Consider the following 57,671-nt stretch of genomic DNA (forward strand, 5'->3'; position numbering starts at 1 on the left):
ACCGTAGACTGAGCAATACAGACACCCCAACAAATACCACACTAAAGTTATACCCCATCGACAAGCAAGGTAGGCAGACTAGCAGGCGCACTTCTCCTGCATTCTTGAGAAACCGCTCTATCTACCGAACTGAAAAAAGTTGCAGATATAACAAATCGAAAACGATGGATTACCGATACCCGGAAAACATCACTGAACCGTCAACCGAACGCTCATCTCTTTATAATTTACTTGGCTGACGTCCGCGAYACCTTCCTGATCCTCAGCAATAGCCAAAACAATAGAGGCCCCAACACCATCCCTACCAACAGTGAAAGCACTACAATTACCGACACGGGCAATGCAGGCCCTGTCCACCCAAGAAACACCATCGAAATGGTTTGTTGGTTTTCCAGGACGAACACTAAGACCACTAAGATCAATAGCAACAACAAAACCGCAAGCATTACGCGTTTAATATTAGACATCAGTAACAACCCAAACTCCGTTTACTATCACGACACTTCCTCCTCATCCTCATTCACCCGATCACGCAACTCCTTGCCGGGCTTGAAATGCGGAACGAACTTGCCATCGAGGCTGACAGACTGACCGGTTTTCGGATTGCGTCCCACGCGCGGTGCGCGATAGTGCAGCGAGAAACTGCCGAAGCCACGGATCTCGATGCGATCGCCGGTGGCCAGGCATTGGGACATTTGCTCAAGCATGGTCTTGATGGCCAGCTCCACATCCTTTGATGAGAGCAGTCCTTGATGGGTGACAATTCGTTCGATCAACTCCGACTTCGTCATATTTTTCCCTTCTTTTTCAAGCAGCTAGATCAGCGCTTCAAAGGTTTTAGCACGCCCGGACGATTTTGAACAGCCCATTGCATTTACCGCATTCTCTCCCCGCATGAGCGTCCGCGCCCCGGCACCCAGCTCACCTACAGATAACCAACATGGTCCGTGTCAATAAACCCGCAGGATTGAAGCCAAAGAAGTATTCATCTTCATCCTTGGCGTCGTCGGACCTGGCCACAACCTTGTAACCTGCCCCCTTACATTCCCTGTCAGCTCGCTTTTGACACCTCTCCCACCCCGATCCCAGCCCCGAGCAATCGATCTCGACGCCACTGACCCCGCGTACCGCATGGGTCCTTGCATTAGTCATACAACCCGCCAATGTCAGTACGGCAATCACGACAATGAGCCTTTTCATTCACATCCTTATGCCAGACGCCTCGCCTGACCGTCGTTCGCCTTCAGGCATAAGACTAGTTGCAAATAAACGACTGATCCGATTAAAGAAAAAGACAACCTGAAGCGCCTTGAGTTTCTGCAATCCTCCCCGGGAACCAATATCCTGTTCAACCCGAGTGGTAGCACAGGAGCATCAGTAGCTAATGGCTTGTCGCGCAGGCTCTGGTACTGCCCCGCTTGGCGCCATGAAGCTTGCCGCGACGATGGCATGATTGAGGAATACGACCTGTACGCCGCACGCCGATAGTTCTTCCATCAGCAATGCCTGGTGGGCATATTTTCGTGACAGCCGGTCTGGGGGGACAGGACGTAGAGACGATCTACCAAGCCAAGTGCAGCGCGGTCTCTGAGCCGTTCCAATTGTGGGCGAATCAGCGTCGCGCCACTGACGCCAGCGTCGATAAAGCGCATGTCCTCAACGACTTGGGCGCCATCAGCCACGATCCGCTCCATCAGCGCGGCAATCTGGCTTTCAATCGTGCCGCGTTTAGCCTGTTGGTCAGAGGATACCCGGGCATAGAGCGCCACCATCACAGCCTGGCTCATTGCTCACCTCGCTTGGCAGTACGATGCTTTTTCACAGGGGACCGGGATTGCGACAACTCTGAGGAGGTCCGCGTTTCTGTCGGTTTTAGCTGCTCGTAGACCCTCTCGAGCTCTTCACAAGAGAATCGATTTGGCTCAAAAGCCAGACGAATACGCCAGATCCGCGGTTTTCGGCTCATGACTGAATTCTCCCGTCAGTGGGGGCGATGACCTCAATGACGAGAACAATCTCGACGCCGGGGCATCCCGCATACCTCGCAGCAAAACTCTCCATGACAATGCACAGCCCCCATTTTATCCGAGAGTTTGCTCTATTGTTGCCGGCGCTATCTCGCCGTTGTTGTCGAACATCCTGCACCACGAACTCGATCGTGAATTGGAGCGGCGAGGCCATCGTTTCGTGCGCTACGCCGACGATGCGAACATTTATGTGCGTAGGCGTCGTTCCGGTGAGCGAGTGATGGCCGGCGTCGAGCGGTTCTTGAGGCAGCGTCTGAAACTGACGCTGAACCGGGAAAAGAGCCGGGTAGCCGGGTCATGGATGTGTGACTACTTGGGCTACGGGATGAGCTGGCATCAACAGCCAAGGCTGAGTATCGGCTACGTTGAGATCGGTGATGTTCTGGGGCGTGGCCTGGAGTTCGACAATAGCGTCAAGAATCTCGACGGGCTCTTCACAGGCGTGGTGGAGCGTTGCTGGATCAACAGCGGCATCCACGGCACCTACATGGGCGACAGCCTCACGATCCAGCACAACACGATTACCGGTCGCAACTGCGGTATCGAGGTGATCGGCTTGTCTGGCGCTCAGCAGATGGCCATCCATGACAACAACATCACGACCAACGGCGGGGCGCTGGCGTTGATCAACGTCGAACAGCCTCAAATCACGATCAATCAGTTGGAGCACCCTGGTTACTCGTCCCGCTACACGGGCATCTACGATCCGTTCATCTATCTGTCGGGTTGCTTTAAGCCTTACCTGCATCGAAACACTATCAATCCCGACAACCGTTCTGGCGACTATGCAAACAGCGTTTTGCCGTCAAGCACCATAACTACCGATAACGGCACGACCAAGACGGTGCTGAGCGGAAACGATATGAACAAGGCGCGTTTGTATCATGTGAACAGTGGGGTGACAGGCGCGGTGGTGTACCTCGACAAGTATCAGACCTACTACAACGGAGCGGCTTTGGCCTCTTCTGGTACGGTCGTAGCGGAGGCTCTCGCAGGATGAAAATTCAGTACACACAATGGCCGCGCAGCGGGAAGATCAGCGCGAAGCTCGTCTACGCCGACGGTACCCATAAGGTCGGTCCTCCTTGCGATACGGAAAAGGTAGCTCTGGCTGCAGCCAGGAAGGCTGAAGCGGAGAAGTAGCCCAAGCGATCCTATGCCAGGGACGGCTGGTGTGTTGTCGCAGACCAGTCTCAAAGCTGATAGCATGCCGGCCTACTGACTATATGTTCGCCTAAAGGACGACTGGCAATGACTTTGGCCAAGGTAATACGCTGTGCATCGCCGAAACGGATTACGTTGGCGGGGTTGGCCCTGGTTTTGATTTCTTCCTCTGCGCTGGGCTCGTCTTTGGTAGAGTAAGCAGCTGCAGCTTGGAAAACGGCAGATCAGGAAGCGAGAGATTGTAGTATCCCGGATGTGGACCTGATTGATGCGGCCCCAAAATCCGTAAGAGATCAAGAGGGATGCCTAATCAAAGTAGGCTCACGCTCTTGGAGTAAGCAAAACCAGTCCGACATGTCCTGTGCGATAGCTTCTCTGGATATAGTGGGGGTCGACAGGGTATGCGTCGTGGAGCTCACCCGAGCTAAGCGAGACTCGATTGTGGCAAGCGCCAAGTAGATCCCGAGTGCCCGATACACTTGCCGGCTATCGGCTTAGCATTTCAAGGAAATCAGGAATGTATTCATCATTCGTCAATCGTGGCAGTCTCCTGCTTGCCCCTGCTTTAGCGCTGTGTTCATGGATATCTTTGAATCCGTACTTTTTATGGGGCTCCAGTAGGCATATTGCACTTGCCGGACTAACGGCTGGCGTCATTGCGGCGCTCGCGTTCATCGCTGGTGATAGGCCACGTAAAAGTGAAATGATCGGCTTTGCCATGATGGCAATTTTTATAGTCTACATAAGCTTCCTCCCGAAAACGGACGGAAGCTTTACACGTTGGTATTTCGTTCTGCCGACTATGCTAGCGCTCTTCGTATTCGAAGACAGTCGGAGAGCCGAACTTATAAAAGCATTTTCGATTATCTTCGGGTTGAGCTTGCTGCCAGGTGTTTTGGTATCGATTGGCGCCATTCTCGGGCTTCAAATCAGCTTTAATCACAGCCCGCTTCTAAACCCTGTAATGGCCGCAGCGGGGGGTTATTATCTGAATGTGCCCGGTGTGCTATTGCTTGGGAATAACGTGACGTCTCTACCATGGGGCGGAACGCTCTACCGTTTGTGTGCGGTTTATGATGAGCCGGGGATGGTGGGTACCGTTTCAGCATTTCTGCTCGCAGCCCATAGGTTCCGGATCAGGTCAACAGCCACCATCCTACTTTTCGTAGGCGGGTTGCTCTCGTTTTCTTTGGCGTTTGCAGTGCTGACAGTCGCTGGTTTTGCTGCTCGCCTGGTGCTGACCCGATCTGCCAGAACCTTGGCGCCTCTCGCTCTGAGCGTAGTTGCAGGGCTGCTTGCCGCAGGAGTCATCAAGCCAGATTCTTTCCACACAGAAACGAATGCGAAAGGCCCTGGAGTCGAAGTCACTACATCGGCGCCTAGCTTGACAGGACCATTGTCTTCTCCTCCGGAGCTAGTTGCTAGCCTCCCAGAGACGCAGGCATCGGAAGCTTCGGTAGTGAAAAACACCACTGAATTACCGGCCTCAACCTTGCGTCAGACTCAGTACATAAACAATAGATCGCTTCCTGAAATGCAAAAACTGCTCAATGACTATTGGTCTTCAGGTTTGAAGACTCTTATGTTCGGGGTAAGCTCTGACGCTAGCGTAACGTTTGGTGGAGTCTCTCAAGTGGTAACGAGAATATTCACGGACTTTGGGATCATCGGGATGATCCTTTTTGCAGGCTCTATGATTTTGCTTGCTATCGCGCTTCTGCGTAGAGCTGATTTGCCGAAATGGGCATTACTGTTTTTCGCGCTGTTCCTGTTTAGTATATATCAGCGGCCAATTGTCTGGATGCCTTACGCGTTCACGCTGTTCATTTGTTGTCCGGTATTAGCTGGAGTTAACGTGAGGAAACGAATCAGCGTTACTTAAACGTTATGACTTCATAACAGCTTCAATCTCAACATGACCCGCTACGGCGGGTTTATTGATATGGTCAGCCTGACCGAGAAGCCCTGCAGGTTTACGCTTGCAGGGCTTTTCTCGTTTTTGGCGGAGGATCTCTCATGAACACGGTGACACTTCGTAAGCGATCCGTAAACCCCGCCAGCCATCAAGATGGATAGCGCGTTTAACTACGCGATACCGGCGAGCAGTTCCAGGGCAGTAAAGCTTCGTAATCCTCAACCGAAGAGGCCGTCGGCAGGCGCTCAAGTGCGTGGCGCAGCCACGCATAGGGCTCTTGGCCGTTGGCTTTGGCTGTCTCGACCAGGCTGTAAAGTTGAGCACTGGCCGTCGCGCCTTTAGACGTGTCGGTGAACAACCAGTTCTTCCTTCCGATCACGAAGGGCCTGATGGCGCGTTCGGCAGGGTTGTTGTCAATCGGCAAGTAGCCTTCCTCGACATACCACGCAAGTTTGTTCCAGTTGTTGGCCAGATAACTGATGGCTTTGCCCAGGGCGTTCTGAGCTGTGACCTGAGGCTGTGTCTTTTCCATCCAGTTTTTCAACTGAGCCAGCACCGGCAGGCTGTGCGCGTGACGACCGGTTTTACGCTTGCCGTCGTTGCCAGCCTGTAGATCGCGTTCGATGCCATAAAGCTTGTTGATCAGGTTCAGCGCGATGTCGGCACGTCCCGTCTTGCCTTTGGGCTGTACTTTTTGCGCTTCGACGAATTTGCGTCGTGCATGCGCCCAGCAGCCTAAACGCTCAACCCCCTCCTGCGCGCCCAGCGCGTTGTAACCGGCATAATCATCGGTCATCACGTAGCCGCGATAGCCATCAAGCAGACGCGTCGGCACCTCCTGAGCCCGGCTTGTTGAGGAAGACGAAAAGCACAGGGTCGAATACCGCGACCTTGATATCCAGTTCGACCAGCGCGGCCAGGCCATCAATGGATTTTCGAAAGTCCACGGGTTTGGGGTAAAGATAGACTTTTTCGACTTTTGCATCGGGGCGCATCATGGCGGGCTGGCTCTTGAGGGAATCGGGAGCACAGCATCCGGGATCAGCTAAGCGCTTTGAATGTGGGGTTCATGGAGCGCTTACAACGAATTAACCGCTCAGGCCACCAGGAGCGGTTTTTCACCTTGGATATAGCGTATAAGAAAAATGCCCGTATCTTGCCATACGGGCATTTTCTTTAACCGGCCAGCAGATTGCCAGGTTTTTACACAGCCTGCAATGATCGGCTTTTTTCGTTCAATTACACGCTTAGTTCAATTCGATCTTCTCGCGATTTCTGTCCAGAAGCGCTTTACCAATCCCCTTCACTTCCAGCAGTTCATCTACTGACGCAAATGGCCCATTGCTTTCACGATATGCAACAATCGCTTTGGCCTTGGCCTCGCCTATACCCGACAGTTCACGCTGCAGCGTTGCTGAATCGGCACGATTAAGATCGATTTTACCCACTTGCCCCTTGGCGGCCACATCCAGTACCTGAGGTGTCTTGAGCACCTCGGGACTGGTCACTGGAGCAGCGAAAGTAACGACGGGAACACTGGTGAGAAGGGCAAAGACCAGAGAGTAGAAATAGCCTGTACGCATAATTGAAGCTCCATGACGGCGTTTTAGAAGGCAGCTTTTTCCGAAGCTGCTCCTCAAACTTAGGCTATGTAATGGCGCTGTCAAAAATATGTACATTGCAAAATATGAAACAATCAGGGTTCCAGGCGTCGCTGCTGGTAGATCCAGTCGACGATTTCACCATCCGGGGAGTAGCCACTAACGGTGTCGCGCAACAACTGGCGAACACGCGCATAATCGTCTTGATCAACGGCGCGGAGCAATTCGCTCAGCTTGACCTTCAGCACATCCCAGGACAGGTAATCCTCGTTGGCAGTCATGATCATCGGGTGCTGAGTGGCAGCCACGTTGTCACCGATCAATAATTCCTCATAAAGTTTTTCACCCGGACGCAGGCCCGTGAACTCGATAGAGATGTCGCCATGCGGGTTTTTTTCCGAACGGACGCTCAAACCAGATAAATGGATCATCTTCTCGGCGAGCTCAACAATCCTCACAGGCTCCCCCATGTCCAAAACGAAAACATCCCCGCCCTGCCCCATGGAACCCGCTTGAATAACCAGCTGCGCGGCTTCGGGAATGGTCATGAAGTATCGAGTAATCTTGGGGTGAGTGACCGTCAGTGGCCCCCCCGACTTGATCTGTTTGTGAAATAGCGGAATAACCGAACCGGACGATCCCAGAACGTTCCCAAACCGCACCATTGTGAAGCGCGTCTTGTTAACCCGAGAAACGTTGGTCGTGTCACCGAACAATACCGGTGCCATCTCTCGACTGAGCGCCTGCAGCGTCAACTCGGCAAGACGCTTGGTACTGCCCATTACATTGGTAGGCCTCACGGCCTTGTCAGTCGAAATCAATACAAAGTTGGAGACACCGGCCTGAAGTGCCGCCTGTGCTGTATTCAGTGTGCCGATCACATTGTTGAGCAGACCTTCAGCAATATTATGCTCGACCATAGGCACGTGCTTGTAAGCCGCGGCGTGATACACCGTATCCACACGCCAGGATTTCATCACATCCAGAAGTTTTTCCTGATTGCGCACAGACCCAAGAATTGGCAAAAGACGAATCGGCAATGACTCTCGTGCAATTCGCTGTTCCAGTTCGGACAAGATGCTGTAGAGATTGAACTCGCTATGCTCAAACAGCAAAAGTGTCGTGGGTCCGAGTGCCAGGATCTGACGGCAGAGTTCGGAGCCAATGGAGCCTCCAGCACCTGTAACCAGAACGGACTGCCCCTTGATGCAGTGCTCGAGCAAATCCCCCTGAGCCGGAACAGCATCGCGGCCGAGCAGGTCGGCAATGTCTACTTCCTGGATGTCGTCGACCTTGACCCTGCCACTGGCCAGATCCATGAAGCCCGGGACACTTCGAACGTGCAGAGGAAAACCTTCGAGAAAACCAAGAATCTCGCGGCGGCGACCACGGTTGGATGACGGGATGGCCAGGAGAATTTCCTGAGCGCCCGTGTTGTCGATCATTTGTTGGATATGTTTAGGCTTATATACTTGCAGCCCCGAAATAACCCTATCGGCAATACCGCTATCGTCATCGATAAAGGCAACAGGTCGCATGACCCTCCCCATTCGCAAGGCGGTAACGAGTTGATTGCCGGCGGCCCCCGCACCGTAAATCGCGACTTTTGGCAAGCCATCATCCCTGCTCGTAAACGGAACATGCTGAACCGCACTGAACCAATCACCCATAAAATACTGGCGCATGGCGAAGCGCAATCCCCCGATCATGATAAGACTCAACCACCAGTAGTTGAATATGATCGAGCGGGGAACGACGTTCTGATGGTTGCTGTACCAGTACAGCAAGACGCCCAGGATCAGGGACGATAATGTGACGGCCTTGATAATGGCAATGAGCGCATCATTTCCGAAGTACCGCATCACCGCGCGATACATACCAAAGCGGATGAACAGGGGAATTGCCACGACAGGTGCGCTGACAAAAAGCCAAACATGCTGAGTGAGGGGATTGACCATCTCGTCCAGCCCCAGACGTACAACAAACGCCATCCACAAGGCAAACCAGACCAGAAAAATATCAGTCAGAACCAGCAAAATTCGCTTATGTCGTCTTGGCAGACTTAATAAATGCGCCCGAATTTTATCCATAACCCCTCTAAACACCTCTCGAAGCTCCCAGCATTGATACAGCAACTACAGCTTTTGGTATCTCTTGTGGATAAGGCATTGCGTGATAGCCAGAGCAACCATCACGCATTGTTCGCGATTTCCAACTCGCCAGCGTGGAATTTGAATGCCAGCGCCACCAAAGGCACATAGGCAAGAATCAATCCTGTCGCACCATCCAGGTACTGCATGACGACCAATATAGCGACCGGCAATAACCACAACAAATTGACAGCGGCTATTGCGACTGTGACCACACGATGGCTGCGGAATTTCCGTGAAGCGTACTGGTATCCATGGCTGCGATGAGCCTCATAGACCTTGTCACCACGCAACAGGCGTCGCAGCAAGGTAAAAGTGGCGTCAACAATGAATACTCCTAACAGGATAAGCCATGCCCACAAAAACACCGGTGCAGTCCATGCGGCATGCAGGGCCAACACCGCCAGCACTATGCCTAGAAAACCACTCCCGGCATCGCCCATGAAAATACGCGCTGGCGGGAAATTCCAGACAAGGAAACCGAGTACGGCCATTGTCAGCACAAACGGGGCAATGGAGAGACTCACATGACCGCCAATCCAATACACCAGACAAGCGCCGACACAGGTGCAAATCGCTTCGACACTCGCCAGACCATCAATACCATCCATAAAGTTATAGAGATTGAGCATCCAGACTAGAAAAAAAGCCCCGATGACATAACCAAACCATCCCAGACTTATTTCGTAACCGAACACATTGATCGGGGCCATGCCGCCAATCCAGAACAATGCCCAGATGGCACCAGCGAAATGCGCCAGCAGGCGCCACCGGGCAGCAATGTGTCCGTGGTCGTCAAGAAAACCTATGACTGCTATCCACCCACCGGCTCCAAGTAGAGCCAACGCCATGGGCCAGGCCATGTCATCTACCCAGACAAGCGCCGGTAACGCAATCAGAAAACTCAGGACGATGGCCACACCTCCACCACGCGGTGTCGGGACCGAATGTGAACTTCGTGAATTCGGAATATCTATCAAACTGCGTGCCAAGGCATATTTGCGCAATGCACCCGTGGCCAAAAATGAAACACCAACCACAGCAGCCAACAACCAAATTGTGTTCAAAGATCAACTTCCTGAAACAGCCAAAATCAATTTTGCAATTGAACCAGCACTGCCGTTAGCCAGCTTATCGCTGCCTGTCCTTGTAGTAGTTCGCAGCCGACACCAGAGCTTCATCGACGCTAACGGGAGGAGTCCAGCCCAGCAGCTTTCGAGTTTTGCTTATATCGACTTGCAACGACCCGCAAATCCGTTGCGATAAAGCCTGCTTACCTAAAAGCTGCGCTCCTCGCTCAAGCAGCACACTCGGAACAGGCAACAACCGTGCAGGCTTGCCCAGCGCTTGCCCCATGCGCCTCAAGAGCTGCGTAGTGGACAGATCTTCCCCATCACTAACAAGGAAAATCTGATTCGCTGCAGCAGGGTGACGAATACAGGTCACTATTAAATCAACAAGATTGTCGAGCGCGACCAGACTGCGTCGATTATGGATAGCCCCGAATGGCAGCGGCACCCCCTTGTCCAGCCAGCGCATCATGTTCAGGAAATTGGCCCTGACACCCGGGCCATAAACGAGCACAGGACGAATAATCACGACCTCCATCCCTGAATCGATCGCGATTTCGCGTAACCCTCGCTCGGCCTCCATCTTTGATACGCCATAGGGGTCCGCTGGCGCGGGTGGAGCATCGGCAAGATAGGGCTCATTGAGCGGCGTACCTTCACCATTCACCTTGATCGAGCTAATGAACACAAAACGTCGAACCCCTTGACCAGCCGACTGCCGGGCAAGATTCAGTGTGCCTTCGACATTCACCTTGCGAAACGCCACCAGCGGATCGGACTCGGTGTCATTCATCACATGGACACGCGCCGCGCTGTGAATGACGACCTCCACCCGATCCAGCGCCTGCGACCAATCGGCATCACTTTCGAGCCCGGCGGTTTGAACAGTTGTAACGCGCGCCGGACAGTCGGGCAAAGCATGCCCACGAATGGCTGCCACCGGTTCCAGATCTTCAGAAGCCGCTAACCGGCCCAGTACAGCACGGCCTACGAAACCAGTGGCACCTGTCAACAAAACACGCATTTTCAAACCTCGACGCCGCTCAGGGTTTCGACCAGACAGTACGGTTGATGTAGTCGGTGTAACTCAATACGACCCGAACCACCTGCTTGGACACCGGACCCGCCTGGTAATCCCTGACCACGGGGATGACACGCTGATCACGATCATGCTGACTGGTCACCACACGTACAGCATTGAGAACGCCATCCACTTTCAGGCCACTCATAATGAGTGTCCCTTCGTCCATCCCCTCCGGACGCTCATGTGCATTACGGATGGTAATGGCAGGCAAGTTCAGCAGAGAGGCCTCTTCAGTGATGGTGCCACTATCGGACAGGACGCAAAACGCCGACATCTGCAACTTGATGTAGTCAAGCAGACCGAATGGTTTGGAAAAGCGGATCAACGGGTGATCCAACGATTCGCCTATCGCCTCCAGACGTTTGCGGGTGCGGGGGTGAGTGGACACGATGATCGGAAACTTATACTCGTCGGCCAAGGCTCGCAGTGTCTTGAGCAAATCCCGGAGGTTTTCCGGCGTATCGACGTTTTCTTCTCGGTGAGCGCTGATGATGAAGAATTTATCCTGCTCCAGCCCCTCTCGAACCAGCACGTCGGAAGTGAGAATTTTCGGCATGTAATAGTCGAGCACTTCCTCCATATGCGAACCGGTCTTGATGATGGTTTCAGGACGAATCCCTTCAGCGATCAGATAACGCCGGGCATGCTCGGTCAGCACCATATTGATATCGCTCAGGTGATCGAGCACCTTGCGATTCAGTTCCTCGGGAACTCGCTGATCAAAACAGCGATTGCCGGCTTCCATATGGAATACGGGAATCTTGCGGCGCTTTGCGGCAATGACTGCAAGACAGGTATTGGTATCGCCATAGAGTAAAAGCGCGTCCGGCTTTTCAACTTCAAATACTTCATCCGCCTTGGAAATCACCTCGGCGATGGTCTTGGCAGCCGTATCGCCGGCGGCGCCCAGAAAGTGATCGGGCTTTCGAATTTCAAGATCGTCGAAAAAAACCTGATTCAATTCGAAGTCGTAGTTTTGGCCGGAGTGGACCAACACATGGTTGACCTGCTTATCCAGCTCAGCAATGACACGACTCATCTTGATAAGCTCTGGTCGCGTGCCGACCAGCGTCATGACCTTAAGCATCAAGTTTCTCCTGAATGTATTCCAGATTCAAAAGAACTTTCTTCACGCCTTCAACATCGAGACGCTCAGTATTATGCGAGGTGTAATCTTCAAGATCGGAAATCTCCTGCTCACCTTCAACAAAGAATTTCTTGTAGTTCAGGTCGCGATTGTCCGCCGGGATTCGATAGTAACGCCCCATGTCTTCGGCTTTGGCCATTTCTTCACGGGAAATCAGCGACTCGTAGAGTTTTTCGCCATGACGGGTGCCAATGACCTTGACGGTATTGTCACGAGAGAACAGCTCCTTGAGCGCTTGCGCCAGGTCAGCGACTGTCGAGGCAGGTGCTTTCTGAACGAAAATATCGCCTTGCTCGGCATGCTCGAAAGCGTGCAGCACCAGGTCGACAGAGTCCTCCAGCGACATCAGGAAGCGGGTCATGTTCGGATCAGTGACAGTCAGCGGCTCGTCATTTTGCAATTGGTTGATAAACAACGGGATCACTGACCCGCGCGAGGCCATGACATTGCCGTAACGAGTTGCGCAGATCACAGGTCCCGCTGCCGGAATCATCCGCGACCTGGCCACCATCAGTTTTTCAGCCATGGCCTTGGAAATACCCATGGCATTGATTGGATAAACAGCCTTGTCGGTACTTAGCACGACAACGCGCTTAACACCCGAAGCAATCGCCGCATTCAGAACGTTTTCGGTGCCGATGACATTAGTACGCACGGCTTCCATAGGGTAGAACTCGCAGGAAGGCACCTGCTTCAATGCGGCAGCGTGAAAAATGTAATCCACACCGACCATGGCCTGATCAAGGCTATCGCGATCGCGAACATCACCGATATAGAACTTCACCTTGTCGTTCGACAGGGCAATGCGCATATCTTCCTGTTTTTTTTCATCGCGGCTGAATACACGAATTTCTTTTACGTCTGTATCAAGAAAACGCTTCAACACTGTATGACCAAATGACCCTGTGCCGCCCGTGATCATCAAAATTTTATTATCAAACATAACTACCATCCAAGACTTGATTGTATTTAATGATCAACGCGTTGCGCGCATTGATTTGACCAATTCCAACCATGAAGGTGGAACGTAACCGGTCGCGGATTGAAATTTTGATGAGTCCAGCGAACGATTAATAGAAAGATCACTGTCAGCGACGATATCGATTTCCTTTTCATAAACTTCTGCCACCAATTTCAGCAAAGACAATTTATCAATGGGTGCCACCGATACATGATAAAGGCCCTTAAGCTCCGGGTTCGGGATCACATAATCTCGAATGACACGCGCCAGCTCCACGGTAGGGAGCCCCGAAAAAATGGCCTTTTCATAGCCCTTGACCGACCCGTTCTGGGATAGAAACCAATCCACCAGCGAGTACTGGCTTCCCAGTTCGTGACCGATGATTGAAGTCCGGAGAGTGACTGCATTCGGCTGGGCATGAAGCTCGCCAATGTACTTGGACTTGCCGTAGAGATCCTCCGCATCGGAGATATCCTCTTCAGTGTAAAGCCCTTTACGTCCGGAAAACACGCAGTCGGTACTGATGTGAATCAAGCGAGCGCCAGACAGTTCGCACAACTTGGCAATGCGATGCGGCAACATGGCATTGATGGGAAGCGCCGAAAGGGGATCCTTGGCATCGGCCAGCTGCTTGATCAAGCCGACGCAGTTGATGACGACATCCGGTTTGACCCGTGCCAGCACCGAAACCAGCGAGTCCTGGTCCAGCACGTCAACATTGCTGATCAACGAACTGCGAGTTTCGTCTGAAAAGTGTTTTGCGCCACCTGGGTTACGTAAAGTGCCCCACACCTCATAGCATGGGTTTCCATGGAATTGCCTGAACACCGTGCTACCCAGCATCCCGGTGACCCCTAACACTAGTACTTTCATTTTGAGCTACCTTTCAATTCATTGATCCTGGTACAGAGGATTTCGACGAGACGCTGGCTTTGACGCTCCATTTCGAAATGCTCGAGGTAGTACGCCCTGCCCGACTGCCCCAATGACTCCCGTTCATCCGAACTCATGTGGAAAAGTTGCTCAATGCACCTGGCCATACCTTCGGCATCTTGCGCCGGGCTCGTCAGGCCTGCATTGGCCTCTTGAATGACCCGAGCCCCTTCGCCATCCAGCGCGGCGACAATCGGCCTCCCCGCGGCAAGGTAAGCCTGGACTTTACTGGGAATGGTATAGGAGAACGCCTCATCTTGCTTCAACGTCACCAACAATCCCGTGGCACGACTGAAAAAATGTGGCATTTCACCTACCGGATACCGGCCGGCGAGGACAAGGTTGTCCAATGATCGGGATTTTTTCTGGCTTTCGATCCAGCTCAGCATGCTACCGCTGCCGACCAGAACAATTCGGAGATTGGATAGATGACGAAGCCTGTCTGCTACCTCAACCAGGGTTTCGACCGATTGTGCGGTCCCCAGGTTGCCAGCAAAAACGAGACAGAAATGGTTTTCGAGCTCCGCAAGCAGCGATGCAGGAATCCGGGTCTCTTCGGAGCCTGGCGGAGTATCCTGATAACAATTTGGGAAATACACGACCTTGCCGGGATCAGCATAGCGAGCAACCGGTTCCCGGAATGCCCTCGACTGAACGAGTAAAGTGTCAACGCAGGCGTAAATGCCTCTGACCATCCACCCTACCACGCGCAAGAGCGATTTATTCCTGATGAATCCCGTCGCACTCAAACTCTCTGGCCAGAGATCTTGAACCCATACAGCCAGATGACTCTTGAGTTTCCATTTCAAATAGATGGCGGGAATGACCGACGTAATCGGGGAAGGTGCAAACACAAAAATTGCGTCGTAACGTTCGCCTTTTACAGCAGCCGGGTAAAATTTCAGCCCATTTACGATATAAGACAAATAATTCAGTATCAGGTTTTTTGCGCCCGAAGAGCCGCGAGGTCTAAGCGGTGCACGGCATACGCCAACTGTCGTTTCGTAACTTTCTTCCTGGTATCCGGAAGCATGGTAGCCGTCGAACACAACACCATCCGGATAGTTCGGTTTGCCGGTGAGAACTTTTACGACATGCCCTTGAGCAGACAAGCTTTTGACCAGGTCGTTGATAATAAATGATTCCGGCCAAAAATACTGCGACACCACGAGAACTCTCATCTATCAAACACCTGCTTTTCGCAACTTGGCCAACGCCAGCAACTCGGACCACGTTTTTCTTGAGGTTTGTTCCCAATCAAACTTATCACTTTGTGCAACCGCTGCAACGGCCAGCTTTTTCAAGAACTCCGGATTTGTTAATGCTTCTGTCAATACGTCTGCTATGTCTTGGGAGTCAAACGGCGAAAAATACAATGCTGCGTCCGCGCCAGACTCCGGCATGGGCATAACATTGGAGCAAATCATTGGCCGACCTGAAGCGAGCGCTTCAAGAAGTATGTTCGGGCTGTTCTCGCACGACGAGGCAAAGAGATTCAGATACGCGTGGTGATACAGAGGAGGAAGTTCCTGATAAGGAATAGCGCCAAGTAGCAGGACCTGGCCTTCCAGGCCTAGCGTCGAAATCAGAGTCTTTACACGCTCGGCTTCCGGCAGATTTGTTTCCCCGACAAGAATCAGCGGGAACCTTTCACGAAGCTCTTGAGGTAGTTTCCCGTAAGCACTGACCACTTGAAAATCATGCTTGTAAACGTCAAATCTCGACACGTATAAAATGTACTCGCTCCCTGGTAAAAAATCCGGGCGAACAGTACTTTTGCCGTGTGTCCGAAACACAGAACCAATTCCATGAGGGATAGTAACGGCGTTTTTAACCTTGGTCAGCGATTCGATGCCCCCTCGTGCATAATTTGAAATAAATATCGTCAAATCAGCTTCAGTCATGCTCTTGAGCATAATGCGGCTCAACAACCAATTTCTGATCCGTTGCAACCCGAACGGTACACTTTTTCGTACGCGCAAATCAAATGGAATCATCTTCCGAAACATCGTCGCAACCTTGCAACCGGCTGGTGCACGAGTGCCCACTACCCCCCCGGGACAAAACAGCAGGTCAGCCTTTTCAGCCTTCAAGATACCGGGTAACACCCACTTTTCCCACAAGGCTCTGACAAGCGGATTTTCTGTCGGCCAGGCAGGTTCGACGCGACGGATCCTTGGGTGATCTGGCAGCTTGAGTGACGAAGGGGCAAACACGAGGATATCAAGATCCCCGTCGAAGGGTACGAACTGAAAAGGATTAATCAGATATGTCTGACCTCCACCCAAGCGGGCAGAGAGCGCATTGAAAACTATCTTCATGGAAAACCTTTTGCTCAATCTGAATTAGCGACTATTTTTATCAAGCCAGGATTGGAACATCAGAATATTCCACAAATGAAGACTACGATCGTACGTTCMGTTTTGATGCTGGAGCCACGCTGAGCGAATTTTCTGACAATCGAAATAGCCCTCACTCCTGATTCGCTTCTCAGCCAGCAAGTCCTCTGCCCACTCTCTCAGTGGTCCACGCACCATTGCGCCAGTGGAATAGAGAAGCCCGCCTTTGGCCTATCGAAGAACGAGGTAGGTACGTATCTCTTAAGCAGTTCGCGAAGCGGCCACTTCCCGACGCCACTTTTGATCAACTGCTCTGAAGACAAAAAAACGCCAGTTCCGCGACTCGATGATCAAGCAAGGGTGCCCGGGCTTCGAGGCTCGCGCTCATGGCACCACGCTCGATATTTACGAGCAGATCATCCGGCAAGTACTGAGAAACATCCCACCTACGAATTTCTTCGATGTAATCGTCCATCGACTCCCAAGAGACGTCGCCCTGATCTTGACCGTCAACACCCAATACCACATTGTCTGCAGGTTGTCATTGCGACTACATTTACGCCAGAAAACCTTAACAACTAAAGCGCAAACAGCAATGAATTCCCGTCTCAACGAACGCGCGCAGGATACCGCATCATTGCCTCTGCTGAACACCAGAAACAAATTCCAATAAAATCAATGTTCAACTTACCGCCCCTGCTTCTGACCCTCAAGGCATAAGCAGACACAACACCGCCCCCCCCACAATCATTCCGACCAAGAATGAAACAACGCCAAAAATCGACAACTGAAGCTGTGGTGAAGAAAAACCTAAAAAGGAGATGACAACAAACTGCTGGTTTTCCAGCACGAAGAGCAGGCATGGAATTGATACAAACAACACAAACCCTGTGATCACGAATCGCTTGAAGCGGCTGCTGTCTCACCAACTAATCGTCACTGCAACCCTCCTCATCCTCATTCAGCCGATCACGCAATTCCTTACCCAGCTTGAAATGCGGAACGAACTTGCCATCGAGACTGAGACCGACCGGTTTTCGAATTGCGCCCCACCCTCGGGGAGCGATAGCGCAGAGAGAAACTGCCAAACCCACGGATCTCGATACGATCGCCGGTGGCCAGGCATTGGGACATTTGTTCAAGCAAGATCTTGATGGCCTGCTCCACATCCCTGGATGAGAGCAGCCCCTGACGGGTAACAATTCGCTCGATCAACTCCGACCTAGTCATAGCCCCCCCTTCTTTTTCAAGCAACCAGATCAGCGCTTCACAGCGCCTCAGCACACCCGGAGGATTTTGAACAGTGCAGCAGTTACCCCATCGTTCTCCTGCCAGGTATCTCGCCTGACCATCACTTACTTTCAGGCATAAGGCTAGCTGCAAATAAACGACTGATTCGACCAAGAAAGAGACAACCTGAGGAGCCCTGGATTTCATCAACAAACCCCGGCAGGCCAATATTCTGTTCAGCCCAGGTAAAATCCAGGCACAAAAAAGGGCGACCGAAGTCGCCCTTTTTTACAGAAAGCCAGAACTTAGTTCTGTTTTTCCATTTGTGCACGCAGCAGGTCACCCAGAGTGGTGGCCACAGGAGCGTCAGTAGCTACTGGCTTGTCGCGCAGGCTCTGGATTGCTTCTTTCTCGTCTTCAACGTCTTTCGACTTGATCGAGAGCTGAATTACACGGCTCTTGCGGTCAACGCTGATGATCTTGGCTTCTACTTCTTCGCCTTCTTTCAGAACGTTGCGCGCGTCTTCAACGCGGTCACGGCTGATTTCAGAGGCTTTCAGAGTCGCTTCGATATCGTCGGCCAGAGTGATGATGGCGCCTTTAGCGTCAACTTCCTTCACGATGCCTTTAACGATGGCGCCTTTGTCGTTCTCTTGAACGTACTCGGAGAACGGATCGCTTTCCAGCTGCTTGATACCCAGGGAGATGCGCTCGCGCTCTGGGTCAACCGACAGGATAACGGTGTCCAGCTCGTCGCCCTTCTTGAAGCGGCGAACGGCTTCTTCGCCCACTTCGTTCCAGGAGATGTCGGACAGGTGAACCAGACCGTCGATGCCGCCGTCCAGACCAATGAAGATACCGAAATCGGTGATCGACTTGATGGTGCCGGAGATTTTATCGCCCTTGTTGAACTGGCCAGAGAAATCTTCCCATGGGTTGGATTTGCACTGCTTGATGCCCAGGGAGATACGACGACGCTCTTCGTCGATGTCCAGAACCATGACTTCCACTTCGTCGCCGACTTGTACGACTTTCGAAGGGTGGATGTTCTTGTTGGTCCAGTCCATTTCGGAAACGTGTACCAGACCTTCAACGCCTTCTTCCAGCTCAGCGAAGCAGCCGTAGTCGGTCAGGTTGGTTACACGCGCGGTAACGCGAGTGCTTTCTGGGTAACGGGCTTTGATAGCAACCCATGGATCTTCGCCCAGTTGCTTCAGGCCCAGGGAAACACGATTGCGCTCGCGATCATACTTCAGAACCTTGACATCGATCTCGTCGCCAACGTTGACGATTTCGGAAGGATGCTTGATACGCTTCCAGGCCATGTCGGTAATGTGCAGCAGGCCATCGACGCCACCCAGATCGACGAATGCGCCGTAATCGGTGAGGTTCTTGACGATACCTTTGACTTGTTGGCCTTCCTGCAGGGATTCCAGCAGAGCTTCGCGCTCGGCGGAGTTCTCGGCTTCCAGGACGCTGCGACGGGAAACGACAACGTTGTTGCGCTTCTGGTCCAGCTTGATGACCTTGAATTCCAGCTCTTTGCCTTCCAGGTGCGTGGTGTCGCGCACTGGACGGACGTCAACCAGAGAACCTGGCAGGAACGCACGGATGCCGTTAACGTCGACAGTGAAGCCGCCTTTAACCTTACCGTTGATAACGCCCTTGACCACTTCTTCGGCTGCGAAGGCTGCTTCCAGAACAATCCAGCATTCAGCGCGCTTGGCTTTTTCACGGGACAGCTTGGTTTCACCAAAGCCGTCTTCAACCGAGTCCAGAGCAACGTGAACTTCGTCACCGACGTTGATGTTCAGTTCGCCAGCGTCGTTGTAGAACTGCTCAAGCGGGATGAGTGCTTCAGACTTCAGGCCAGCGTGAACGGTTACCCAGCGAGCCTGGTAATCGATATCAACGATAACACCGGTGATGATGGAGCCTGCCTGAAGGTTCAGGGTTTTTAGGCTTTCTTCAAAGAGTTCCGCAAAGCTTTCGCTCATTTTAATTCCTGTTGATGAGGGCGAAGAATACGCCCATCTCCACACCCCAGACGGTGTGGGTTAGTTTCATTTAAAAGAAGCCACCGCAGGACTATGACTGGTCCCCTGCGGCCCTCTTGGTCACCCGGCGATATCGCGAATGGCGATCTCGCTCATGATGCGTTCCAGCACCTGATCGATGGATAATTCCGTGGAATCCAGCTGTATGGCGTCAGCCGCCGGTTTGAGCGGGGCTACCGCTCGCTGGGTGTCACGCTCATCGCGCGCACGTATCTCATCTAGCAGACTCGACAGACTAACACCCTCGACTTTGCCCTTCAACTGCAAATATCGACGGCGTGCCCGCTCCTCGGCACTGGCGGTCAGAAAAATCTTCAATGGCGCGTCAGGAAAAACCACGGTGCCCATGTCGCGACCATCCGCCACAAGGCCCGGCGCCTCCTGAAAGGCTCGCTGGCGCTGCAGCAGCGCCTCGCGTACAGCGGGCAGCGCAGCCACCTGGGAAGCGCCGGAACCGACGCTTTCGGTGCGAATGACATCGCTGACTTCATCACCTTCCAGAATGATGCGTTGCAACTGACCATCCGTCGCCGCGATGAACTGCACATCCAGATGAGCGGCGAGTTTCTTCAGCAGCTCTTCATTGGTCAGGTCGACACCATGGTTATGCGCGGCGAAGGCCAGCAATCGGTACAACGCACCGGAGTCCAGCAGGTTCCAGCCCAGGCGCTTGGCCAGAATCCCGGCGACCGTGCCCTTGCCCGAACCGCTTGGCCCATCGATGGTGATGACCGGTGCAATGCTGATCACGACTGTGCCTCTTGTGCCACGCGAATACCGACCTGTGCGCACAGCGCCAGGAAATTCGGGAAGGACGTCGCGACGTTGGCGCAATCATGAATGCGGATCGGGGCACTGGCGCGCAGCGAAGCAACGCTGAACGCCATGGCGATACGATGATCACCATGACCGTGCACCTCACCGCCGCCGATCTGGCCGCCGTCGATGATGATGCCATCCGGGGTCGGCTCGCACTTGACGCCCAACGCCAGCAAGCCATCGGCCATGACCTGGATACGATCCGACTCCTTGACCCGCAGCTCTTCGGCGCCACGCAACACGGTGCGCCCTTCGGCACAGGCGGCGGCGACGAACAGCACCGGGAACTCGTCGATCGCCAGCGGAACCAGCGCCTCGGGAATCTCGATACCCTTGAGTTTAGCTGCACGTACGCGCAAGTCAGCTACCGGTTCGCCACCCACTTCACGCTGGTTTTCCAGGGTGATGTCGGCACCCATCAGGCGCAGGATGTCGATCACACCGGTACGGGTCGGGTTGATGCCAACGTGTTCCAGCACCAGCTCCGAACCTTCGGCGATCGAAGCCGCCACCAGGAAGAACGCCGAGGACGAAATATCACCTGGGACTTCAATATGGGTCGCGGTCAGCTTGTTGCCGGACTCGACCGATGCGGTCGCACCGTTGACCGTTACCGGGTAGCCGAAGCCACGCAGCATGCGCTCGGTATGGTCGCGGGTCGGAGCAGGCTCGGTAACCGTGGTCTTGCCTTCGGCATACAGACCGGCCAGCAGCAGGCAGGACTTAACCTGGGCACTGGCCATCGGCATGGTGTAGGTCAGACCCTTGAGCTTGTGGCCACCACGGATGGTCATCGGTGGACGACCTTCCGCGGCGGTTTCGATCACGGCGCCCATTTCACGCAGCGGATTGGCCACGCGATTCATCGGGCGCTTGGACAGCGAAGCGTCGCCGGTCAGGGTGCTGTCGAAGTTCTGCGCGGCCAGCAGGCCGGACAGCAAACGCATCGAAGTACCGGAGTTGCCCAGATAGATCGGGCCCGGTGCCGGCTTCAGGCCATGCAGGCCAACACCGTGAATGGTCACGCGACCGTGGTGCGGACCTTCGATCACGACGCCCATGTCACGGAATGCCTGCAAGGTCGCCAGGGCATCTTCGCCCTCGAGGAAACCTTCGACTTCGGTGACACCTTCAGCCAGGGAACCGAGCATGATCGAACGGTGGGAAATCGACTTGTCACCTGGTACGCGAATCCGACCGGACAGGCGGCCACCAGGTTGAGCCAGGAAAATCAGATCATTGGAATTCATAGCGTCCACATAGGCCCTGCGGGCCAGGATTTTACTGAAATGCTCGCGGGCAACCCGGGCGCGAGTGAATACGCCCAACAATTGGTGCCCATCCCCTGCATCGACCGCGTCGCGCAAGGCGTCGAGGTCACTGCGAAATGTATCGAGTGTGCGCAGGACAGCTTCGCGGTTGGCGAGGAAGATGTCGTGCCACATGACCGGGTCGCTTCCGGCGATTCTTGTGAAATCGCGGAAACCGCCCGCAGCGTAACGGAAGATCTCAAGATTTTCATTGCGCTTGGCCAACGAATCGACCAAGCCGAACGCCAGCAAGTGCGGCAGATGACTGGTCGCCGCCAAGACTTCGTCATGACGTTCGACCTGCATGTGCTCGACATCGGCGCCCAATTCGCGCCACAAACGGTCGACTACCGCCAGGGCTGCCGGATCGGTTTGCTCCAGCGGCGTAAGGATCACTTTATGACGACGAAACAGCTCGGCGTTGGAGGCTTCCACGCCGCTCTGCTCGGAACCGGCAATCGGATGGCCCGGCACGAACCGCACCGGCATGCCGCCGAACGCCTCGGTTGCCGCACGCACCACATTGCCTTTGGCGCTGCCGACATCGGTCAGGATCGCTTGCCCCAGATCCATGCTCGCCAAACGCGCGAGCACTTTTTCCATGGCCAGGATCGGCACCGCCAGTTGAATGACGTCGGCCCCCTGACAAGCAATGCCCAGGTCTTCCTCACAGCGATCCACCACACCCAATTCGACCGCGAGTTTGCGCGATTGCGGATCGAGATCGACCCCGACCACTTCCCGGCATATGCCGCTCTCACGCAAACCCTTGGCAAACGAACCGCCGATCAACCCAAGACCGACCACCACCAGGCGACCGATCATAGGTTCAGCAGATTGCAGCGCAGTGACATCAACCACGAGCCAGAACCTTGGTCAGCGCTTCAAGGAAGCGGCTGTTCTCTGCCGGCAGACCAATGGTGACGCGCAGGTGATTCGGCATGCCGTAGTTCGCTACCGGACGCACGATCACGCCTTCACGAAGCAAGCCCTGGAACACCGGCGCTGCAACCTGACCCAGGTCCACGCAAATGAAGTTGCCCCTTGACGGAATCCAGCTCAACCCCAATTCACGGAAACCCGCCTCCAGTTGCAGCATGCCAGCCTCATTCAGTTGACGGCTTTGCGCGAGATACTCTTCATCCTTCAACGCTGCACAGGCCGCAGCCAGAGCCAGGCTGTTGACGTTGAACGGCTGGCGTACACGGTTCAGCACGTCCGCGACCACCGCCGTGGACAAGCCATAACCCACGCGCAGTGCGGCCAGGCCATAGGCCTTGGAGAAGGTGCGGGAAACCAGCAGGTTCGGATAAGCCGCCAGGAAGTCCAGGCCGTCCGGCATATCGCTGCCTTCGGCGTACTCGATGTAGGCCTCGTCCAGCACCACCAGCACATGCTCCGGAACATCCTGCAGGAATTCGTCCAGCGCCTCGGCGTCGAACCAGGTCCCGGTCGGATTGTTCGGGTTGGCGATAAAGACCACACGGGTATTGGCATCGATCGCCGCCAGCATGGCGGGCAGGTCATGCCCCCAGTCCTTGGCCGGAACCACCTTGGCCTGCGCACCGACCGCCTGAGTGGCAATCGGGTAGACAGCGAACGCATGCTCGCTGAATACGGCATTCAGGCCCGGCGCCAGATAGGCGCGCGCCACCAGCTCAAGAATGTCGTTGGAGCCATTACCCAGCGTCACTTGATTCAGCTCGACACGGCACTGCTCGGCCAGCAGGGTCTTGAGCGCAAAACCGTTGCCGTCCGGATAGCGGGTCAGCTCGACCAGCGCATCGCGGATGGCCGCCAGCGCCTTGGGGCCGGCGCCCAGCGGGTTTTCGTTGCTCGCCAGTTTGACGATGCTGGCTGGATCGAGATCCAGCTCACGCGCCAGTTCGTCCACGGGTTTTCCCGGAACGTAAGGCGAAAGTTGTTGCACGCCCGGCTGCGCCAGAGCGAGGAAATTGCCACTCATTTGCTACCGCCCCTTACAGAACTGCTTTCGGGTAGGAACCCAGCACTTTAAGTGCCACTGCTTCCTGACTGATCTTTTCCAGCACACTTTTGACCAGTGGGTCGCGGTGGTGGCCAACGAAGTCGATGAAGAACACGTAGGTCCACTTGCCGCTGCGCGACGGACGAGTCTCGATTCGCGTCAGGTCGATGCCATTGTCGTGGAACGGCACCAGCAACTCGTGCAGCGCACCCGGCTTGTTGCTCATCGAAACGATGATCGAGGTCTTGTCGTCGCCAGTCGGCGGCACTTCCTGATTACCGATCATCAGGAAGCGCGTGGAGTTATCCGGACGGTCCTCGATTTTTTCGGCCAGACGGGTCAAGCCATACAGGCCGGCCGCCATGTCGCCGGCAATCGCCGCCGAGTTCCACTCGCCCTTGACCCGCTTGGCCGCTTCGGCGTTGCTGGACACCGCCACGCGCTCGACATTCGGGTAATGGGCGTCCAGCCACTTGCGGCACTGGGCCAGGGACTGGGCGTGGGAGTAGATACGGCTGATGCTGTCGGTCTTGGTGTTTTCACCGACCAACAGGTGATGGTGGATACGCAGTTCGACTTCGCCGCAGATCACCATGTCGTGCTCAAGGAAGCTGTCGAGGGTGTGATTGACCGCGCCTTCGGTGGAGTTTTCCACCGGCACCACGCCAAAATTCACCGCACCGGCCGCCACCTCACGGAACACTTCGTCGATCGCCGCCATCGGCTTGCTGATCACGGCGTGACCGAAGTGCTTCATGGCCGCCGCCTGGGTGAAGGTACCTTCAGGGCCGAGATAAGCCACTTTCAGCGGCTGTTCGAGCGCCAGGCACGAAGACATGATTTCGCGGAACAACCGCGCCATCTCTTCGTTGCCCAGCGGCCCCTGGTTACGCTGCATGACACGCTTGAGCACCTGAGCTTCGCGCTCAGGACGATAGAACACCGGCACTTCGCCTTCGGCCAGCGAGGCCATCTTTACTCGCGCGACTTCCTGGGCGCAGCGCGCACGCTCACTGATCAGCTCCAGGACCTTTTCGTCCAGGGCATCAATGCGCAGGCGCAGTGCCTTGAGTTCTTGCTCAGACATTAGCCGTGTTCCTTCTCGAACTCTGCCATGTACGAAATCAGCGCATTGACGGCGTTGATGTCGACGGCGTTATAGATGGAGGCGCGCATACCACCCACGGAACGGTGCCCCTTGAGGTTCAACAGGCCACGCTCATCGGCACCAGCCAGGAACGGCTTGTCCAGACGATCATCCGCCAGGCGGAACGGCACGTTCATCCACGAGCGGTCCGACTTGTTGATCGGGTTGCTGTATAGGCCGCTGGCATCGATGAAGCCGTACAGCGTGCGCTGCTTGACTTCGTTGAGCTTGCCGATGGCCTCGACGCCGCCCTGCTCTTTCAGCCACTCGAACACCAGGCCGGACAAGTACCAGGCCAGGGTCGGCGGGGTGTTGTACATCGAACCGTTATCGGCCGCGACCTTGTAGTCGAGCATGGTCGGGCACAGGGAACGAGCCTTGCCCAGCAGGTCTTCGCGAACGATGTTGACGACGATACCGCTCGGACCGATGTTTTTCTGGGCGCCGGCGTAAATCATGCCAAAACGCGAAACATCCACCGGGCGCGACAGGATGTCCGAGGACATGTCGGCGACCAGCGGAACATCACCGGTTTCCGGAATCCATTGGAATTCCAGGCCGCCAATGGTTTCGTTCGGCGCGTAGTGGACGTAGGCCGCGTCTTTCGACAGCTTCCATTCGTTCTGGCCGGGAATGGCGAAATAGTCGTAAGGCCTGGCGGTGCCGGCAACGTTGACGTGGCCGAAGCGTGAAGCTTCTTCGATGGCTTTCTGTGACCAGATACCGGTGTCGATATAGTCGGCCGAGCCGTTTTCCGGCAACAGGTTCAGAGGAATCTGAGCAAATTGCTGGCTGGCGCCACCTTGCAGGAACAGCACTTTATAGTTCGAGGGGATATTCAGCAGATCACGCAGATCCTGCTCGGCCTTGGTGGCGATGGACACGAACTCATCACTGCGATGGCTCATTTCCATGACCGACAGACCCTTGCCGTGCCAGTCGAGGAGTTCACCCTGGGCGCGCTGCAGGACAGCTTCGGGAAGCGCCGCAGGACCGGCACAGAAGTTATAGGCTCTCTTGCTCACATCCAATCTCGCTCTGATTTGGTGGTATCACTGTAGGAGCGAGCTTGCTCGCGAAAAACCTGAGAGCACAAGGGTGCACCAGACGCCCTGCGTTATCGTTGACGACCATCGCGAGCAAGCTCGCTCCTACATGGGATTTCAGTATTTCCGTACGGACAAACAACAAGGGGGCGAATTTTCATCCGCCCCCTGCTTACCCGCTTATTCCTGTGGTTCTTCGTCAGCGGCGGCGTCGAGTTGCTGGTCTTCGGCAACGTCGTCGATCACGACTTCACCGACAAACCCTTCACCCTCTTCACCTTCCAGCTCTTCGCCTTCGACTTCCGACGGCTCCTGAACCCGCTCCAGACCGACCAGCGTTTCATCGTTGGCCAGTTTGATCAGGGTCACGCCCTGGGTGTTACGACCCAGGCTGGACACTTCGTCGACACGGGTGCGCACCAGAGTGCCCTGGTCGGAAATCAGCATGATTTCCTCGCCGTCGAGCACCTGGACCGCACCGACCAGACGGCCGTTACGCTCGTTGCTGACCATGGCAATAACGCCCTGGCCGCCACGCTTGTACTCAGGGAACTCGGTGATCGCCGTGCGCTTGCCGTAGCCACGCGCCGAAGCTGTGAGGATCTGGCTGCCTTCTTCCGGGATCAGCATGGAAATCAGCTTCTGGCCTTCCGGCAGACGCATGCCGCGCACACCGCGGGCGGTACGGCCCATGGCACGAACGTCGGATTCCTTGAAACGGGTGACCTTGCCGCCATCGGAGAACAGCATCACTTCGCGCTCGCCATCGGTGATGGCCGCGGAAATCAGCACGTCGCCTTCGTCCAGCTCCAGCGCGATCAGGCCGACGCTGCGTTGACGGCTGAAGGATTCCAGCGGGGTCTTCTTCACGGTGCCGTTGGCGGTGGCCATGAAGATGTAGTGACCTTCGGTGTACTCCTCGACCGGCAGCATGGTGGTGATGTATTCACCGTCATCCAGCGGCAGCAGGTTGACCAGCGGACGACCACGGGCAGCACGTGACGCTTCAGGGATTTCGTAGGTTTTCAGCCAGTACACCTTGCCCTTGCTGGAGAACAGCAGCAGCGTGGTGTGGCTGTTGGCAACCAGCAGGTGAGCGATGTAGTCCTCATCCTTGACGCCGGTCGCCGACTTGCCTTTACCGCCACGACGCTGGGCCTGGTACGCAGCCAGCGGCTGGGTCTTGGCGTAGCCACCGTGGGAAATGGTCACGACGCGCTCTTCTTCCGGGATCATGTCACCCAGGGTCAGGTCGAGACGGGCATCGAGGATTTCAGTACGACGCACGTCGCCGTATTCGGCGCGAATCACTTCCAGCTCTTCGCGGATCACTTCCATCAGGCGCGTGGCGCTGTTGAGGATGCGGATCAGCTCGCCGATCTGGTTGAGGATCTCTTGATACTCGGCCAGCAGTTTTTCGTGTTCCAGACCGGTCAGGCGGTGCAGACGCAGTTCCAGAATGGCTTGCGCCTGTTCTGGCGACAGGAAGTACTTGCCGTCGCGCAGACCGTATTGCGGATCGAGGTTTTCCGGACGGCACGAATCGGCGCCGGCACGTTCAACCATCGCCACCACGGCCGAGGATTCCCAAGGCGTGCTGATCAGCGCTTCCTTGGCTTCCGACGGCGTTGGCGACGCCTTGATCAGGGCGATGACCGGGTCGATGTTCGACAGGGCAACCGCTTGACCTTCAAGGATATGACCACGCTCGCGCGCCTTGCGCAGTTCGAACACGGTACGACGGGTCACCACTTCGCGGCGGTGACGGACGAAGGCTTCCAGCAGGTCCTTGAGGTTCAGGATCCGCGGACGGCCGTCGATCAGCGCGACGATGTTGATACCGAACACCGCTTGCAGCTGGGTCTGGGCGTAGAGGTTGTTGAGGATGACCTCAGGCACTTCGCCGCGACGCAGCTCGATCACGACGCGCATACCGTCCTTGTCGGACTCGTCGCGCAGTTCGGTGATGCCTTCAAGCTTCTTCTCTTTGACCAGCTCGGCGATCTTCTCGATCAGACGCGCCTTGTTCAGCTGGTAAGGGAGTTCGGTGATGACGATCTGCTGGCGGCCACCGACCTTGTCGATGTCTTCGATCATCGAGCGGGCGCGCATGTAAATGCGCCCGCGACCGGTGCGGTAGGCTTCGATGATGCCGGCGCGACCGTTGATGATCGCGGCGGTCGGGAAGTCCGGACCGGGGATGTATTGCATCAGCTCGTCGACGGTCAGCTCAGGGTTGTCGATGAGCGCCAGGCAACCGTCGATGACTTCACCGAGGTTGTGCGGCGGAATGTTGGTCGCCATGCCTACGGCGATACCGCTGGAGCCGTTGACCAGCAGGTTGGGAATACGGGTCGGCATGACCGCCGGAATCATTTCGGTGCCGTCGTAGTTCGGCACCCAGTCCACGGTTTCTTTATGCAGGTCAGCCAGCAGCTCGTGCGCCAGCTTGGTCATGCGCACTTCGGTGTATCGCATGGCCGCGGCGTTGTCGCCGTCCACCGAACCGAAGTTGCCCTGGCCGTCTACCAGCAGGTAGCGCAGGGAGAATGGCTGTGCCATCCGAACGATGGTGTCGTACACCGCGGTATCACCGTGCGGGTGATACTTACCGATCACGTCACCGACAACACGGGCAGATTTCTTGTACGGCTTGTTGAAGTCGTTGCCCAGCTCGCTCATCGCGAACAGCACGCGCCGGTGCACGGGCTTCAAGCCATCGCGCGCATCCGGCAGTGCCCGCCCGACAATTACGCTCATCGCGTAGTCGAGGTAGGACTGCTTCAGCTCGTCTTCGATATTGACCGGGAGGATTTCTTTGGCCAGTTCGCCCATGAGAAGCCTGATTCCTTTTTCTGGTGAAACTTCGTCAGGACCAACGAAGCTCGCCGCTGCAGGCTCAGTGCCATGCATTGGCTTACGACAAATCAACGAGTTATGCCATGGATCTGCGCAGTAAAGATCACCCCGCGGGGCAACCTTGGAAACCGCCGGATGTTATCACAAGAGCCGCCACGCACCTATCCCCCAGACGCGCATGGAGAGTAGTTAGTTGACCGGTGACAGGCTTGAAGGGGACGAGAGAGGCTTAGAGCTGTGTTGAATGGAGAATTTGTGGCTGATTCGGGTTGATTCATTGGGTTTGACGGCCCCATCGCGAGCAAGCTCGCTCCCACAGTGTTTGCGGTACACACAAAACCTGTGGGAGCGAGCTTGCTCGCGATGGCGGCTTACCAGACACCAAAGATTATCAATGCAGACGCTTACGGCACATCAACTGCGCCATCTTCGCCGTATCCGGGCGCTCGACGATGCCTTTTTCGGTGACGATCGCATCGATCAGATCCGCCGGCGTCACGTCGAACACCGGGTTGAAGGCATTGACGTCAGCCCCGACGCGCTTGCCACCGACCTCCAGCAACTCGCGACCATCACGCTCTTCAATCGGAATGTCATCGCCACTGGCCAGGTTCATGTCGATGGTCGAACTCGGCGCCACCACCATGAAGCGCACGCCGTGGTGCATGGCGTTGACCGCCAGTTGATAGGTGCCGATCTTGTTGGCCACGTCGCCATTGGCGGTGATCCGGTCAGCGCCGACGATGACCCAGGTAGGGCCTTTGGTCTTCATGATATGCGCGGCGGCGGAATCGACATTGAGGGTCACGGGAATGCCTTCATTGGCCAGCTCCCATGCGGTCAGCCGCGAGCCCTGCAGCCATGGGCGGGTTTCGTCGACATAGACCTGCTCGATCATACCTTCGATGAATGCACCACGAATCACCCCCAGCGCCGTGCCAAAGCCGCCCGTGGCCAGTGCGCCGGTGTTGCAGTGGGTGAGGATCGCCTGGGCGTTGCCCTGATGCTTGCGGATCAGGTCCACACCCAGCTGGGCCATGGTCAGGTTGGCTTCGCGATCACTTTCGTGAATGGCGATGGCCTCGGCCTCCAGTGCCTCCAGCGGATCGGCATTGTTTTTCAGGCGATCGAGCCGGTCGTGCATGCGGCCCAGCGCCCAGAACAGGTTGACGGCGGTAGGACGGGAATCGGCCAACAGCATGAAATCCTCTTCCAGTGCAGCGTACCAGTCACCCCCTTCGGCAATCCGGGCGCGGGCTGCCAGTACGATGCCATAAGCCGCACTAATACCAATAGCCGGAGCGCCGCGCACCACCATCGAGCGGATGGCCTCGGCCACACCCGCTGCACTGGTGTAGGCAATCCAGGTTTCCTCGAACGGCAAAATACGCTGATCCAGCAGATGGAGAGCGCCATCACGCCAATCGATGGCCTTTACCTTTTCCGCAGCCAACAGTCGATCGCGCATCCCTCACCCCGCACTCATGAACAAAAGCCGCCGATTATAGCGATCCCCCCGCGAAGACGCTCGGGTATACTTCGCCATCCCATACAAAAGCACTGGAACCGACCCTCGATGCCGAACACTGCCGCTGCGCTCGACCTGTTATTGCTGCCGACCTGGCTGGTACCCGTCGAACCCGCTGGTGTTGTCCTCAAGGAACATGGCGTGGGCATCCGTGATGGACGCATCGTGTTTATCGGCCCACGTTCCGCCGCGCTGAAGCTTAACGCAACCGAAACCCGCGAATTGCCCGACATGCTGCTCAGCCCCGGCCTGATCAATGCCCACGGGCACGCGGCGATGACGCTGTTCCGTGGCCTGGCCGATGATCTGCCATTGATGACCTGGCTGGAAAACCATATCTGGCCCGCCGAGGCCAAATGGGTCGATGAAGCTTTCGTGCGCGACGGTACCGACCTTGCCATCGCCGAGCAAATCAAAGGCGGCATCACCTGTTTCTCTGACATGTACTTCTTCCCGAAGGTTGCCAGCGAGCGCGTGCACAACAGCGGCATTCGCGCGCAAATCGCGATTCCGATCCTCGACTTCCCGATTCCGGGGGCCGCCACGGCGGACGAAGCCATTCGTCAGGGCGTTGAACTGTTTGGCGATCTCAAGCACCACGAACGCATCAAAATCACCTTCGGCCCCCATGCACCCTACACCGTAGGCGACGAAAACCTGGAAAAAATCCGGATGATCGCCGAGGAACTGGACGCTTCGATCCACATGCACGTGCATGAAACCGCCTTCGAAGTACAACAATCGGTCGAGCAGCGCGGTGAACGACCACTGGCCCGACTGGCGCGCCTGGGTTTGCTGGGACCGCGCTTCCAGGCGGTTCACATGACCCAGATCAGCGAAGAAGACCTGGCGCTGCTGGTAGAAAGCAACAGCAATGTGATTCATTGCCCGGAGTCGAACCTGAAGCTGGCCAGCGGGTTCTGCCCGGTCGAGCGTTTGTGGCAGGCCGGGGTCAATGTTGCGGTCGGCACCGATGGCGCGGCCAGCAACAATGACCTGGACCTGCTCGGCGAAACCCGCACCGCGGCCCTGCTGGCCAAGGCTGTCGCCGGCTCGGCCACCGCGCTGGATGCCCATCGTGCCTTGCGCATGGCCACCCTCAATGGCGCCCGGGCACTGGGTATCGAGGCCGAAGTCGGTTCGCTGGAAATCGGCAAGGCCGCGGACATGGTGGCTTTCGACCTCTCCGGCCTGGCCCAGCAACCGGTCTACGAACCGGTTTCGCAGCTTATATATGCCACCGGCCGCGACTGCGTGAAACACCTTTGGGTTGCCGGCAAGCAGTTGCTCGACGACCGTCGCCTGACACGCCTGGATGAACAACAGCTTGGCGCTGTCGCGAGGGCCTGGGGCCAGCGCATCAGCGGCCGCACCGAATCGTAAGCACCCTGGAACGCAATCCGGGGCAACAGGACTTTTCAAGTTTTAGAGGACTAGACCATGAGCAACGTCGACTACGCCGAAATCGCCAAATTCGAGGCCCTGGCTCATCGCTGGTGGGACCGCGAAAGCGAATTCAAACCGCTGCACGACATCAACCCGCTGCGGGTCAACTGGATTGACGAGCGGGTCAACCTGGCCGGTAAAAAAGTCCTCGACGTCGGTTGCGGCGGCGGCATCCTCAGCGAAGCCATGGCCCAACGCGGTGCGACCGTGATGGGTATCGACATGGGCGAAGCTCCGTTGGCGGTTGCCCAGTTGCATCAGCTGGAGTCGGGCGTGAGCGTCGAGTACCGACAGATCACCGCCGAAGCCCTGGCCGAGGAAATGCCGGAGCAGTTCGACGTGGTCACCTGCCTGGAAATGCTTGAGCACGTGCCGGATCCGTCGTCGGTCATCCGCGCCTGTTTCCGCATGGTCAAGCCCGGCGGCCAGGTGTTCTTCTCCACCATCAACCGCAACCCGAAGGCGTACCTGTTCGCCATCGTCGGCGCCGAATACATCATGAAGCTGCTGCCGCGCGGCACCCACGACTTCAAGAAATTCATCCGCCCCTCCGAACTTGGCGCCTGGAGCCGCATGGCCGGCCTGACCGTCAAGGACATCATCGGCCTGACCTACAACCCGCTGACCAAGCACTACAAACTGGCGGCCGACGTGGACGTCAACTACATGATCCAGACCCTGCGCGAGGAGTAAGCCGATGCCAATCAGAGCAGTTCTTTTCGACATGGACGGCACTCTGCTCGACACCGCGCCGGACTTCATTGCGATCTGTCAGGCGATGCGTGCCGACCGTGGCTTGCCACCGATGAACGACAAGCACATTCGCGACGAGATTTCCGGCGGCGCCAAGGCGATGGTCGCGGTGACCTTCGCCATGGACCCGGAATCGCCGGGGTTCGAGGAACTGCGCCTGGAGTTTCTGGAGCGCTACCTCGTCGGTTGTGCCGTTCACAGCAAGCTGTTCGACGGCATGGGCGAACTGCTGGCGGACATCGAGAAGGCCAACCTGGTCTGGGGCGTGGTCACCAACAAGCCGCTGCGCTTCGCCGAGCCGATCATGCAACAGTTGGGGCTGGCTGAACGCTCGGCGCTGCTGATCTGCCCGGATCATGTGAAGAACAGCAAACCGGATCCCGAGCCGCTGATCCTCGCCTGCAAGATGCTCGATCTCGATCCGGCCAGCGTGCTGTTCGTTGGCGATGACTTGCGCGACATCGAATCGGGCCGCGATGCCGGCACCAAGACTGCTGCGGTGACCTTCGGCTATATCCACCCGGACGATAATCCGCGGCATTGGGGTGCGGATGTGGTGGTTGATCATCCGCTGGAGTTGCGCAAGGTGCTCGATAGTGCGCTTTGCAGCTGCTGATTAAAGTCAAGAGATCGCAGCCTGCGGCAGTTCCTACAGGGGACCGCGATCGACGTAGGAGCTGCCGCAGGCTGCGATCTTTTCCAGCTTTGTTATGGATTGAGGTTTTTTATGTTTGATTATTCCGCCCGCCCCGAACTGCTCAAGGATCGGGTCATTCTGGTCACCGGCGCAGGACGTGGCATTGGCGCCGCAGCGGCAAAAGCCTACGCGGCACACGGCGCAACCGTGCTGCTGCTGGGCAAGACCGAAGCCAACCTGACCCAGGTCTACGACGAAATCGAAGCCGCCGGCCATCCACAACCGGCGGTGATCCCGTTCAACCTCGAAACCGCCCTGCCCCATCAATACGATGAGCTGGCGGCGATGATCGAAAGCGAATTCGGGCATCTCGACGGCCTGCTGCACAATGCATCGATCATCGGCCCGCGCACGCCGATCGAGCAGTTGTCCGGCGAAAACTTCATGCGGGTCATGCAAGTCAACGTCAATGCCATGTTCATGCTCACCAGCACTCTGCTGCCGCTGCTCAAGCTGTCGCAAGATGCCTCGGTGGTGTTCACGTCCAGCAGCGTCGGCCGCAAGGGACGTGCGTACTGGGGCGCTTACGGCGTCTCCAAATTCGCCACTGAAGGTCTGATGCAAACCCTGGCCGACGAAGTCGATACCGTGGCCCCGGTACGCTCCAACAGCATCAACCCGGGCGCTACCCGCACCAGCATGCGCGCCCAGGCTTACCCGGGTGAAAATCCGCTGAACAACCCGACGCCCGAGGAGATCATGCCGGTCTACCTTTACTTGATGGGCCCGGACAGCACCGGTATCAACGGCCAGGCGTTCAACGCCCAGTAGCGACCGTACGTCGCTTTTTGGTGCCGCGCCGATTTCCTGTCGCGGCACTCGAATACACGCCAGGAACCTGTCAAACAAACGTCACATACTGCGCTGCACACGTAATAGACGAAGCACAACCTGTTGATTTAATACAAATTTTATTAAGATGAACCGAATGGCACGACTTTCGCTCTAAGTTTGCTAAGACACGCAACGTGAAAGCAGACGGAACGAAGCTTGAGTGCGGCGATTACTCATCTTCTACAAAGCAGATTAAACTTGTACGAAATGTCCTACGGGACTGACGGACCAGTACGACGCGCAGCCTAAGCCGCTCTCACCCTGCTTGTAAGACAGCCTTACTGCTTAGGGGCGCACGCCTTATGAAACCACCTCCCCAGACCAACGCAATTGACTTCGATAGCGCCAAATTGCAGCGCCTGGGCTTTGGTCAGCAACCGCTTCTTCTGGCAAGGCCTATCAGTCTTGCGCAATTGCGCCAGCAACTGAGCCTGCAGCTGCAAACCAGTCTGGAACCGCAACGCATTCTTGGGACGTTCTATCGCGAGATTCAGCGATTGGTGCCGCTGGACGCTTTGTGCTACCTGCACAAGAGCAGTGACTTGCGTCTGGAGTTCGGCCAACGCGGCCACCATTCCATCAGTTACAGCCTCAGCCACGAAGGCGAACACCTGGGTGAGCTGATTTTCCGCCGCAATCAGCGTTTCAGCGAACAGGAACAGGGCAATCTCGAATCGCTGCTGGCCGCGCTGCTTTTCCCGATGCGCAACGCGCTGCTTTACCGTACCGCCACCCAAAGCGCACTGCGCGACCCGCTGACGGGCACCGGCAACCGCATCGCCATGGACCAGACATTGCAAAGGGAAATCGAGCTATCCCGGCGCCATCTGCAACCGTTATCGGTGCTGATGCTGGACATCGATCATTTCAAGCAAGTCAATGATACCCACGGCCACAGCACAGGCGATGACGTGCTCAAGGCGGTCGCTGCCTCGATCAAAAACCAGCTGCGCAACGTGGACATGGTGTTTCGCTATGGCGGTGAAGAGTTCCTGATCCTGCTGTCGAACACCAGCCGCGAGGCCGCGGCCATGGTCGGTGAGCGGCTGCGGTTTGCAGTGCAGTCTGAAGAATACCTGGCCGATGGTTATACGATCTTGCTGACGGTCAGCCTCGGCTGTTCGACATTGTTACCCGGCGAGTCTGCCGAAAGCCTGTTGCGACGGGCAGACAGTGCACTGTATGTGGCCAAGCGCGAAGGTCGTAACCGGTTGGAGATGGCGGGGTAACTGCCGACCACAAAATAATGTGGGAGCGAGCCTGCTCGCGAATGGGATCTGACCTTCAACGATCATGCTGACTGACAGTCCGTATTCGCGAGCAGGCTCGCTCCCACAGTTGTTTCAAGCAGACGTTGAATCAGCCTTCCGCCAGTGCCATCCGCTCACGTACGACCGGTGCCCGCTCTACGTGCTCCAACTGCATGCAACGTTCGAGAAACAGGTACATGTAGTCGTAGCTCTTGCACACAGCCTGGCGCAACTCCACCTGCAGGGATTTGCTCGGGTTGGTGCCCGCCAATGTACAGATGATTTCCAGGGCTTCCCATGGATGGGCATCGTCGTACTGGGCATGCATCTTCAGCCACTTCATCGCTCGCTTGCGATCTTCCTCGGGGAACGAGGCGGCGTAGATACCGTTGGAACAAACGACCGCCGACCATTCCCCGGTCGCCCCTTCGATGGCGTAGTTGGTAGCGGCAATCGCAACGATCAGCGAGTCGGCTGAACTGGTGTGCCAGCACCAATGGCTCAAGGCGTGAAGCTCCGGTGCAACCTGCTGTGCCTGCAGGTCTTCCAGGCTGACACCGTGCGCACGACTCCAGTGCACCCAGTAATCGGCGTGGTTCAATTCGACGCGGATATTACGCATCAGCCAGCGACGGGCCATATCTTCGCCGGGATGACGGGCAAAGCGTGTCTTGGTCAGGTTTTGTGCCATATACAACGCGAACTGTTCGACCACCGGCCAGCCACCGATCAGGTATTGGCGCATGGTCTTTGCACTGAGTTTGTTGTCTCGCATGCGTTGGTACAGTTCGTGTTCGACAACCCGGCGTTTGCTCTCGCTGCAATCCTGGATCAGGCGCTGGGCCCAGGCAGGGTAACTTGCAGCTTCCATGAGCGGTCCGGTTCGGTTGAATGTATCGATCACTGTCGAGCTCCTTTTGATTGTGATTGTAAGACCGGCAGGAGTTTCAACGGAACGTGCCAGGGGCCTTGAACAACAGAGGCTGAGGCCTGGCGGGACGACTTAACAGGCTATCAAAGGTAAACAAATGCGGGCGTTCAATCACATACCCTTGAGCGTAATCCACCCCGATCTCCAGCAATGCCTGCTCGATCTGGGGCGTTTCGACAAACTCGGCAATCGTGCGCTTACCCATGACATGACCGATGTGATTGATCACTTCGACCATGGCGCGGTTAATCGGGTCGTCCAGCATATCCTTTACGAAACTCCCATCGATCTTCAGGAAGTCTACAGGCAAATGTTTCAGATACGCGAATGAGGACATTCCGGCACAAAAATCATCCAGTGAAAAATAGCATCCTAAGCCTTTGAGTTCATTAATGAATCGAATGGCGCTGCCAAGATTTGAAATAGCACTGGTCTCAGTAATTTCAAAACAAATCATTTCAGGCGGAATCGAATACGTCACAAACTGTTCGCGCAGGAAGTCCAGAAACGCCTCATCCCCGATCGTCGTGCCTGACAGATTGATCGCACACATGGCCAGCGGCCCCTGGTGCTGTTCGGCCTGACACTGGGCAATGATCTTGAACACGTTCTGCACAACCCAGCGGTCCAGAGAGCTCATCAGGCCATAGCGTTCGGCGGCCGGGATGAAACTGTCGGGCAAGATCATGCGCCCCGCCTCATCATGCAACCGCAACAGGATTTCGATATGCCCACTGCCATGCTCGGTATGACCGAGGGATGCGATTTCCTGGGCGTACAAGCAGAAGCGGTCCTCCTCCAGCGCCATGTGCAAACGCTGCACCCAGGCCATTTCGCCGAAGCGCAGGGACAATTCCGAGTCATCCGGATGATAGACCTGGACCCGGTTCCGGCCCTTTTCCTTGGCCATGTAGCACGCCATGTCGGCAGCACGCAGCGAGGCTTCGAGCGTCGTCGGATTCTGCGCAACATGGACCAGTCCGATACTGACAGTGGTCACGAAAGGCCGGCCCTTCCAGACAAAATGCAGATTCTGCACAGTCTGACGCAGGCTCTCGGCAATTTTCTCCGCCGCTTCCGGTGCGCAGTTTTCCAGCAGGATACCGAACTCGTCGCCGCCAAGGCGTGCCAGGGTATCGCCTTCGCGCAACCCGGATTGCAACAAGGCACAGATATGCCGCAACAGTTCGTCGCCCGCCGCGTGACCACAGGTATCGTTGACCAGCTTGAACTGATCCAGATCGAGGAACATCAGGGCATGGCGACCCGAATGGCGGGTCAGGTTGTGCAGCGCCTGTTCCAGGCGATATTCGAATTCGCGGCGGTTGGCAAGCCCGGTCAAGGCGTCGTGGGTCGCCTGCCACGACAGATTGGCGATGTATTGCCGCTCCTGGGTCATGTCATGCAGCACCAGCACCGTTCCGCTGACTTTGCCGGCATTGCGGATCGGAGCACCCACCAGCGTGACCGACACCGTGCTGCCGTCCAGGCGTTGAATCAACCTGGAGTGCTCACTGCCGCCACTGAGTTGACCGCTCAGAATATGCTCGATCAGGGTGAAACCGTCGGTCTGTGCATTTTCATCCAGCAGGTTAAACAGCGCCGCCAGCGGCAACCCTGTCGCCTGCTCGGCCTTCCAGTGGGTCAATGCCTCGGCCGCCGGATTCATGTAGGCAATCGCACCGGAAACATCCGTGGTGATCACGCCGTCGCCAATCGATTGCAGAGTGATCTGCGCCCGCTCTTTCTCCAGTTGCAGCGCATCGGCGAAGGCATGGCGCTGCTTGAGCAGTTTATGGGTGCGCATCAAGGCCAATACAATCAAACCCAGGGCGGTGGCGAGGTTGGTCACCAGCAACAGTCGCAGGATCATACGCGAGCCTTCGCCCAAGGCATCGCTGAAGGCCTTCGCCGCCGGCGTCACACTTTCGTTGATGACGAATATCTGATCCTTCCAGCGCTTGATATCGGCATCGGTGGCCTGCCTGGTGGTGATGCGCTGATGCATCTCCTGCGCAATGGTATCGAGTTGCACCAGATACGCGTCGCCTACCATCCAAAGGTCGATGGCTTTCTCGTGGTAACTGAAGTGCCGGAAATTCAGGTACAACCAGATCACACTGGTGATGTCATCCGGATGGTTGCCGCCCTTGAGGATCGCCACACGTGCCGCCTCGATGTTCGGCGGCCGATGATCCAGCGCCACACGCAATTCATGCCCACCCTGAGGCACGGAAATGGCGTTCTGGTATTTATGAAAAATCGCTTCGTCGCCGCTGTCGGCGTAGAGATTGAGGTAATAGATGGCGTCTTTCTGGCCCTTGGACCACAGGCTCTCACCGGCGACATAACCGCGAACAGCCGACAGTACATAAAGGCTGACACCGCCCAAGAGGGCCTGAAACACCACAACGGCGATAAATGGCCAGACGATGCCCAACAGCCGTGGCGTTCCGAGAGTCCGCTTTTGATTCATGAGGTCCCTTACATTAGAGCTGCTCGATTGTCGTCCGGACGAAAATCGCTACAGCTAGACTAGGGTGCCTTCGTCGTCCCGACAAGCTGATCAAAGCTTCGAACATCAACACAGCCAATATATATGTACCGCAAAGACAGTCCTTGATGCATCGAGACTGACGTCCCTCCTATCAAGAGATGTCACTGTTTATGCATACCACAAATGCTTCGGCAACAACCCCATACCAACAATATCTGGGTCAACTCGCAGAATACGACGCGCTGCTAGGCCGTCTACGTGATGCCAAGGCGCGAGGCCTTGCTCTGGCCGGCATCTATTTATCTCCCCAGCCTCACTCCCCCCTTGCCCAGGAACATGACGTCGGGCAAACCCACTTGCACAGCTTGCTCAGACACCCGGACTATCTGGCACTTGTCGAAAAGTTGAAGATCATGAATTTTTTATCTGTGTCTACAGCAGGAGGACGCAGCGTTTACAAGACGGCTGACCAGAAGGGTGCCGAAGTCATTCTCTCCATGACTGAAAATCCTGGCTGGCGCGAACTGACCGAAAAAATCGAGCCGATAGCTCTCAGCATGGGCGGACAATTGCGCTCGGATAAGTTGCTCAGCCTTCCTCAGGTTCTGACGTATTACGCGTTACCGGCAGCGCAAACTCAAAACACCACTGAAATGGAGTCGCTAATTCACAAACTGGAGGAAAGACGCGCCAGTCACTCATTGCAACTCTTCAGTGGTGTTGATATCGACACCTTGAATCGTTCACCCACAGCTGAAGACCGACAACTACTCAAAACCATACAGAGAGCCACTCCGACATCCGCTATGACCATCGATAGCCTGCTCGCTCAACTGACGAACAGAGATATCGTTGCCATCGTCCAGCGCTTTCTTCCCGAAACCGAAAGCTCGCTATTCAGCTACCTGATTCAAAACGCAGTGCCCAATGCGACCGAAGCTCAAGTCCGTGTCACGCCCACGGTAGTGCTGGAAAGCATTTTGCGCTCCGCCGAGTCAGAGCGACTGGCAATGGCGCTGTTGGAAGGCTTGAACTGGTACGGTGGAAAACCCGGCGAAGAAACTTCATCAGGCGTACGAATCAAACTGCTCAGCAAAGCCATTCGCTTATGGACAAACAAGAGCGGTAATCCCGCTGATATCGCTGGATACCCATGGCATCAACGCTCGAATTGGGGAAAGAGTTATCCGAGTATTCGGGCTGAGTTTGAACAGCATCTATTCGATTCCCGGCGAGCGTCATCAATGACTGAGGCGATCTTGCTCGCGCGCTTGCTGCAACCAGAATTCCCACGAGCGTTTCAAGTCCCGGACATTCCACCTGATCTTCCCTATGGAAGTTCTGTGGTTTGGGTCAATTTTGTCCACGGTGTAACGCTGGCCGAAGCCATCGAGCCTGACTCGATCGAGCGGATGACCTTCCAGCAATTGGTCAACCTGCCAATCAAACGAACCGACGGAGCAACGCCAGAGCAATTGAATCTTATCGCCCTGGCGAGGCTGCTTCCGTCACTGGACTGGGCGGTTACCCAAGGGGTCATTTCGCAAAAAAGTCTTGAAAACCATTCACAGAGCGACATCGATCTGGCGCTATCTGCACTGGAAAACCAAAAAAACGAGTTGAATGAGGCCCTCATTCAACTCGATAAAAAACCACCCGAACGACTGGCGATCGCCAAAACAAAAATGCAGTCAATCTTTGGAGAGGATGCCTTCATCTCGGATGGTCGAAAACTGGCTAGAAAGGGCATTACCGGACCGGCCGGTTTTCGTGACACGCCGCCGCTTAAAGGCAAGGAGTACGACTATTACTCGTTTGTCGACGTCTATGCATCCGACAAGTTCGACGATCAGAAAAGTTGGCGGGCGACACAAAGCGACGGCACCACCATTAGCACGCAATGGATACGGATAGACGAAAGCCGAAGGATCGTCACCGGAGAAAGGCCATGGCGCAAACCAGGCTCCCGGTGGGTTATTTCACCGGAGACCAGGTTGCCCGATGTCAAAGCGCTGTTCGACAACGACTTCAAGCACTATCTGCAGCTGACCACAACTGCCTATGAAACACTGATCAGAAGTCAATTGGCCTCACTCCCGTTTGCCGACCGTCAGGCCATCGCCTTAGGCGAACTCAGGGTATACAGCTTGAGAAAGGAAACGCGTGGTATCGAGGCCCAGAATGAAACGCCGGAAATGATCTTGCCGCTACGAGCCCGCAACGGCTTGATATTGCAGGCGATCCATACGCGCGAAACCCAGGGTCACGAACACGGTATTGAAACCAGGTATTACGAATTGCTGCCCAGAGCAGGCGTCATACGTCGTATCGAAAACCTTGGCCCRGAACATTTGGGTGGTGCCATCCAGACGGAAAAGTGGCGTCAATTGAAATCGACCGTTTCAGTCAGCGTATTGCGCCATAAGACGTTGCCCTTTGATTGGGACGCTCATTCGACAGGCAGCGAACCGAAAGAAGACGCGAGTTGCCAGGCTATCATCGAACAGTTAGGGGGCACTTTCGCCACCGAGACAGAGACAGTGGAAAGTTCGGACATTATCCCGTTGACGCTGTCATCAAGTCGTTGCGTGGCGATCAGTCATTTCATTGCAACTCAGCTGCTGTTCACGGACCCGATAAAACTTCGCATTGCCGCCTACGGACAAACGCGTTTCGAACTCGAAGAGGCGCGGGGTGAAAAAGCCCTCGAAATCGGGAAAATGTTCATGCCTTTCTGGAACAGTATCGAAGACTTGGCCTCCGGCGACAAAACACGCCTGATCAACGGGACGTTCGGCCTGTTTGCCGACCTGCTTTCCTTTGCACAACCCATCGGCAAGTTTGCCTCGGGCTCGGCAATACTGATCAGTAATGCAGGCCGACTGACCTTTCGCGCCAGACTTCCCGCATTTGTGTCGCTGACGAAAAAACTGTTGATTTCGAGCCTGCAAACGCTGAATCCGGTTGATGGTATTGGATCGCTGCTCCGGGCATTGGGAGCCAGAGGGGTAAAACTTGCCAGATTCAGCGTTCTCAGAATCAAGGAACTGGCGGGCAAGGCCGGCAGTTATGATTTCGTGCACAAGCTGCCGCAGATCAGCGATGCGGGCCGCTGGAAACCGTTGGCAAAGGGTGACCAGTTAGCGACCGTCAAGGGTATTGACGACATCCACATACGCAAATCGGCCATTCCCGACAATGCCGACTACCACTTGATCGATCCATTATCGTCCAGACCCTACGGTCCCCGGCTAACCACCCGCTCAGGTGATATTTCGTTAGGGAGATCGCATTACAATTCCCTGGATAACACCAAAAATCACGTCATTGTCGAAGTTTCTGAAAACAGCCGCATTCGGGAAGTGCTTGAAGTCGATGGCCGAACTACGTTGTTTATCGATGATGTGCCGTATCGGCTGGATGGCGACACGCTGCGTCGCGCCGACCTGATCGATGATCAGGCGATGCTCAGATCCTTGCCTTGTCGGGTACGGCGTGCCCCAGGTGCCGATGTATGCGAAACGAGCTATGTCACTCGCGCCCCCGCCCCTACTCCTGATATCAACAGCTTCGATGAAACCAAAGGTTGGGCCCCCTGGTTCGGAGATAGTATCTATACGAATGGCGCGAAGGGAGCACCGATGAAAAGGGCATCGATTGCTACACACGAGACTCTCGGTGCAACCATCGAGTTTTGCCAAGGTATTTTTGGACGTGTGAAGGTCAGTGTTCCCGATCGGGGTGTAATGGATACCCTTAGAGCCGGCGCCATTATTGTCGAAGCGGCAGATGGCACGAAGCGGTATGTGTTTACACGCCTAAATGCCAGCGACTTTTTCGTTGCCGAACTCGCAAAAGGACGAAGCTTGGGTAATCCGCTGACATTCAAACAAGCATCAACGCTGTCCGAAGCGCTGAAGGAGCAATTGATGGTGGTCTACACCGGCTCGCTGAATGCCAACAACATGGCAAGAATCCATGGCATCGAGGCCGTCGAGCGCGCCATGAAAACCATGGATGAAATTGCCATTCCAATTAGCGTCCACGAGCCCAATACGCTCAAGCGACTCGAGCTGCTCAAGGTTGATACCAGTCCCGGGGAGGCAATTCTTTTCGATCATAAAACCAGAATGATCATCAGAAGTTCCGAGGATGGTGCCGCCACGTGGTCACCGTCCAAGAAAGCACCGGACAGCGTGCGTGAAACGACAGCGGAGGTTTTCAATAATCTGTTTCAGAAAAAAGTCATCGCCATCCAATCGAGTCGGGGCGAGCCCCTGGCTCTAAACATCGACAAGATGATGCAGCAACTGCAAGTCATCATCGGCCAAAAACTCCAGCGACCAGTGCATGCCCCAAGGAATATTGCGTTCGCCGAAATCAAGACCAAAGCTGGGGTGCGTGAAATCTATGTCAGCGTTTCCGGCAGCAAAGGTGACACCGGTTTCCTGCCAATGTTTCAAAATCCAGCTAACAGAAAGGAGGTAACCGTCGACGGTACCCGTTACTTCAATATAGATAAAGGAACCCGATTCCCGGAGACCGCCCTAAGCATAACCCCAGCGGGCAAGCTACAGGCGATCCCCCATACCATCGACAATATTGAAACATACACGCCTATGCTCACCTCTCGCCCAACCTCGCTGGACACTGAGAGCAAGCTCATTAGCGTCATACGCAAGAAATATCCGGATCCAAAAGACCTGGACTCCATCACGATCGCCACCACCTTAGCGCCCTGCGACTCCTGCGCGGTCGTCATGAAACAATTCGGCTATGACGGCAGCCCCAATGCACTGGACGTGATCTGGAAGTAAACGCTAGCGCAATCAATGCTGCTGCAAATGCCCATACAGCTTGGCGTATAACCCACCCTCGGCGATCAATTGCTGATGGTCGCCATCCTCGGCAATTTGCCCGCCGTCGAACACCAGCACACGATCGGCTTGTTTTACCGCCGAAAGACGGTGGGCAATGATCAGTGTGGTGCGGTTGCTCAGGAACCGCGCCAGTGCCTGGTGCAGGTTGTACTCGGTGGCGGCATCGAGCGCCGAGGTGGCTTCGTCGAGGATCACCACCTTGGGCTCGGCCAGCACCATCCGGGCGATGGCCAGGCGTTGGCGCTGCCCGCCGGACAAACGCACGCCGGAGCGCCCGACGATGCTGTCCAGGCCATTGGGCAAATCCCGGACCGTAGCGTGCAACTGGGCGATTTCCAGTGCCTGCCAGCAGGCCTCGTCACTGCGTTCGCGGCCCATGGTCAGGTTGGCGCGGATGGTGTCGTTGAACAGCGCCGGATGTTGCAGGACTACGGCGACATTTTCCCGCACGGTTTCCAGGCCGATCTCTTGCTGGGTTGAACCACCAAAGCGAATGGTGCCCGCCAGCGGCGTATACAAGCCCAGCAGTAGTTGCACCAGCGTGCTCTTGCCGCCGCCACTGGCACCGACGATTGCGACCTTTTCGCCGGGGGCGATGGACAGGTTCATCTGGTTCAAGACCAGTTCATCACCGTAACCGAAACTCAACCCCTGTACTTCCAGCCCGACCGTCTCGCGACCACTGAACGGGTCGACTCCACCCGAGTACTCGGGCTCATCGTCACGGGACAGCAGTTCGTTGATCCGCGACAGCGCACCATCGGCTGCGTAGTAGGCATATTGCAGGTTCAGCAGTTGTTCCACCGGACCGATCATGAACCACAGGTAGCTGAACACCGCGAGCATCTGGCCGATTGAAAGGTCGGAAAACAGTACAGTGAGCATCGCCGCGGCACGGAAAATATCGATGCCGAACTGGAACAGCAAGCCGCTGGCGCGGTTCGACGCATCGGTTTTCCATTGCGAGTTCACCGCATAGTCGCGCACGTCCCGGGCGCGCTGCCCCAAGCGACCGAGGAAAAACCCCTGGCGGTTACCGGCGCGTACTTCCTGGATCGCATCCAGGGTTTCGGTCAAGGCCTGGGTGAAGCGCGAGGTGCTGTCGTTCTCGAGCTTCTTCAGGTGTTTGACCCGTTTGCCCAACTGCACCGTGGCATAGATCACCAGCGGGTTGAACAGCAGGATCAGCAGCGCGAGTTTCCAGTGCATCCACATCAGGATGGAGGCAGTGCCCACCAGCGTCAGCATGGCCACGAGGAAACGGCTGAGGGTTTCGCCAACGAATTTGTCCAGGGTGTCCAGGTCGGTGACCAGATGCGTGGTCACCGTGCCGCTGCCCAGGCTTTCGTATTCGCCCAGCGAGATGCGCTTGAGTCGTTCGATCAGGCGTATGCGAATGCGATAGACGATGTCCTTGGCCAGTCCGGCGAACAATTTCGCCTGCACTACGTTGAACATCAACGCCGCGCAGCGCAGGGTCAGGGTCACCAGCAGCATCAGTCCGATGTAGCCCGCGGCTTTCTGCCAGCCTTCGGGCAGCGCGTGGTTCATGATCTTCAGCGCCGCATCACCGTGCCCCAGCAACACCTCGTCCACCAGCAATGGCAGGAGCAAGGGAATCGGCACGCTGCACAAGGTCGCCAGCACGGCCACGCCGTTGGCGATCCACAGGGATTTCTTGTGATGCAGGGCCAGTCGGCGGATTTCCGCCCAGCTCAGACGGTCGACACGTTTAGCGGGTGCAACATCATCGGGCAGGTCATGCACAGGCAGCACGCTCCAGCCAGCGGCCGAGCAGCGGGGACAACTCGCTCAACGGCTGATAGCCATTGGTCAACAACGCCAACTGCCCATTTCGCTCAGCCAGCAACGTAGGAAAACCGGCGATGCCCAGGTCCTGGACCCAAGTGAAATCGGCAGATGTCGCGGCGTGCGTATCGGCACGGTCGAACGCGGCGGCGAATTCGATGCGCGGCAGACCGGCCTGCTCTGCCAGCTCCACCAGGACACTGGCACGCGTGACATCGCGACCTTCAGCGTAAAAGGCGTGCTGAATCAGCCCGAGCAGTTTCCAGGCACAATCCGGCGCCAGCGTGCGCGCCGTCACCAGTGCCCGGCAGGCAGGTTCGGTATCGTAGACAAAGCCATCGGGTAACGCGCCTTCAAGCTTGAAGGGCTGGCCGGTGGCCTCGGTGACCGCCTGCCAGTGTTCGAGGATATAGCGCCGGGTACTCGGCTCCAGTGCGGCACCGTTACCGGTGCGCAAACCACCCACGATCAGATGCACCTCCACGCCTGCGGCTTGCGCCTGCTCGACCAGTGCGTTGGCCACCGGGGCAAACCCCCAGCACCAGGAACACATCGGGTCCATCACATAAAGCAGGCGCGCAGACATGGTTCAGGCCTCGGAAGATGCTTGCTTGTAGTTGTAGCCGATCGGGTGAGGCTGGTTTCGAGCCTTGGCCAGCTCGATCTGCTTCTGCCGGTCGATCGCACTGCGACGGGTCTTCTCACTCAGCTTATCCCAGCAATGCGGGCAACTGATGCCGGCCACGTAATGCTCGGACGCGCGGTCTTCCACGCTCACCGGCGTGCGGCAGGCATGACATTGATCGTAGTCGCCTTCGCTCAGGTCGTGACGAACGGTCACGCGGTTGTCGAACACGAAGCAGTCGCCCTGCCACTTGGTTTCTTCCTGCGGCACCTCTTCGAGGTACTTCAGGATGCCGCCCTTGAGGTGAAAGACCTCACCGTAGCCCTCGCTGAGCATGTAGCTCGAGGCCTTCTCGCAGCGGATGCCACCGGTGCAGAACATCGCGACCTTCTTGTGCACGGCCGGGTCGAAGTTGGCTTTGATGTAATCGGGAAATTCGCGAAAACTGGTGGTTTTCGGATCGATGGCGCCTTCGAAGGTACCGATCGAGACCTCGTAATCGTTACGGGTGTCGATCAGCAGTACTTCCGGGTCGCTGATCAGCGCGTTCCAGTCCTGCGGATCGACGTAGGTGCCGACCTTTTTGTTCGGGTCCACGCCTTCCACGCCGAGGGTGACGATTTCTTTCTTGAGCTTGACTTTGGTGCGGTAGAACGGCTGGTCGTCGCAGTACGACTCTTTATGGTCGATGTCGTCCATGCGCGGGTCGTTCTTGAGCCAGGCCATCAGCCCGTCGATGCCTTCGCGGCTGCCGGACACGGTGCCGTTGATACCCTCTTCGGCAATCAGCAGCGTGCCTTTGATGCCGTTGTCGACCATCGCTTGCAGCAGGGGCTCGCGCAGGGCGACGTAATCTTCCAGGGTGACGAACTTATACAGTGCCGCCACGACAATCTGTTGTGTCATGGGTAAATCTCCAGGTGGCTACCCTCGTAAGGGGTGAACCGGATGCGAAAAAAAACGCGCCGGGTTAGCGGCGCGTTGGGCATTCTAACAAAAAAGATCGCAGCCTGCGGCAGCTCCTACATGGGAATGCGTATTCCTGTAGGAGCTGCCGCAGGCTGCGATCTTTTGAGCTTAATGCTCGCTACCGCCAGCGCAGGTCGGCGAGGCCGGGGCCGCGTCGATCCGGGCCCATTCCTCCGGCGTGTAGGTATGCAGCGCCAACGCATGGAACTCGCCCATCAGCTCGCCGAGCGTGCCGTAGACCTTCTGGTGGCGCTTGACCCGGTTCAGGCCTTCGAACTGCGCGCTGACCACCACAGCCTTGAAATGGGTCTGCAACCCACGGCTGTGCATATGGCTCTCATCCAGCACGTGCAGATGCTCGGGCTGAAGCAGGGCCAGTGTCGATTCGATGCGTTGTTGCATGGTCATACCGAACTCCGCTTAAGGCTTTTTCTTGGCTGGCGCAGCCGCGTCTTTCGGCGTCAGCTCGGCGGTCATGTCAGCCAACAGCTTGTTGACCACCGGCACTGCGCTTTCCAGCTTGGCCTGGGTCATCTGGGCCGATTGCTGGGTCAGCTGAGGCATTTTTTCCAGGACTTTCTTGCCCAGTGGCGACTGGTAGAACGCAACCAGGTCCTTGAGCTCGGATTCGGTGAAGTTGGTGGTGTAGAGCTTGACCATGTCCGGTTTCAGCTTGTTCCAGCCAATGGCCTGGTCCAGAGCGGCGTTGGCCTTGGCCTGGTAGGTTTCCAGCACGGCTTTTTTCGACTCAGGAGCTTTGGTCTGTTCGAAACGCTGGGCAAACATCTGCTGTACTTGCATGTACACCGGGGTGCCCAGTTTGTCAGCGTGCGCCATGGTCAGGAAAGCCTCGGCACTGGCGTTATGGCTGGCGGTGTCGGCAAGAACCTGGCCGCTGGCGCAGACCAAAGCAACGGCGGTACAGATGGCACGAAGACGAGTCATCGAGTTTCCTTTTCTAGCTGGCGAGGTAAGACCCCAAGGGCGTCCATTCTGCGCCTAAAAAAGTGTGTCGCTCAACCCCAAGCCTTGTCGCACCTGATTTAGAGGGGTTGAATGGTCAAATTCAGACTGATGGAACCACGGCCGTCGATCACGGCCTAAACTGCGCAATCGGACCTACAGGAGTGAGCAAGATGAGCCGTATCGAAACCGACAGCCTCGGCGAGGTTGAAGTCCCGGATGAAGCCTACTGGGGCGCTCAGACACAACGCTCGCTGATCAACTTCGCCATTGGCAACGAACGCATGCCGCTGGCGGTGTTGCATGCCCTGGCGCTGATCAAGAAAGCCGCGGCACGGGTCAATGATCGCAACGGCGACGTGCCCGCCGACATCGCCCGCCTGATCGAGCAGGCAGCCGACGAAGTGCTCGGCGGCGACCACGACGACCAGTTTCCGCTGGTGGTCTGGCAAACCGGCAGCGGCACCCAGAGCAACATGAACGTCAACGAAGTGATCGCCGGTCGCGCCAACGAGCTGGCCGGCAACCCCCGTGGCGGCAAGTCCCCGGTACACCCCAATGATCACGTCAATCGCTCCCAGAGTTCCAACGACTGCTTCCCCACCGCCATGCACATCGCCGCCGTCCAGGCGGTGCAACAGCACTTGCTGCCGGCGATCAGCGAACTGTCCGGCGGGCTGGCCGAGCTGGCCGCGCGCCATATGAAACTGGTCAAGACCGGCCGCACCCACATGATGGATGCGACTCCGATCAGCTTCGGTCAGGAAATCTCGGCGTTCATCGCGCAACTCGATTACGCCGAACGGGCGATCCGCAGCGCACTGCCCGCGGTCTGCGAGCTGGCCCAGGGCGGAACGGCCGTCGGCACCGGGCTCAATTCACCCCACGGCTTCGGTGAGGCCATCGCTGCAGAATTGGCCGCCCTCTCCGGTTTGCCATTTATCACCGCACCGAACAAGTTCGCCGCACTGGCCGGCCATGAGCCGCTGACCACGCTGTCCGGCGCGCTGAAAACCCTCGCCGTGACCCTGATGAAGATCGCCAACGATCTGCGCCTGCTGGGTTCCGGTCCGCGCGCCGGCTTCGCCGAAGTCAAGCTGCCGGCCAATGAACCGGGCAGTTCGATCATGCCGGGCAAGGTCAACCCGACCCAGTGCGAAGCGTTGTCGATGCTGGCCTGCCAGGTGCTGGGCAACGATGTTGCCATCGGCTTTGCGGCCAGTCAGGGCCACTTGCAGCTGAACGTGTTCAAACCGGTGATCATCCACAACCTGCTGCAATCGATCCGTTTGCTGGGTGATGGCTGCAGCAACTTCCAGCAGCACTGCGTGGCCGGTCTGGAGCCGGATGCGGAAAAAATGGCTGAACACCTGGAACGAGGCCTGATGCTGGTGACGGCGCTCAACCCGCACATTGGCTATGACAAATCGGCGAAGATCGCCAAGAAGGCCTACAGCGAAGGCCTGACCTTGCGCGAGGCGGCGTTGCAACTGGGGTATCTGACCGATGAAGAGTTCGATGCGTGGGTAAGGCCGGAGAATATGCTGGAGGCTGGGGCCAAGGGCTGAGTTTTGCAGTGAAGCGAAAAGATCGCAGCCTGCGGCAGCTCCTACGGGAATACGCGTTTACATGTAGGAGCTGCCGCAGGCTGCGATCTTTTGATCTTCAGGCCACCCGCATCTTCCTTGCCTTGAGCCCGGCAATCAACGAAGGCCCCAACGCCACCAGCGCCGACCCCAGCACCACCAGCACCGCACCGCCATAACCCAGACCATTGATCGTCTCGGCATGCACATAGTCAGGCCATAGGCATGCAGCCATGGCAACCGCCACAAAGGTCACCAGCGGTGTGATGGCCAGCGTTGCGCTGACCCGAGAGGCTTCCCAATGGGCCAGGGCCTCGGCAAACGCGCCATAGGCAATCAGGGTGTTGAGGCAGCACGCCAGCAGCAACCAACCCTGCAACGGGTTCAATTGCAACGCTTCGAGCGGATGCACCCACGGCGTCAACAGCAGCGCGCAAAACAGGTAGATCACCATCATCACCTGCAGCGAATTCCACACCGTCAGCAATTGCTTCTGCCCCAGGGCATAGAAGGTCCAGACCGTGGACGCCAACAGCACCAGCAGCACGCCGGCGGTGTAGTCGGTCAGCGATGTGAGCAATTCACTCAAGCGCTGGTTGAAAAACAGCGCAAAACCGATCAGCAGCACCAACAGCCCGATCCCCTGCCCCAGGCTGAACCGCTCCTTGAACACAAACACGCTGGCGATCAGCAGCATGATCGGCCCCATCTGCACCACCAGTTGCGCCGTGCCGGGGCTGAGCAGGTTCAGGCCCATCAAATACAGCACATAGTTACCGACCAGGCCGAGCACCGCCATCAGTACCAGCCAGCCACCGCGAGGACCGAGCACTTTGCGGCTGGGCAGACGCCTGGTGGCCGCCAGGTAAATGAACAGACAACCGCCGGATACCAGCAGGCGAAACCAGGTCACCGTCACCGGGTCCATCACCAGCAGCACTTGCTTGAGCTTGATCGGCAGGATTCCCCACAACAACGCGGTCAACAAGGCCAGGAACAGACCGTAACCCCAGCGACCCGATGAAATGTGCATGTGAACCCCAACGCCAACTGACAGGAGCCGTCATTCTAGGCCCGCAGCGGTGGCGTACACAGGCACAGTTTGGGTCTGGCCGCGGATGAAACTGTGTGGGTCGTAATGTTCGGGGGATGTTCTTGACCGCGGCGCGCCCATCGCGAGCAAGCTCGCTCCCACAGGTTTTATGGCGTACACAAGATTAGTGATCGCCACTAAACACTGTGGGAGCGAGCTTGCTCGCGATGGCTATTTTACCGACAAAGAAAAAACCCGAGCCTTACCGCACCGCCTCAAACAGTCCCGTAGCCCCCATCCCGCCTCCCACGCACATGGTGACGACACCGTAACGCAGATTGCGTCGCTGCAATTCACGAACCAGATGCCCGACCTGACGCGAGCCGGTCATGCCGAACGGGTGGCCGATGGAGATCGAGCCGCCGTTGACGTTGTACCGGGCGTTGTCGACTTCCAGGCGGTTGCGGCTGTACAGGCACTGCGAGGCGAACGCTTCGTTGAGTTCCCACAGGTCGATGTCGTCAATCCGCAAGCCTTTGGCCTTGAGCAGTTTCGGTACCGAAAACACCGGGCCGATGCCCATCTCGTCCGGCGCGCAACCGGCCACGGTAAAACCGCGAAAGAACGCTTTCGGCTTGAGCCCCAGTTCCAGCGCTTTTTCCAGGCTCATCACCAGGGTCATGGACGCGCCATCAGACAGTTGCGAAGAGTTGCCGGCCGTGACCGAGCCATCTTCGGCGAACACCGGCTTCAACCCGGCCAGACTTTCCAGGGTGGTGTCCGGGCGGTTGCAGTCATCACGATCAACGACACCGTCGAGGATCTGCACCTGACCGGTGTTTTTGTCTTCGACGCGATACTTCACCGCCATCGGCACGATTTCATCGCAGAACAGCCCGGCGGCCTGAGCCTGAGCAGTACGCTGCTGGCTTTGCAACGCGTACAGGTCCTGCTCTTCACGGCTGACGCCGTACCGACGCGCGACTATTTCAGCAGTCTGCCCCATCGGGAAGTAGATGCCCGGCACCTGTTCCTTGAGCAGCGGGTTGATCAGGTTGTCGGTATTGACACTTTTCATGGTCATGCTGATGGACTCGACACCGCCGGCGACGATGATGTCGCTGCAACCCGAAGCGATCTGGTTGGCGGCAATGGCGATCGCCTGCAAGCCCGAGGAACAGAAGCGGTTGAGGGTCATGCCGGCCGTGCCGATGCCCAGGCGCGACAGCACCGCGACATTGCGACCGATATTGAAACCCTGGGCGCCTTCGTTGGAACCGGCGCCAACGATGCAGTCCTCGACGCTCGCCGGATCGATACCGGAGCGTAGCAACAGTGCATCGACACAGTGTGCCGCCATGTCGTCCGGGCGGGTCATGTTGAATTTGCCGCGAAAGGATTTGGCCAGGCCGGTCCGCACGCTGTCGACGATCACCACTTCACGCATGACATACCTCATTGTTGTTATCGGTTGAGAGTGGACCGAGCATAAGTCCAGCGCTTCACCGACCGCGACAATCATTCACCTCGCGTATGCGCAACCATCGCTTCAATCCTTGTCCTTACGCTTCTTGTTCTCATGCCGGTCGGATTTTTCGAAAGCCTCCTCCAGTGCGCGATTGATGGTGCGCAAGACTTTGACCCGTGCCCAACGCTTGTCGTTGGCTTCCACCAGGGTCCATGGCGCAATCTCGGTGCTGGTACGGTCGACCATGTCGCCAACCGCCGCGCGATAGTCATCCCACTTTTCACGGTTGCGCCAGTCATCGTCAGTGATCTTGAAGCGCTTGAAGGGAATCTTTTCGCGCTCCTCGAAGCGCTCCAGTTGCGTCTGTTTGTCGATGGACAGCCAGAACTTGACCACGATCACCCCGGCATCGGTCAGTTGTTCCTCGAAATCGTTGATCTCGCTGTAGGCACGCAGCCAGTCTGCCGGGCTGCAAAACCCTTCGATGCGCTCCACCAATACCCGGCCATACCAGGAGCGGTCGAACACGGTGAACTTGCCCCGGGCCGGCAGGTGCCGCCAGAAGCGCCACAGATACGGTTGCGCCCGTTCTTCTTCGGTGGGCGCGGCAATCGGCACGATGCTGTACTGGCGCGGATCAAGCGCTGCCGCTACCCGGCGGATCGCCCCGCCCTTGCCAGCCGCGTCGTTGCCTTCGAACACCGCCACCAGCGCGTGGCGGCGCATGCGTTTGTCGCGCATCAACCCGGAAAACCGCGCCTGCTCGGTAATCAGCTGTTCTTCGTAATCTTCCTTGTCCAGGTGCAGGGTCAGGTCCAGGCTGTCGATCAGGTTCACTTGATCGACACTGGGGAACACTGGCGCGGCGCTGACCTTTTCCGGATGGATCGTCGGTCGCTGCAATGCGCCCTGCAGGCCCGCCAGCAGAATCCGCCCCACGGCCAAGCTCCGATAATGGGCATCCACCCCGGCGATCACATGCCACGGTGCATAGTCGCGGCTGGTGCGGCGCAGCACCCGTTCGCCATACTTCACGAACCTGTCGTAGGTTTGCGACTGCTGCCAGTCCAGCGGGCTGATGCGCCAGCTGTGCAGCGGGTCGTCGGCCAGCGCCTTGAGGCGTGCCTTCATTTGCTTCTTGGAGAGGTGAAACCAGAACTTGAAGATCAGCGCACCTTCATCGCACAGCATCTTTTCCAGGCGCTCGGCGCCGTTGATCGCCTGGTCCAGTCGCGGATCCTTGAACACGCCATGGACCCGCCCCTGCAGCATCTGGCTGTACCAGTTGCCGAAGAAAATCCCCATGCGCCCCTTGGCCGGGAGCATCCGCCAGTACCGCCAGGCCGGCGGCCGCGCCAGTTCTTCATCGGTTTGCTGGTCGAAGGTGCGGACCTCGATCAAGCGCGGGTCCATCCACTCGTTGAGCACCTTGATCGTCTCACCCTTACCGGCACCTTCGATGCCATTGATCAAAATGATCACCGGAAAGCGGCGTTGCTGCTGCAATTCGAATTGCGCTTCGAGCAACGCTTCGCGCAGGGCCGGGACTTCGGCGTCATAGGTTTCTTTGTCAATGGCGTGATCGATTTCAGCAGATTCAAACATGAGCGGCTCCCTTCCAGATGTGAGCAAGACTAGCGGATTGAACTGAAGGCCAGCAGAGATTCTCCCGGTCTCGGCCAATACATGCCTTGCCACGGATCAAGCACCACGCCGTCGATCGGCTAGAATGGCGGCCTTGCCGTTGCCGAGCCTGCCATGAAACCTGAATTGCCCCACGCCCAGCTCGACTGGGACGACCAAGGTCGTCCGTATTCGCGAGTGTTCGATGATGTGTATTTCTCCGACCAGTCGGGGCTGGACGAAACCCGCTATGTCTTTATCGAGCAAAACCGCTTGGCGGAACGCTTTGCTGCCTTGCCGGAGGGCGGACGCCTGGTCATCGGTGAAACGGGCTTTGGCACGGGACTGAATTTTCTGTGTGCCTGGCAGGTGTTCGAACAACACGCGGCGGCCGGAGCGCGGCTGCATTTTGTCAGCGTCGAAAAGTACCCGTTGAGCCCGGCCGATTTGCAACGAGCCCTGGCGCTGTGGCCGGAACTCAAGGTGTTTGCCGATCAACTGCTTGAGCAATACGTGGCCATCCATCAGGGCTTTCAGCGCCTGACGCTGGACCACGGCCGCGTGACCCTGACGCTGCTGATCGGCGATGCACTGGAGCAACTGCCGCAACTCGATGCCCGAATCGACGCCTGGTTCCTCGACGGTTTCGCCCCGGCGAAGAACCCCGACATGTGGACCGCCGAACTGTTTGCCGAACTGGCGCGCCTGGCCGCCCCCGGTGCTTCCATCAGCACCTTCACCAGCACCGGCTGGGTGCGGCGCCTGCTCAACGCCGCCGGCTTCAAGATGAAACGCACCCCCGGCATCGGCCACAAATGGGAGATCCTGCGCGGCGAGTTCCTCGGCTGGCCCCAGGAAACGCCGGCCCCGGCCCTGGATAAACCCTGGTTTGCCCGCCCGACCCCGTTGACCGGCGTGCGCCAGGCACTGGTGATCGGTGCCGGCCTGGCCGGTTGTGCCAGCGCCGCCAGCCTCGCCGCGCGGGGCTGGCAAGTGACAGTGCTGGAGCGCCACGACGACATCGCCCAGGAAGCCTCGGGCAACCCGCAGGGTGTGCTCTACCTGAAGTTATCCGCCCACGGCACGGCGCTGTCACAAATGATCGTCAGCGGTTTCGGCTACACCCGACGCCTGCTCGAACACTTGCAACGGGGTCGCGACTGGGACGATTGCGGCGTGTTGCAACTGGCCTTCAATGCCAAGGAAGCCGAACGCCAGGCGCAATTGGCCGCGGCGTTTCCAGCGGACTTGCTGCACCTGCTGGATCAACCCGAGGCACAGGCCGTGGCCGGTATCGGGCTGGCACAGGGGGGCCTGTTCTATCCCGAAGGCGGCTGGGTCCACCCACCGGCGCTGTGCCAGTGGCAGGCTGCGCATCCACAGATTCAATTGCTCACCCATCACGATGCGCTGGAACTGCGCAAGGTTGAAGGCCGTTGGCAAGCCTGGGACGGCGAGCGATTGCTTGCCGACGCCCCCGTGGTGGTGCTCGCCGGCGCAGCCGAAATCCAGCGCTTCCCCGAGAGCGCCGAGTTGCCGCTCAAACGCATTCGCGGACAAATCACCCGCCTGGCGCAAACCCCGCAAAGCCAGGCCCTGAGCACCGTGGTGTGTGCAGAAGGCTATGTCGCCCCTGCCCGTTTGGGCGAACACACCCTGGGGGCCAGTTTCGATTTCAAGAGCGATGACCTCACGCCGACCACGGCCGAACACCTGGGCAACATGGCCATGCTCGAAGAGATTTCCCACGATCTGGTCGAGCGTCTACAGGCCGATAATCTTGCGCCTGAAAGCCTCCAGGGGCGTGCCGCTTTTCGCTGCACCAGCCCCGACTACTTGCCAATCGTCGGCCCGTTAGCCGACACCCAGGCGTTCACTCAGGCTTATGCAGCGCTGGGCAAGGATGCCCGGCAGGTGCCGGACGCCGAATGCCCATGGCTTGACGGTTTGTACATCAACAGCGGTCACGGCTCGCGCGGCCTGATCACCGCGCCGCTGTCCGGAGAACTGCTGGCAGCCTGGCTGGACAACGAACCCCTGCCGTTGCCCAGAAGCGTGGCCGAAGCCTGCCATCCCAATCGGTTTGCCCTGCGGCGCCTGATCCGGGGCAAGTAATCGATACAGCAGCCGAAGTCGCCCTCACGGGGCGATTCGGCCGTGGTCTGGCGCGCATATAACTCATCGATCTAAAACTCCCCTTACCGAGGAGGGTCACTTTCTGAGTACCCGCCGTTCTGGCGCGGTATCGATCGACCCTCCCCAACGGAAAAACCGGTAAGGAATTTATGTGCGGATTAGCTGGCGAGTTACGTTTTGATCATCAACCTGCAGACCTTGCAGCCATTGAACGAATCACCCATCACCTGGCCCCCCGCGGCCCCGACGCCTGGGGCTTTCATAGCCAGGGGCCGGTTGCCCTGGGCCATCGGCGCCTGAAAATCATGGACCTGTCGGACGGCTCGGCGCAGCCGATGATCGACCCGCAATTGGGCTTGTCCCTGGCCTTCAACGGGGCGATCTACAACTTTCCGGAATTGCGCGCCGAGCTTGAAAGCCTGGGATACACCTTCTATTCCGGTGGCGACACCGAAGTGTTGCTCAAGGGCTATCACGCCTGGGGCGAAGCGCTGCTGCCAAAACTCAACGGCATGTTTGCCTTCGCCGTTTGGGAGCGCGATGCCCAACGCCTGTTCATCGCCCGCGACCGACTCGGCGTGAAACCGCTGTACCTGTCGCGCACCGACCAGCGCCTGCGCTTCGCCTCGGCGCTGCCGGCATTGCTCAAGGGCGGCGACATCAACCCGATCCTCGATCCTGTAGCGCTCAATCACTATCTGAATTTCCACTCCGTGGTCCCGGCACCGCGCACCTTGCTGGCGGGCATTGAAAAACTGCCGCCGGCCACCTGGATGCGCATCGAAGCCGATGGCCGCACCGAACAGAAAACCTGGTGGACCCTGCCCTACGGCCCTCACGCCGATGAGACGGATCTGACCCTCGAAGACTGGCGCGACCGTGTGCTCGTCAGCACTCGCGAAGCTGTTGCCATCCGCCAACGTGCAGCGGTGGATGTCGGCGTGCTCTTGTCCGGCGGCGTCGATTCAAGCCTGCTGGTGGGCCTGTTGCGGGAAGTCGGCGTGGACAATCTGTCGACCTTTTCCATCGGGTTTCAGGATGCGGGCGGCGAGCGCGGTGACGAGTTCCAGTATTCCGACCTGATCGCCCGGCACTACGGCACGCAGCATCACCAATTGCGCATCGAAGAAAAAGAGATCATCGAACAACTGCCCGCCGCATTCCGCGCCATGAGCGAACCGATGGTCAGCCATGACTGCATTGCCTTCTACCTGTTGTCACGGGAGGTGGCCAAACACTGCAAAGTCGTCCAGAGCGGCCAGGGCGCCGATGAACTGTTCGCCGGTTACCACTGGTATCCGCAAGTGGACGGCGCGAGTGATCCGTATGCCGCGTACCGCGAAGCGTTTTTCGACCGCAGCTACGACGACTACGCCGCCACCGTGCAACCAAAATGGATGAGCGCGAATGACGCCGCCGGTGACTTCGTCAAAGCCCATTTCGCCCAGCCCGGTGCCGATGCGGCGGTGGACAAGGCCTTGCGTCTGGACAGCACGGTGATGCTGGTGGACGACCCGGTCAAACGCGTCGACAACATGACCATGGCCTGGGGTCTGGAGGCGCGCACGCCGTTTCTCGACTACCGCCTGGTGGAGCTGTCGGCACGGATTCCGGGGCGCTTCAAACTGCCGGACGGCGGCAAGCACGTCTTGAAAGAAGCCGCGCGGCAAGTGATTCCCAGTGAAGTGATCGACCGCAAGAAAGGTTACTTCCCGGTGCCGGGCCTCAAGCATTTGCAGGGCGATACGCTGGAGTGGGTGCGCGAGTTGCTGCTCGATCCCAGCCAGGATCGCGGCC

Annotated in this window: 43 protein-coding genes and 5 pseudogenes (1 of these 48 running past the window's edge); 11 read left to right on the plus strand and 37 right to left on the minus strand. The window is 57.1% G+C overall.

Annotation, left to right across the window (positions count from 1 at the left end; translation table 11 throughout):
* Positions 1-227: 227 nt before the first annotated feature.
* From AC1DXW_RS07685 to AC1DXW_RS07700, 4 genes are all read right to left on the minus strand, one after another.
* On the minus strand, positions 228-467 hold the full coding sequence (locus tag AC1DXW_RS07685; protein ID WP_477759890.1) for a lipopolysaccharide assembly protein LapA domain-containing protein: 240 nt from the start codon (positions 465-467) through the stop codon (positions 228-230).
* Positions 468-494: 27 nt separating this feature from the next.
* Positions 495-791, minus strand: a complete 297-nt coding sequence (gene ihfB, locus AC1DXW_RS07690; RefSeq protein WP_108215432.1) for an integration host factor subunit beta — start codon at positions 789-791, stop codon at positions 495-497.
* 130 nt (positions 792-921) lie between these two features.
* Positions 922-1,200: a hypothetical protein gene (locus tag AC1DXW_RS07695; RefSeq protein ID WP_477756942.1), complete on the minus strand. Its 279-nt coding sequence runs from the start codon at positions 1,198-1,200 to the stop codon at positions 922-924.
* Positions 1,201-1,496: 296 nt separating this feature from the next.
* The gene (locus AC1DXW_RS07700) at positions 1,497-1,787 is read right to left on the minus strand and encodes a recombinase family protein (protein ID WP_477756943.1); all 291 of its coding nucleotides are present in this window, start codon (positions 1,785-1,787) and stop codon (positions 1,497-1,499) included.
* Positions 1,788-2,109: 322 nt separating this feature from the next.
* On the opposite strand from AC1DXW_RS07700, the pseudogene AC1DXW_RS07705 reads away from it, so the two are divergent.
* Both AC1DXW_RS07705 and AC1DXW_RS07710 read left to right on the plus strand, forming a co-directional pair.
* Positions 2,110-2,400: pseudogene (locus AC1DXW_RS07705) on the plus strand (reverse transcriptase domain-containing protein); the annotation flags it as partial.
* 1,308 nt (positions 2,401-3,708) lie between these two features.
* The gene (locus AC1DXW_RS07710) at positions 3,709-5,073 is read left to right on the plus strand and encodes a hypothetical protein (protein ID WP_477759891.1); all 1,365 of its coding nucleotides are present in this window, start codon (positions 3,709-3,711) and stop codon (positions 5,071-5,073) included.
* A 199-nt stretch (positions 5,074-5,272) separates the two neighbouring features.
* Here the strand turns inward: AC1DXW_RS07710 and tnpC are convergent.
* The 23 genes and pseudogenes from tnpC to mtnA form a co-directional block, all read right to left on the minus strand.
* Positions 5,273-5,962: pseudogene (tnpC, locus tag AC1DXW_RS07715) on the minus strand (IS66 family transposase); the annotation flags it as partial.
* Complete coding sequence (tnpB, locus tag AC1DXW_RS07720) at positions 5,922-6,104, minus strand: IS66 family insertion sequence element accessory protein TnpB (RefSeq protein ID WP_477759892.1); 183 nt, start codon at positions 6,102-6,104, stop codon at positions 5,922-5,924. The gene tnpB and the pseudogene tnpC, both read right to left, overlap by 41 nt.
* A gap of 249 nt (positions 6,105-6,353) precedes the next feature.
* Positions 6,354-6,689, minus strand: coding sequence for a ComEA family DNA-binding protein (locus AC1DXW_RS07725; RefSeq protein WP_477756448.1), 336 nt, complete (start codon positions 6,687-6,689; stop codon positions 6,354-6,356).
* Between the two features lie 113 nt (positions 6,690-6,802).
* Positions 6,803-8,797: a polysaccharide biosynthesis protein gene (locus AC1DXW_RS07730; RefSeq protein WP_477759893.1), complete on the minus strand. Its 1,995-nt coding sequence runs from the start codon at positions 8,795-8,797 to the stop codon at positions 6,803-6,805.
* Positions 8,798-8,898: 101 nt separating this feature from the next.
* Positions 8,899-9,924: an MraY family glycosyltransferase gene (locus AC1DXW_RS07735; protein ID WP_477759894.1), complete on the minus strand. Its 1,026-nt coding sequence runs from the start codon at positions 9,922-9,924 to the stop codon at positions 8,899-8,901.
* 64 nt (positions 9,925-9,988) lie between these two features.
* Entirely contained in the window at positions 9,989-10,951 is a 963-nt protein-coding gene (locus tag AC1DXW_RS07740) for a UDP-glucose 4-epimerase family protein (protein WP_477756584.1), read from the minus strand.
* Between the two features lie 19 nt (positions 10,952-10,970).
* Positions 10,971-12,098, minus strand: coding sequence for a non-hydrolyzing UDP-N-acetylglucosamine 2-epimerase (gene wecB / locus AC1DXW_RS07745; RefSeq protein WP_477756583.1), 1,128 nt, complete (start codon positions 12,096-12,098; stop codon positions 10,971-10,973).
* Entirely contained in the window at positions 12,091-13,101 is a 1,011-nt protein-coding gene (locus AC1DXW_RS07750; RefSeq protein ID WP_223456234.1) for a polysaccharide biosynthesis protein, read from the minus strand. Before AC1DXW_RS07750 ends, wecB begins: the two co-directional genes overlap by 8 nt.
* 33 nt (positions 13,102-13,134) lie before the next feature.
* Positions 13,135-13,992: a dTDP-4-dehydrorhamnose reductase family protein gene (locus AC1DXW_RS07755; protein WP_477756753.1), complete on the minus strand. Its 858-nt coding sequence runs from the start codon at positions 13,990-13,992 to the stop codon at positions 13,135-13,137.
* A complete protein-coding gene (locus tag AC1DXW_RS07760; protein ID WP_477756752.1) occupies positions 13,989-15,233 on the minus strand; it encodes a glycosyltransferase family 4 protein in 1,245 nt (414 codons plus the stop codon). The genes AC1DXW_RS07755 and AC1DXW_RS07760 overlap by 4 nt, the downstream gene beginning before the upstream one ends.
* A gap of 3 nt (positions 15,234-15,236) precedes the next feature.
* The gene (locus tag AC1DXW_RS07765; protein WP_477759895.1) at positions 15,237-16,373 is read right to left on the minus strand and encodes a glycosyltransferase family 4 protein; all 1,137 of its coding nucleotides are present in this window, start codon (positions 16,371-16,373) and stop codon (positions 15,237-15,239) included.
* Positions 16,374-16,397: 24 nt separating this feature from the next.
* Positions 16,398-16,714, minus strand: a pseudogene (locus AC1DXW_RS07770) (asparagine synthase-related protein).
* Positions 16,696-16,866, minus strand: coding sequence for an asparagine synthase-related protein (locus tag AC1DXW_RS07775; protein ID WP_477756919.1), 171 nt, complete (start codon positions 16,864-16,866; stop codon positions 16,696-16,698). Before AC1DXW_RS07775 ends, AC1DXW_RS07770 begins: the two are co-directional and overlap by 19 nt.
* A 454-nt stretch (positions 16,867-17,320) precedes the next feature.
* Positions 17,321-17,621, minus strand: a pseudogene (gene ihfB, locus AC1DXW_RS07780) (integration host factor subunit beta).
* A 305-nt stretch (positions 17,622-17,926) separates the two neighbouring features.
* Positions 17,927-19,618 carry a 30S ribosomal protein S1 gene (gene rpsA, locus AC1DXW_RS07785; protein WP_007973639.1) on the minus strand — a complete coding sequence of 564 codons (1,692 nt, stop codon included), beginning with the start codon at positions 19,616-19,618 and terminating at the stop codon, positions 17,927-17,929.
* A gap of 120 nt (positions 19,619-19,738) precedes the next feature.
* A complete protein-coding gene (gene cmk / locus AC1DXW_RS07790) occupies positions 19,739-20,428 on the minus strand; it encodes a (d)CMP kinase (RefSeq protein ID WP_008049002.1) in 690 nt (229 codons plus the stop codon).
* Positions 20,425-22,632 (minus strand): bifunctional prephenate dehydrogenase/3-phosphoshikimate 1-carboxyvinyltransferase, encoded by a 2,208-nt coding sequence (locus AC1DXW_RS07795; RefSeq protein ID WP_477759910.1) that lies wholly within the window; start codon positions 22,630-22,632, stop codon positions 20,425-20,427. The genes cmk and AC1DXW_RS07795 overlap by 4 nt, the downstream gene beginning before the upstream one ends.
* Before the next feature lie 28 nt (positions 22,633-22,660).
* Entirely contained in the window at positions 22,661-23,773 is a 1,113-nt protein-coding gene (gene hisC, locus AC1DXW_RS07800; protein WP_477755924.1) for a histidinol-phosphate transaminase, read from the minus strand.
* 13 nt (positions 23,774-23,786) lie between these two features.
* Complete coding sequence (gene pheA / locus AC1DXW_RS07805) at positions 23,787-24,881, minus strand: prephenate dehydratase (RefSeq protein ID WP_477759896.1); 1,095 nt, start codon at positions 24,879-24,881, stop codon at positions 23,787-23,789.
* Complete coding sequence (gene serC, locus AC1DXW_RS07810) at positions 24,881-25,966, minus strand: 3-phosphoserine/phosphohydroxythreonine transaminase (RefSeq protein ID WP_477759897.1); 1,086 nt, start codon at positions 25,964-25,966, stop codon at positions 24,881-24,883. Before serC ends, pheA begins: the two co-directional genes overlap by 1 nt.
* Positions 25,967-25,994: 28 nt before the next feature.
* Positions 25,995-26,075, minus strand: a pseudogene (locus tag AC1DXW_RS07815) (outer membrane lipoprotein carrier protein LolA); the annotation flags it as partial.
* Between the two features lie 92 nt (positions 26,076-26,167).
* On the minus strand, positions 26,168-28,822 hold the full coding sequence (gyrA, locus tag AC1DXW_RS07820) for a DNA gyrase subunit A (protein WP_056727165.1): 2,655 nt from the start codon (positions 28,820-28,822) through the stop codon (positions 26,168-26,170).
* Positions 28,823-29,237: 415 nt separating this feature from the next.
* The gene (mtnA, locus tag AC1DXW_RS07825) at positions 29,238-30,314 is read right to left on the minus strand and encodes an S-methyl-5-thioribose-1-phosphate isomerase (protein WP_477756069.1); all 1,077 of its coding nucleotides are present in this window, start codon (positions 30,312-30,314) and stop codon (positions 29,238-29,240) included.
* Between the two features lie 108 nt (positions 30,315-30,422).
* Here mtnA and AC1DXW_RS07830 point away from each other — a divergent pair, with 108 nt between their 5' ends.
* From AC1DXW_RS07830 to AC1DXW_RS07850, 5 genes are all read left to right on the plus strand, one after another.
* Entirely contained in the window at positions 30,423-31,757 is a 1,335-nt protein-coding gene (locus AC1DXW_RS07830) for a TRZ/ATZ family hydrolase (RefSeq protein WP_477759898.1), read from the plus strand.
* Between the two features lie 57 nt (positions 31,758-31,814).
* Entirely contained in the window at positions 31,815-32,513 is a 699-nt protein-coding gene (ubiG, locus tag AC1DXW_RS07835; RefSeq protein ID WP_046042598.1) for a bifunctional 2-polyprenyl-6-hydroxyphenol methylase/3-demethylubiquinol 3-O-methyltransferase UbiG, read from the plus strand.
* 4 nt (positions 32,514-32,517) lie between these two features.
* Positions 32,518-33,189: an N-acetylmuramic acid 6-phosphate phosphatase MupP gene (gene mupP / locus AC1DXW_RS07840; RefSeq protein WP_150758252.1), complete on the plus strand. Its 672-nt coding sequence runs from the start codon at positions 32,518-32,520 to the stop codon at positions 33,187-33,189.
* A gap of 111 nt (positions 33,190-33,300) precedes the next feature.
* Complete coding sequence (locus AC1DXW_RS07845; protein WP_477754607.1) at positions 33,301-34,041, plus strand: YciK family oxidoreductase; 741 nt, start codon at positions 33,301-33,303, stop codon at positions 34,039-34,041.
* 365 nt (positions 34,042-34,406) lie between these two features.
* Complete coding sequence (locus AC1DXW_RS07850) at positions 34,407-35,333, plus strand: GGDEF domain-containing protein (protein WP_477754608.1); 927 nt, start codon at positions 34,407-34,409, stop codon at positions 35,331-35,333.
* Between the two features lie 130 nt (positions 35,334-35,463).
* On the opposite strand, the gene AC1DXW_RS07855 is transcribed toward AC1DXW_RS07850, so the two are convergent.
* Positions 35,464-36,225 (minus strand): TenA family transcriptional regulator, encoded by a 762-nt coding sequence (locus tag AC1DXW_RS07855; protein ID WP_477754609.1) that lies wholly within the window; start codon positions 36,223-36,225, stop codon positions 35,464-35,466.
* Between the two features lie 76 nt (positions 36,226-36,301).
* Positions 36,302-38,761 (minus strand): EAL domain-containing protein, encoded by a 2,460-nt coding sequence (locus AC1DXW_RS07860; protein ID WP_477754610.1) that lies wholly within the window; start codon positions 38,759-38,761, stop codon positions 36,302-36,304.
* A gap of 191 nt (positions 38,762-38,952) precedes the next feature.
* Between AC1DXW_RS07860 and AC1DXW_RS07865 the strand changes: the two genes are divergently transcribed.
* A complete protein-coding gene (locus AC1DXW_RS07865; RefSeq protein WP_477759899.1) occupies positions 38,953-43,599 on the plus strand; it encodes a hypothetical protein in 4,647 nt (1,548 codons plus the stop codon).
* Between the two features lie 12 nt (positions 43,600-43,611).
* Here AC1DXW_RS07865 and AC1DXW_RS07870 read toward each other — a convergent pair whose 3' ends face one another.
* The 5 genes from AC1DXW_RS07870 to AC1DXW_RS07890 all read right to left on the minus strand — a co-directional run bounded on the left by AC1DXW_RS07870 (position 43,612) and on the right by AC1DXW_RS07890 (position 48,010).
* On the minus strand, positions 43,612-45,429 hold the full coding sequence (locus AC1DXW_RS07870; RefSeq protein ID WP_477754614.1) for an ABC transporter ATP-binding protein: 1,818 nt from the start codon (positions 45,427-45,429) through the stop codon (positions 43,612-43,614).
* A complete protein-coding gene (locus tag AC1DXW_RS07875; protein WP_477754615.1) occupies positions 45,422-46,024 on the minus strand; it encodes a DsbA family protein in 603 nt (200 codons plus the stop codon). The genes AC1DXW_RS07870 and AC1DXW_RS07875 overlap by 8 nt, the downstream gene beginning before the upstream one ends.
* 36 nt (positions 46,025-46,060) lie before the next feature.
* Complete coding sequence (gene trhO, locus AC1DXW_RS07880) at positions 46,061-47,002, minus strand: oxygen-dependent tRNA uridine(34) hydroxylase TrhO (RefSeq protein WP_115947235.1); 942 nt, start codon at positions 47,000-47,002, stop codon at positions 46,061-46,063.
* Between the two features lie 171 nt (positions 47,003-47,173).
* Positions 47,174-47,473, minus strand: a complete 300-nt coding sequence (locus tag AC1DXW_RS07885) for a BolA family protein (RefSeq protein WP_477754612.1) — start codon at positions 47,471-47,473, stop codon at positions 47,174-47,176.
* A 12-nt stretch (positions 47,474-47,485) separates the two neighbouring features.
* A complete protein-coding gene (locus AC1DXW_RS07890) occupies positions 47,486-48,010 on the minus strand; it encodes a DUF2059 domain-containing protein (RefSeq protein ID WP_007997268.1) in 525 nt (174 codons plus the stop codon).
* A gap of 191 nt (positions 48,011-48,201) precedes the next feature.
* Here AC1DXW_RS07890 and AC1DXW_RS07895 point away from each other — a divergent pair, with 191 nt between their 5' ends.
* Complete coding sequence (locus AC1DXW_RS07895) at positions 48,202-49,596, plus strand: class II fumarate hydratase (RefSeq protein WP_477754613.1); 1,395 nt, start codon at positions 48,202-48,204, stop codon at positions 49,594-49,596.
* A gap of 97 nt (positions 49,597-49,693) precedes the next feature.
* On the opposite strand, the gene AC1DXW_RS07900 is transcribed toward AC1DXW_RS07895, so the two are convergent.
* From AC1DXW_RS07900 to pap, 3 genes are all read right to left on the minus strand, one after another.
* Positions 49,694-50,647, minus strand: coding sequence for a DMT family transporter (locus AC1DXW_RS07900; protein WP_477759900.1), 954 nt, complete (start codon positions 50,645-50,647; stop codon positions 49,694-49,696).
* A 262-nt stretch (positions 50,648-50,909) separates the two neighbouring features.
* Positions 50,910-52,094, minus strand: a complete 1,185-nt coding sequence (locus tag AC1DXW_RS07905; protein WP_477754912.1) for a thiolase family protein — start codon at positions 52,092-52,094, stop codon at positions 50,910-50,912.
* Between the two features lie 102 nt (positions 52,095-52,196).
* Positions 52,197-53,720, minus strand: coding sequence for a polyphosphate:AMP phosphotransferase (gene pap / locus AC1DXW_RS07910; RefSeq protein ID WP_477754911.1), 1,524 nt, complete (start codon positions 53,718-53,720; stop codon positions 52,197-52,199).
* Positions 53,721-53,873: 153 nt separating this feature from the next.
* Between pap and mnmC the strand changes: the two genes are divergently transcribed.
* Together mnmC and AC1DXW_RS07920 are read left to right on the plus strand one after the other, a co-directional pair.
* Complete coding sequence (gene mnmC, locus AC1DXW_RS07915; RefSeq protein WP_477754910.1) at positions 53,874-55,853, plus strand: bifunctional tRNA (5-methylaminomethyl-2-thiouridine)(34)-methyltransferase MnmC2/FAD-dependent 5-carboxymethylaminomethyl-2-thiouridine(34) oxidoreductase MnmC1; 1,980 nt, start codon at positions 53,874-53,876, stop codon at positions 55,851-55,853.
* Positions 55,854-56,023: 170 nt separating this feature from the next.
* On the plus strand, positions 56,024-57,671 hold the 5' portion of the coding sequence (locus tag AC1DXW_RS07920) for an N-acetylglutaminylglutamine amidotransferase (RefSeq protein ID WP_477754909.1). It continues 125 nt past the right edge of the window; only the first 1,648 of its 1,773 coding nucleotides appear in the window; it begins with the start codon at positions 56,024-56,026; the stop codon falls past the right edge of the window.

Source organism: Pseudomonas sp. P4_C4 (assembly GCF_056402055.1).

What these genes read in the sequence shown, in the direction of transcription:
- AC1DXW_RS07855 (WP_477754609.1), bottom strand. Translation starts at nt 36,225, where the DNA reads ATGGAAGCTGCAAGTTACCCTGCCTGGGCCCAGCGCCTGATCCAGGAT.
- ihfB (WP_108215432.1), bottom strand. Translation starts at nt 791, where the DNA reads ATGACGAAGTCGGAGTTGATCGAACGAATTGTCACCCATCAAGGACTG.
- AC1DXW_RS07845 (WP_477754607.1), top strand. Translation starts at nt 33,301, where the DNA reads ATGTTTGATTATTCCGCCCGCCCCGAACTGCTCAAGGATCGGGTCATT.
- AC1DXW_RS07695 (WP_477756942.1), bottom strand. Translation starts at nt 1,200, where the DNA reads ATGAAAAGGCTCATTGTCGTGATTGCCGTACTGACATTGGCGGGTTGT.
- AC1DXW_RS07730 (WP_477759893.1), bottom strand. Translation starts at nt 8,797, where the DNA reads ATGGATAAAATTCGGGCGCATTTATTAAGTCTGCCAAGACGACATAAG.
- AC1DXW_RS07755 (WP_477756753.1), bottom strand. Translation starts at nt 13,992, where the DNA reads ATGAAAGTACTAGTGTTAGGGGTCACCGGGATGCTGGGTAGCACGGTG.
- AC1DXW_RS07725 (WP_477756448.1), bottom strand. Translation starts at nt 6,689, where the DNA reads ATGCGTACAGGCTATTTCTACTCTCTGGTCTTTGCCCTTCTCACCAGT.
- AC1DXW_RS07700 (WP_477756943.1), bottom strand. Translation starts at nt 1,787, where the DNA reads ATGAGCCAGGCTGTGATGGTGGCGCTCTATGCCCGGGTATCCTCTGAC.
- wecB (WP_477756583.1), bottom strand. Translation starts at nt 12,098, where the DNA reads ATGCTTAAGGTCATGACGCTGGTCGGCACGCGACCAGAGCTTATCAAG.
- pap (WP_477754911.1), bottom strand. Translation starts at nt 53,720, where the DNA reads ATGTTTGAATCTGCTGAAATCGATCACGCCATTGACAAAGAAACCTAT.
- mupP (WP_150758252.1), top strand. Translation starts at nt 32,518, where the DNA reads ATGCCAATCAGAGCAGTTCTTTTCGACATGGACGGCACTCTGCTCGAC.
- mnmC (WP_477754910.1), top strand. Translation starts at nt 53,874, where the DNA reads ATGAAACCTGAATTGCCCCACGCCCAGCTCGACTGGGACGACCAAGGT.
- AC1DXW_RS07750 (WP_223456234.1), bottom strand. Translation starts at nt 13,101, where the DNA reads ATGTTTGATAATAAAATTTTGATGATCACGGGCGGCACAGGGTCATTT.
- AC1DXW_RS07765 (WP_477759895.1), bottom strand. Translation starts at nt 16,373, where the DNA reads ATGAAGATAGTTTTCAATGCGCTCTCTGCCCGCTTGGGTGGAGGTCAG.
- AC1DXW_RS07890 (WP_007997268.1), bottom strand. Translation starts at nt 48,010, where the DNA reads ATGACTCGTCTTCGTGCCATCTGTACCGCCGTTGCTTTGGTCTGCGCC.
- AC1DXW_RS07760 (WP_477756752.1), bottom strand. Translation starts at nt 15,233, where the DNA reads ATGAGAGTTCTCGTGGTGTCGCAGTATTTTTGGCCGGAATCATTTATT.
- AC1DXW_RS07875 (WP_477754615.1), bottom strand. Translation starts at nt 46,024, where the DNA reads ATGTGTTCCTGGTGCTGGGGGTTTGCCCCGGTGGCCAACGCACTGGTC.
- AC1DXW_RS07795 (WP_477759910.1), bottom strand. Translation starts at nt 22,632, where the DNA reads ATGATCGGTCGCCTGGTGGTGGTCGGTCTTGGGTTGATCGGCGGTTCG.
- trhO (WP_115947235.1), bottom strand. Translation starts at nt 47,002, where the DNA reads ATGACACAACAGATTGTCGTGGCGGCACTGTATAAGTTCGTCACCCTG.
- AC1DXW_RS07775 (WP_477756919.1), bottom strand. Translation starts at nt 16,866, where the DNA reads ATGGACGATTACATCGAAGAAATTCGTAGGTGGGATGTTTCTCAGTAC.
- AC1DXW_RS07900 (WP_477759900.1), bottom strand. Translation starts at nt 50,647, where the DNA reads ATGCACATTTCATCGGGTCGCTGGGGTTACGGTCTGTTCCTGGCCTTG.
- AC1DXW_RS07830 (WP_477759898.1), top strand. Translation starts at nt 30,423, where the DNA reads ATGCCGAACACTGCCGCTGCGCTCGACCTGTTATTGCTGCCGACCTGG.
- ubiG (WP_046042598.1), top strand. Translation starts at nt 31,815, where the DNA reads ATGAGCAACGTCGACTACGCCGAAATCGCCAAATTCGAGGCCCTGGCT.
- AC1DXW_RS07860 (WP_477754610.1), bottom strand. Translation starts at nt 38,761, where the DNA reads ATGAATCAAAAGCGGACTCTCGGAACGCCACGGCTGTTGGGCATCGTC.
- rpsA (WP_007973639.1), bottom strand. Translation starts at nt 19,618, where the DNA reads ATGAGCGAAAGCTTTGCGGAACTCTTTGAAGAAAGCCTAAAAACCCTG.
- hisC (WP_477755924.1), bottom strand. Translation starts at nt 23,773, where the DNA reads ATGAGTGGCAATTTCCTCGCTCTGGCGCAGCCGGGCGTGCAACAACTT.
- mtnA (WP_477756069.1), bottom strand. Translation starts at nt 30,314, where the DNA reads ATGCGCGATCGACTGTTGGCTGCGGAAAAGGTAAAGGCCATCGATTGG.
- pheA (WP_477759896.1), bottom strand. Translation starts at nt 24,881, where the DNA reads ATGTCTGAGCAAGAACTCAAGGCACTGCGCCTGCGCATTGATGCCCTG.
- AC1DXW_RS07895 (WP_477754613.1), top strand. Translation starts at nt 48,202, where the DNA reads ATGAGCCGTATCGAAACCGACAGCCTCGGCGAGGTTGAAGTCCCGGAT.
- AC1DXW_RS07885 (WP_477754612.1), bottom strand. Translation starts at nt 47,473, where the DNA reads ATGACCATGCAACAACGCATCGAATCGACACTGGCCCTGCTTCAGCCC.
- AC1DXW_RS07740 (WP_477756584.1), bottom strand. Translation starts at nt 10,951, where the DNA reads ATGCGTGTTTTGTTGACAGGTGCCACTGGTTTCGTAGGCCGTGCTGTA.
- gyrA (WP_056727165.1), bottom strand. Translation starts at nt 28,822, where the DNA reads ATGGGCGAACTGGCCAAAGAAATCCTCCCGGTCAATATCGAAGACGAG.
- AC1DXW_RS07905 (WP_477754912.1), bottom strand. Translation starts at nt 52,094, where the DNA reads ATGCGTGAAGTGGTGATCGTCGACAGCGTGCGGACCGGCCTGGCCAAA.
- tnpB (WP_477759892.1), bottom strand. Translation starts at nt 6,104, where the DNA reads ATGATGCGCCCCGATGCAAAAGTCGAAAAAGTCTATCTTTACCCCAAA.
- AC1DXW_RS07710 (WP_477759891.1), top strand. Translation starts at nt 3,709, where the DNA reads ATGTATTCATCATTCGTCAATCGTGGCAGTCTCCTGCTTGCCCCTGCT.
- AC1DXW_RS07850 (WP_477754608.1), top strand. Translation starts at nt 34,407, where the DNA reads ATGAAACCACCTCCCCAGACCAACGCAATTGACTTCGATAGCGCCAAA.